General features: G+C 65.2%; 51 protein-coding genes (1 of these 51 running past the window's edge). 35 read left to right on the forward strand and 16 right to left on the reverse strand.

The annotated features are described in order from the left end of the window. On the reverse strand, positions 1 to 548 hold a 548-nt coding region (locus tag AWB76_RS13685), incomplete at its 3' end, for a citrate/2-methylcitrate synthase (protein ID WP_279616404.1). Positions 549 to 568: 20 nt separating this feature from the next. After that, complete coding sequence (gene prpB / locus AWB76_RS13690) at positions 569 to 1,465, reverse strand: methylisocitrate lyase (RefSeq protein ID WP_061160671.1); 897 nt, start codon at positions 1,463 to 1,465, stop codon at positions 569 to 571. A 194-nt stretch (positions 1,466 to 1,659) separates the two neighbouring features. Between prpB and prpR the strand changes: the two genes are divergently transcribed. The 19 genes from prpR (at position 1,660) to AWB76_RS13790 (ending at position 20,652) form a co-directional block, all read left to right on the forward strand. Beyond that, positions 1,660 to 3,594, forward strand: a complete 1,935-nt coding sequence (gene prpR, locus AWB76_RS13695; protein ID WP_061160672.1) for a propionate catabolism operon regulatory protein PrpR — start codon at positions 1,660 to 1,662, stop codon at positions 3,592 to 3,594. 93 nt (positions 3,595 to 3,687) lie between these two features. Then, on the forward strand, positions 3,688 to 3,828 hold the full coding sequence (locus tag AWB76_RS41595) for a hypothetical protein (RefSeq protein ID WP_167357752.1): 141 nt from the start codon (positions 3,688 to 3,690) through the stop codon (positions 3,826 to 3,828). 350 nt (positions 3,829 to 4,178) lie between these two features. Then, positions 4,179 to 4,472: a GYD domain-containing protein gene (locus AWB76_RS13705; RefSeq protein WP_061160674.1), complete on the forward strand. Its 294-nt coding sequence runs from the start codon at positions 4,179 to 4,181 to the stop codon at positions 4,470 to 4,472. Positions 4,473 to 4,566: 94 nt separating this feature from the next. After that, positions 4,567 to 5,028: a TIGR02594 family protein gene (locus AWB76_RS13710; RefSeq protein WP_074171347.1), complete on the forward strand. Its 462-nt coding sequence runs from the start codon at positions 4,567 to 4,569 to the stop codon at positions 5,026 to 5,028. Between the two features lie 174 nt (positions 5,029 to 5,202). After that, the gene (locus tag AWB76_RS13715) at positions 5,203 to 6,384 is read left to right on the forward strand and encodes a porin (protein ID WP_061160675.1); all 1,182 of its coding nucleotides are present in this window, start codon (positions 5,203 to 5,205) and stop codon (positions 6,382 to 6,384) included. 64 nt (positions 6,385 to 6,448) lie between these two features. After that, positions 6,449 to 6,841, forward strand: a complete 393-nt coding sequence (locus AWB76_RS13720; RefSeq protein ID WP_061160676.1) for a hypothetical protein — start codon at positions 6,449 to 6,451, stop codon at positions 6,839 to 6,841. 187 nt (positions 6,842 to 7,028) lie between these two features. Continuing rightward, entirely contained in the window at positions 7,029 to 7,340 is a 312-nt protein-coding gene (locus AWB76_RS13725; RefSeq protein ID WP_061160879.1) for a hypothetical protein, read from the forward strand. Between the two features lie 285 nt (positions 7,341 to 7,625). Continuing rightward, positions 7,626 to 8,669 (forward strand): NAD(P)-dependent alcohol dehydrogenase, encoded by a 1,044-nt coding sequence (locus AWB76_RS13730; RefSeq protein WP_061160677.1) that lies wholly within the window; start codon positions 7,626 to 7,628, stop codon positions 8,667 to 8,669. A gap of 59 nt (positions 8,670 to 8,728) precedes the next feature. Beyond that, positions 8,729 to 9,046, forward strand: coding sequence for a hypothetical protein (locus AWB76_RS13735; RefSeq protein WP_061160678.1), 318 nt, complete (start codon positions 8,729 to 8,731; stop codon positions 9,044 to 9,046). Positions 9,047 to 9,095: 49 nt separating this feature from the next. Continuing rightward, positions 9,096 to 10,190 (forward strand): WD40 repeat domain-containing protein, encoded by a 1,095-nt coding sequence (locus AWB76_RS13740; protein ID WP_061160679.1) that lies wholly within the window; start codon positions 9,096 to 9,098, stop codon positions 10,188 to 10,190. A gap of 18 nt (positions 10,191 to 10,208) precedes the next feature. Beyond that, entirely contained in the window at positions 10,209 to 10,400 is a 192-nt protein-coding gene (locus tag AWB76_RS13745) for a hypothetical protein (RefSeq protein ID WP_061160680.1), read from the forward strand. A gap of 210 nt (positions 10,401 to 10,610) precedes the next feature. Continuing rightward, positions 10,611 to 12,281, forward strand: a complete 1,671-nt coding sequence (locus tag AWB76_RS13755; RefSeq protein ID WP_061160682.1) for an aromatic/alkene/methane monooxygenase hydroxylase/oxygenase subunit alpha — start codon at positions 10,611 to 10,613, stop codon at positions 12,279 to 12,281. A 59-nt stretch (positions 12,282 to 12,340) separates the two neighbouring features. Further along, the gene (locus AWB76_RS13760; RefSeq protein ID WP_061160683.1) at positions 12,341 to 13,369 is read left to right on the forward strand and encodes an NADH:ubiquinone reductase (Na(+)-transporting) subunit F; all 1,029 of its coding nucleotides are present in this window, start codon (positions 12,341 to 12,343) and stop codon (positions 13,367 to 13,369) included. A gap of 59 nt (positions 13,370 to 13,428) precedes the next feature. After that, complete coding sequence (locus AWB76_RS13765; RefSeq protein WP_061160684.1) at positions 13,429 to 14,514, forward strand: aromatic/alkene monooxygenase hydroxylase subunit beta; 1,086 nt, start codon at positions 13,429 to 13,431, stop codon at positions 14,512 to 14,514. Between the two features lie 24 nt (positions 14,515 to 14,538). Then, positions 14,539 to 14,892, forward strand: coding sequence for an MmoB/DmpM family protein (locus AWB76_RS13770; protein WP_061160685.1), 354 nt, complete (start codon positions 14,539 to 14,541; stop codon positions 14,890 to 14,892). Between the two features lie 49 nt (positions 14,893 to 14,941). Then, on the forward strand, positions 14,942 to 15,967 hold the full coding sequence (locus AWB76_RS13775; protein WP_061160686.1) for an amidohydrolase family protein: 1,026 nt from the start codon (positions 14,942 to 14,944) through the stop codon (positions 15,965 to 15,967). Further along, entirely contained in the window at positions 15,964 to 16,728 is a 765-nt protein-coding gene (locus AWB76_RS13780; protein WP_061160687.1) for an iron-sulfur cluster assembly protein, read from the forward strand. Before AWB76_RS13775 ends, AWB76_RS13780 begins: the two co-directional genes overlap by 4 nt. Before the next feature lie 20 nt (positions 16,729 to 16,748). Further along, positions 16,749 to 18,395 carry a molecular chaperone GroEL gene (locus AWB76_RS13785; protein WP_061160688.1) on the forward strand — a complete coding sequence of 549 codons (1,647 nt, stop codon included), beginning with the start codon at positions 16,749 to 16,751 and terminating at the stop codon, positions 18,393 to 18,395. A 208-nt stretch (positions 18,396 to 18,603) separates the two neighbouring features. Further along, positions 18,604 to 20,652: a sigma-54-dependent Fis family transcriptional regulator gene (locus AWB76_RS13790; protein ID WP_061160689.1), complete on the forward strand. Its 2,049-nt coding sequence runs from the start codon at positions 18,604 to 18,606 to the stop codon at positions 20,650 to 20,652. 9 nt (positions 20,653 to 20,661) lie between these two features. On the opposite strand, the gene AWB76_RS13795 is transcribed toward AWB76_RS13790, so the two are convergent. Further along, positions 20,662 to 22,050 carry a TAXI family TRAP transporter solute-binding subunit gene (locus tag AWB76_RS13795; protein ID WP_061160690.1) on the reverse strand — a complete coding sequence of 463 codons (1,389 nt, stop codon included), beginning with the start codon at positions 22,048 to 22,050 and terminating at the stop codon, positions 20,662 to 20,664. A gap of 305 nt (positions 22,051 to 22,355) precedes the next feature. On the opposite strand from AWB76_RS13795, the gene AWB76_RS13800 reads away from it, so the two are divergent. The 4 genes from AWB76_RS13800 to AWB76_RS13815 all read left to right on the forward strand — a co-directional run bounded on the left by AWB76_RS13800 (position 22,356) and on the right by AWB76_RS13815 (position 26,094). Continuing rightward, positions 22,356 to 23,045, forward strand: coding sequence for a lysozyme inhibitor LprI family protein (locus AWB76_RS13800; RefSeq protein WP_157696123.1), 690 nt, complete (start codon positions 22,356 to 22,358; stop codon positions 23,043 to 23,045). Positions 23,046 to 23,298: 253 nt separating this feature from the next. Then, entirely contained in the window at positions 23,299 to 24,699 is a 1,401-nt protein-coding gene (locus AWB76_RS13805) for an MFS transporter (RefSeq protein WP_061160692.1), read from the forward strand. Between the two features lie 57 nt (positions 24,700 to 24,756). Continuing rightward, the gene (locus AWB76_RS13810) at positions 24,757 to 25,497 is read left to right on the forward strand and encodes a dienelactone hydrolase family protein (protein WP_061160693.1); all 741 of its coding nucleotides are present in this window, start codon (positions 24,757 to 24,759) and stop codon (positions 25,495 to 25,497) included. Positions 25,498 to 25,623: 126 nt separating this feature from the next. Next, the gene (locus tag AWB76_RS13815; RefSeq protein WP_061160694.1) at positions 25,624 to 26,094 is read left to right on the forward strand and encodes a ribonuclease; all 471 of its coding nucleotides are present in this window, start codon (positions 25,624 to 25,626) and stop codon (positions 26,092 to 26,094) included. Between the two features lie 350 nt (positions 26,095 to 26,444). Here the strand turns inward: AWB76_RS13815 and AWB76_RS13825 are convergent, their stop codons facing one another. Beyond that, on the reverse strand, positions 26,445 to 26,891 hold the full coding sequence (locus tag AWB76_RS13825; RefSeq protein WP_061160696.1) for a diacylglycerol kinase: 447 nt from the start codon (positions 26,889 to 26,891) through the stop codon (positions 26,445 to 26,447). Positions 26,892 to 27,084: 193 nt separating this feature from the next. Between AWB76_RS13825 and bcsB the strand changes: the two genes are divergently transcribed. Genes bcsB through bcsR form a run of 9 tightly spaced genes read left to right on the forward strand, consistent with a single transcriptional unit; the run spans position 27,085 to position 41,771 of the window. Next, positions 27,085 to 29,463 (forward strand): cellulose biosynthesis cyclic di-GMP-binding regulatory protein BcsB, encoded by a 2,379-nt coding sequence (gene bcsB / locus AWB76_RS13830; protein WP_374729927.1) that lies wholly within the window; start codon positions 27,085 to 27,087, stop codon positions 29,461 to 29,463. Between the two features lie 3 nt (positions 29,464 to 29,466). Then, the gene (gene bcsZ / locus AWB76_RS13835) at positions 29,467 to 30,630 is read left to right on the forward strand and encodes a cellulose synthase complex periplasmic endoglucanase BcsZ (RefSeq protein WP_061160697.1); all 1,164 of its coding nucleotides are present in this window, start codon (positions 29,467 to 29,469) and stop codon (positions 30,628 to 30,630) included. Continuing rightward, a complete protein-coding gene (locus AWB76_RS13840; RefSeq protein ID WP_061160698.1) occupies positions 30,627 to 34,589 on the forward strand; it encodes a cellulose synthase subunit BcsC-related outer membrane protein in 3,963 nt (1,320 codons plus the stop codon). Before bcsZ ends, AWB76_RS13840 begins: the two co-directional genes overlap by 4 nt. A 7-nt stretch (positions 34,590 to 34,596) precedes the next feature. After that, the gene (bcsE, locus tag AWB76_RS13845) at positions 34,597 to 36,474 is read left to right on the forward strand and encodes a cellulose biosynthesis protein BcsE (RefSeq protein WP_374729928.1); all 1,878 of its coding nucleotides are present in this window, start codon (positions 34,597 to 34,599) and stop codon (positions 36,472 to 36,474) included. A 4-nt stretch (positions 36,475 to 36,478) separates the two neighbouring features. Continuing rightward, a complete protein-coding gene (locus AWB76_RS13850) occupies positions 36,479 to 36,688 on the forward strand; it encodes a hypothetical protein (protein WP_061160699.1) in 210 nt (69 codons plus the stop codon). Continuing rightward, on the forward strand, positions 36,685 to 37,449 hold the full coding sequence (gene bcsQ / locus AWB76_RS13855; protein ID WP_061160700.1) for a cellulose biosynthesis protein BcsQ: 765 nt from the start codon (positions 36,685 to 36,687) through the stop codon (positions 37,447 to 37,449). The genes AWB76_RS13850 and bcsQ overlap by 4 nt, the downstream gene beginning before the upstream one ends. Continuing rightward, positions 37,446 to 39,977, forward strand: coding sequence for a UDP-forming cellulose synthase catalytic subunit (gene bcsA / locus AWB76_RS13860; protein ID WP_061160882.1), 2,532 nt, complete (start codon positions 37,446 to 37,448; stop codon positions 39,975 to 39,977). Before bcsQ ends, bcsA begins: the two co-directional genes overlap by 4 nt. A 16-nt stretch (positions 39,978 to 39,993) precedes the next feature. Continuing rightward, positions 39,994 to 41,550 carry a cellulose biosynthesis protein BcsG gene (bcsG, locus tag AWB76_RS13865; RefSeq protein ID WP_061160883.1) on the forward strand — a complete coding sequence of 519 codons (1,557 nt, stop codon included), beginning with the start codon at positions 39,994 to 39,996 and terminating at the stop codon, positions 41,548 to 41,550. Then, entirely contained in the window at positions 41,547 to 41,771 is a 225-nt protein-coding gene (gene bcsR, locus AWB76_RS13870; protein WP_061160701.1) for a BcsR/BcsP family cellulose biosynthesis protein, read from the forward strand. Before bcsG ends, bcsR begins: the two co-directional genes overlap by 4 nt. Here bcsR and AWB76_RS13875 read toward each other — a convergent pair. From AWB76_RS13875 to AWB76_RS13890, 4 genes are read right to left on the reverse strand one after another with little or no spacing between them, the layout of a single operon-like run. Then, complete coding sequence (locus tag AWB76_RS13875) at positions 41,761 to 43,062, reverse strand: MFS transporter (protein WP_061160702.1); 1,302 nt, start codon at positions 43,060 to 43,062, stop codon at positions 41,761 to 41,763. The genes bcsR and AWB76_RS13875 overlap by 11 nt on opposite strands. Then, entirely contained in the window at positions 43,059 to 43,568 is a 510-nt protein-coding gene (locus AWB76_RS13880) for a GAF domain-containing protein (protein WP_244173347.1), read from the reverse strand. The genes AWB76_RS13875 and AWB76_RS13880 overlap by 4 nt, the downstream gene beginning before the upstream one ends. Before the next feature lie 38 nt (positions 43,569 to 43,606). After that, complete coding sequence (locus AWB76_RS13885; protein WP_061160704.1) at positions 43,607 to 45,016, reverse strand: MFS transporter; 1,410 nt, start codon at positions 45,014 to 45,016, stop codon at positions 43,607 to 43,609. 28 nt (positions 45,017 to 45,044) lie between these two features. After that, positions 45,045 to 46,829 carry a gamma-glutamyltransferase family protein gene (locus AWB76_RS13890; protein WP_061160705.1) on the reverse strand — a complete coding sequence of 595 codons (1,785 nt, stop codon included), beginning with the start codon at positions 46,827 to 46,829 and terminating at the stop codon, positions 45,045 to 45,047. 157 nt (positions 46,830 to 46,986) lie between these two features. On the opposite strand from AWB76_RS13890, the gene AWB76_RS13895 reads away from it, so the two are divergent. Continuing rightward, positions 46,987 to 47,643 (forward strand): FadR/GntR family transcriptional regulator, encoded by a 657-nt coding sequence (locus AWB76_RS13895; RefSeq protein WP_061160706.1) that lies wholly within the window; start codon positions 46,987 to 46,989, stop codon positions 47,641 to 47,643. A 21-nt stretch (positions 47,644 to 47,664) separates the two neighbouring features. Beyond that, positions 47,665 to 48,993 carry an NRAMP family divalent metal transporter gene (locus tag AWB76_RS13900; protein WP_244173348.1) on the forward strand — a complete coding sequence of 443 codons (1,329 nt, stop codon included), beginning with the start codon at positions 47,665 to 47,667 and terminating at the stop codon, positions 48,991 to 48,993. Positions 48,994 to 48,999: 6 nt separating this feature from the next. On the opposite strand, the gene AWB76_RS13905 is transcribed toward AWB76_RS13900, so the two are convergent. The 7 genes from AWB76_RS13905 to pcaB form a co-directional block, all read right to left on the reverse strand. Beyond that, positions 49,000 to 49,392, reverse strand: coding sequence for a hypothetical protein (locus tag AWB76_RS13905; protein WP_061160708.1), 393 nt, complete (start codon positions 49,390 to 49,392; stop codon positions 49,000 to 49,002). 63 nt (positions 49,393 to 49,455) lie between these two features. Continuing rightward, on the reverse strand, positions 49,456 to 50,124 hold the full coding sequence (locus AWB76_RS13910) for an RraA family protein (RefSeq protein ID WP_061160709.1): 669 nt from the start codon (positions 50,122 to 50,124) through the stop codon (positions 49,456 to 49,458). Continuing rightward, positions 50,121 to 51,161 (reverse strand): amidohydrolase family protein, encoded by a 1,041-nt coding sequence (locus AWB76_RS13915; RefSeq protein WP_061160710.1) that lies wholly within the window; start codon positions 51,159 to 51,161, stop codon positions 50,121 to 50,123. The genes AWB76_RS13910 and AWB76_RS13915 overlap by 4 nt, the downstream gene beginning before the upstream one ends. Then, the gene (locus AWB76_RS13920) at positions 51,158 to 52,495 is read right to left on the reverse strand and encodes an MFS transporter (protein ID WP_061160711.1); all 1,338 of its coding nucleotides are present in this window, start codon (positions 52,493 to 52,495) and stop codon (positions 51,158 to 51,160) included. The genes AWB76_RS13915 and AWB76_RS13920 overlap by 4 nt, the downstream gene beginning before the upstream one ends. A 183-nt stretch (positions 52,496 to 52,678) precedes the next feature. Then, positions 52,679 to 53,578, reverse strand: coding sequence for a LysR family transcriptional regulator (locus tag AWB76_RS13925; protein ID WP_061160712.1), 900 nt, complete (start codon positions 53,576 to 53,578; stop codon positions 52,679 to 52,681). A 33-nt stretch (positions 53,579 to 53,611) separates the two neighbouring features. Further along, positions 53,612 to 55,030 carry a cation:dicarboxylate symporter family transporter gene (locus AWB76_RS13930; protein WP_061160713.1) on the reverse strand — a complete coding sequence of 473 codons (1,419 nt, stop codon included), beginning with the start codon at positions 55,028 to 55,030 and terminating at the stop codon, positions 53,612 to 53,614. A 27-nt stretch (positions 55,031 to 55,057) separates the two neighbouring features. Next, positions 55,058 to 56,428, reverse strand: coding sequence for a 3-carboxy-cis,cis-muconate cycloisomerase (pcaB, locus tag AWB76_RS13935; protein WP_061160714.1), 1,371 nt, complete (start codon positions 56,426 to 56,428; stop codon positions 55,058 to 55,060). A gap of 155 nt (positions 56,429 to 56,583) precedes the next feature. On the opposite strand from pcaB, the gene AWB76_RS13940 reads away from it, so the two are divergent. Then, positions 56,584 to 57,315, forward strand: a complete 732-nt coding sequence (locus AWB76_RS13940; protein WP_061160715.1) for a GntR family transcriptional regulator — start codon at positions 56,584 to 56,586, stop codon at positions 57,313 to 57,315. A gap of 46 nt (positions 57,316 to 57,361) precedes the next feature. Here the strand turns inward: AWB76_RS13940 and AWB76_RS13945 are convergent, their stop codons facing one another. Next, a protein-coding gene (locus AWB76_RS13945; protein ID WP_061160716.1) for a cytochrome-c peroxidase crosses the window boundary here: on the reverse strand, positions 57,362 to 57,671 show its final stretch. It continues 1,133 nt past the right edge of the window; only the last 310 of its 1,443 coding nucleotides appear in the window; its start codon lies beyond the right edge, outside the window; its stop codon occupies positions 57,362 to 57,364.

A 57,671-nucleotide genomic window follows, 5' to 3' on the forward strand; every position in this document is an offset into this window, starting at 1 on the left:
TTCGACGGCGCGACGCCATGCAGCAAATGCAGAAAGTGCCCGCCGATGGAATCGTCGTCGGTTTCGACTTCGATGCGCTTGCCGTTGTGCGAGTAGTGATACCAATAGAGCAGCATTGAGCCGAGCGACGCCATCAGCTTGTCGGCGATATCCTTCGCGCCCGGCATGTTGTGATCGTCTTTCTCGGGGAGGATCGTGCCGAGCACGGAGACGCCGGTGCGCATGACGTCCATCGGATGCGCGGACGCGGGAATCCATTCGAGCGCGGCCTTCAGGTTCGCGGGCAGGCCGCGCAACGCCTTCAGTTTCGTCTTGTATGCCTTCAACTCAGCGGCATTCGGCAACTTGCCGTGCACGAGCAGATGCGCGATTTCCTCGAACTCGGACGTGGTCGCGACATCGAGAATGTCGTAGCCGCGATAGTGCAAATCGTTGCCCGTCTTGCCGACGGTGCACAGCGCGGTATTGCCCGCGGTCACGCCCGACAGCGCGACGGATTTCTTCGGCTTGAATGCACCGGTTGCAGTGCTGTTGTCTGCTTCGCTCATGAATTCGTCTCCTTCGAAAGTTATTTCTTTGCCGCAAAAAGCTGATCGAGCTTGTCTTCGTAGGCGTGATAGCCGAGATACTTGTAGAGATCGGCGCGCGTCTGCATCGTGTCGACGGCGGCCTTTTGCGTGCCGTCGCGCTTCACGGTCTCGTAGAAGTTGAGCGCCGCCGCGTTCATCGCGCGATAGGCGCCGCAGCAGTACAACGCGATATCGACGTTCGCGTCCTTCAGTTCATCGACGGTGAAAAAGGGCGTCGAGCCGAACTCGGTCAGATTCGCGAGGATCGGCACGCGCACGGCGGCCTTGAAGCGGCGATAGTCGTCGAGCGTCTTCATCGCTTCGGGGAAGATCATGTCGGCGCCCGCTTCGACATACGCGACGGCACGTTCGATCGCCGCGTCGATGCCTTCCGAGGCGGCGGCATCCGTGCGCGCCATGATGACGAACGAGTCGTCGGTGCGCGCATCGACGGCGGCCTTCACGCGATCGACCATTTCGGCGGTCGGCACGACTTCCTTGCCCGGCCGATGCCCGCAGCGTTTCTGTCCGACCTGATCTTCCATATGCACGGCAGCGACGCCCGCCTTGATGAACGAGCGGACCGTGCGCGCGATGTTGAATGCGCCGCCCCAGCCGGTGTCGATATCGACCATCAACGGCAGCGAGGATGCGTCGGTGATGCGGCGCGCGTCGATCAGCACGTCTTCCATCGTGCTGATGCCGAGGTCGGGCATGCCGAGCGAATTCGCGGCCACGCCGCCGCCCGACAGATAGAGCGCCTTGAACCCGACGGCTTCGGCCATCTTCGCGGCGTACGCGGTGATCGCGCCGACGACCTGCAGCGGCGATTCCTCGCGGACGGCCTGGCGGAACCGCGCGCCGGCGGTCTGTGCGGATTGGAATTCGGAACTCACGGTTGTCTCCTGAAAAAGTCGCGCTCTTATAAGCAACTACCTTGCCAGCGTGCAAATTTTTCGTAAGTGATTGATTTTGCGCGAAAAGTCGATTCATACCGGAGGCCACGTTTTTCACGACTGAAATTTCAGGTTTCGAAGCTGAAATCGGTGTCGCATACTAGACGACGCCTCATCATCCACCGCAGACGGCCATGCAAACCGATACAGCGTCCCGCCCGCGCATCTGGGCGGTCGGCATCAGCCGGCTCAGAGATTTGTTCATCGACCTCGTCGGCGCGTATGTCGATCGCGCCGAACTCGACGTCGTGTCGCTCGGCTTCGAGGATGCCGCGAACCGCATCGAATCCGCGCGCGATTTGCGTCCGGATGTCGTCGTGGCGGGCGGTTCCAACGGCGCTTATCTGAAGACGCGCGTCTCGGTGCCGGTCGTCGTCATCAGTCCGACTGGCTTCGACGTGATGCACGCGCTCACGAAGGCGCGGCGCGAAGGCGCGAGCGTCGCGCTCGTCACGCACGGCGACACGCCCGCCGAAATCCGCCGCTTCCTCGGCGCGTACCGCATCGACGTGATCTGCGAGTCGTATCGATCGGCGCAGGATGCCGAAAACCTCGTGCTCGATCTGCGCGATCGCGGCGTCGATGTCGTGGTTGGGCCTGGCCTCGTCGCGGATCTGGCGGCCGAAGCGGGCATGAGCTCGGTGTTTCTGTATTCGCGCGCGTCGGTGGTCGCCGCGTTCGAGACCGCGCTCGAAGTCGCGCAGGCGACGCGCCGGGAAGTCGCGCGGCGCAATCGTCTCGACAACCTGTTGCAGCATCTTCGCGATGGCGTCGTCGCGGTCGATGCGCTCGGCCGAATCGAAGCGATCAATCGCCGGCTGACCACGGCGCTCGGCATCGCCGATGCGGCGCGCGCCGTCGGCCGTCCGCTGCTCGACGTCGCGCCCGAACTCGACGGCGTATTGCCCGCCGCCGACGGCGACGTGTTCGGCGCGGTGCGCGGCGTGAGTTACGCGATTCATCGCGGACCGCTTGCGAGCGACGGCGCGTCGGGCGGGACCCTCTACACGTTTCAGGAATCGCGCGCGGTCGAACGGCTCGACCGGACGCTGCGCTCGCGGCAGGGCGCGCAGGAATTCGTCGCGCGTTATCGGCTGGAGGATGTCGTCGGCGAGTCGGAATCGATCGAACGCGTGCGGGCGCTCGTGCGCCGTTACGCGAAATCCGACGCCACGGTGCTGATTCTCGGCGAAAGCGGCACGGGCAAGGAAATGGTCGCGCAGAGCATGCATCGTCTGAGCCGCCGCAAGGACTTTCCGTTCGTCGCGATGAACTGCGGCGCGTTTCCCGAAGCGCTGCTCGAAAGCGAACTCTTCGGCTACGAGGAAGGCGCGTTCACCGGCGCGCGCAAGGGCGGCAAGGCGGGGCTGATCGAGGCGGCGCATCGCGGCACCTTGTTTCTCGATGAAATCGGCGAGATGCCGCCTTCGCTGCAAAGCCGCCTGTTGCGCGTGCTGCAGGAACGAGAAGTGATACGCCTCGGTTCGACGGAGCCGACGCGCGTCGATATCCGCGTGATCGCGGCGACGCATCGCTCGCTCGCGGAAGGCGTCGCCGATGGCTCGTTTCGCGCCGATCTTTTCTATCGCATCAATATTCTGAGCGTCGCGCTGCCGCCGTTGCGCGCGCGTTCCAGCGATGTCCTGCCGCTCGCGACCGCGCTGCTGATGCAGGCCGCGACGCGCGACAAGGCGCTCGCGTCGCGCTTGCCCGGCGGCGATGCGGCGGCGCGCGTGCTCGCGCCGCTCGAACCCGCGCTGCGGCAGTATCCGTGGCCGGGCAATGTGCGCGAGTTGCAGAACATCGTCGAGCGGATGGCGGTGGAGATCGCGGACATGGACGCGCCCGTCGCGTTGACGCTCGATGAACTGGAAGGAATCGCACCCGAGCTGTTCGACATCCGGCCGGAAGCCAATGCGGAGCAATCGCTTCGCGATCTGAGCCGTTCGGTGGAAGCCGATCAGGTTCGCGCGTCGCTCGCGGCGTTCGGCGGCGATCGCGATGCCGTGTGCAAGGCGCTCGGCATCAGCAAGACGACCTTGTGGCGCAGGCTCAACGCGAAGCGCTGAAGCGAATCACCAGCGAGTAAATACTCCGTGAATGTCCCCGTAAGCTCGCGCTGCTAGGATTCGATCTCTTTCATCCCTCAAGATAACGAATCTATGAAAAAGGCTGTTATTGCTGTGTTTGCCGCTGGCATGGCATTTTTCTCCATCGCTCCGGCTTTCGCTGACTCGCATCATCACCATGAGGTTTGCCACAAGGTCAAGGTGCATCACCACTGGGAACGCCGCTGCAAGTAAGCGCGTTGCGCAGTCGAAGTCGATGAGCCCCGTTCGCATGTACGACGGGGCTTTTTTGTTTTTCCGGCCGATATGACCGTGCGCTGAAACCGTCCTTTTCACGCGTGGCGTCGCCTATACTTTTGCAGGCACTCGACCCGGATAAACGCGAAACCGGGCGATATCCCCTCGCGGCCTTCCCACGCGCAAGCGCTCTTTCTTCTGCGCGATTGCCGCCTTGTCTTCTTTCCTCTCTGCCTCTTTATGCACGCATAGAAAACGCGGCACGCGCCGTGGCCGCGTGGTCCGTCCATAACGGTCGACGGCGCGGCATACGTGCGGCCGCTTCACTTTCATTCGATGAGGACATCATGGGAACCTACATCATGCTGCTCAACTGGACCGATCAGGGCGCACGCACCGCGAAGGACACGGTGAGCCGGGCGCGCGCATTTCGCGAGACCAGCAAGGCGATGGGCGCGACCATCGGCGCGATGCACTGGACGCTAGGCACATACGATCTGGTCACGTCGTTCGATGCACCCGACGATGAAACCGCGACGCGCCTCGGCCTCGCGCTCGCCGCACTCGGCAACGTCCGCTCGACGACGATGCGCGCGTTTGGCGAGGAGGAGATGCAACGTATCATCGGCGGCTTGAAGTAGGCGATGCGGGCGCCGTGATATCGACGGCGCCCGGCACCGGCAATCGGCGTTCAGCGATAATAGCGGGCACTGCATAACAATTCCTCCAGCACGCATGAGTCAGGTCACGAGAGACGCCGCCGCCGAACCCGCGTGGATGCCCGCGGCAATCGCCGAACGCGGCATCAGACGATATCCGGCCGGCGCGACGAATCCGCGCATTGTCGAGTACAACAACCACACCAACCTCGTCGGCTACGACGACAAGATTTCGTGGTGCTCGTCGTTCATCAACTGGTGCCTCGCGCGCGCCGGCGTTCGCGGGACGGGATCGGCGCTGGCGCGGTCCTGGCTCGACTGGGGCGTCGCGCTCGAAAACCCGGCCTATGGCTGCATCGCCGTGCTCACGCGCGACGATCCGGCGAGCTGGAAGGGGCATGTCGGCTTCTATCTTCGCCACGACGCCGACTTCGTCTATCTCTTCGGCGGAAACCAGCTGGAAGAGGTGCGCGAGCTGGCTTATCCCGTCGATTCCGTGCTCGGCTACAGATGGCCGGCCTCGCCGAAGCACGGCTGAACCCGCCCGGCCGGCACCTTGCCGTTTTCCGCCCCCGTCGCCTAGAGTGTGTGAAGAACATCGTGCGTTTTCCTGACGATGACCCGCGCGGCCTTGCGCCCCGCAGTCGTCGACGTCCTGTATTCAAAGCGTTCCGGGAGCATCGGCTCTCCCGGTCTTGGCTGGAGCAGGCAAATGAAGAAGATGCTGATAACCGGTGCGACGACGATGATCACGCTGACGGGCGCAGCCCATGCGCAGAGCAGCGTCACGCTCTATGGTCTGATCGACGCGGGCCTGACTTACACGAGCAACCAGATCACCGGCACGGGCGGCGGCGGACACAGCAACTGGCAGATGACGAGCGGCGCTGTCCAGGACAGCCGATGGGGCCTGCGCGGAGCCGAAGACCTGGGCGCGGGTTTGAAAGCCGTCTTCGCCCTGGAGAACGGCTTCAATCTGAATGACGGGCAGTATGCGTCGGGCAGCCGGATCTTCAACCGTCTCGCGTATGTCGGCGTGTCGAGCAGCGACTACGGCGCGCTCACGCTCGGCCGGCAGACCGACGGCATGGTCGACTTCCTCGCACCGCTCTCGCTCACGGGCACGGAATACGGCGGCACGCACTTCGCGCATCCGTTCGACATCGACAATCTGAACGATTCATTTCAGATCAATAACTCCGTGAAGTACACGAGCCCGCAATTCGCCGGCTTCCGGTTCGCCGCGCTGTACGGCTTCTCGAATCAGGCGGGCGGCTTCGCGAACAATCGCGCGTATAGCTTCGGATTGTCGTATGTCAGCGGGCCGTGGAACTTCGCCTTCGGTTATCTCCAGCTCAACAGCGATGCGCGCACGCCGGGCCAGTTGAACGCGAACGGCGCCGTCACCGACACGACCGCGGCATCCCTGCAAAACACATTGTCGACGAGCGCTGTACCGGTCGGCGTGCTGGCCGATAGTCAGAAGACGCTGGGCGCAGGCGTGAACTATTTGTTCGGTCCGGCCGTGGCGGGCTTCGTCTATACACAGAGCAAACTCACGCGATTTTTCCAGACGAACCTCAGCGCGACGTTTCAGAACTTCGAAGGCAATTTCCGTTATGCGCTGACGCCGGCCGTCGAGCTATCCGGCGCGTACACGTATTCGCGCGCGGGCGGAAACGGAGGCGGCGGCATTCCCCACTGGAACCAGGTCAGCGGGATGGCCGACTACCATTTCTCGCGTCGCACCGATGTCTATATTCAGGGCGCATGGCAGCGCGTGAGTCCGAGCGGCACGTCGCCGTTGGGCGTGGCGTGGATCAACGGCGTGAGCGATCCGTCTTCCTCGACGACCCAGATTCAGGCGACGGCCGGATTGCGACATCGTTTCTGATGCCGGCGCACATAAGCACATAAGCACGTAGCCGTAGCAGTTCTTCATCCAAAGGGAGATCTCGATGCGCGTCATGTTCACGCTGCCTTTGCTTGCCGTGTCTCTTCTCGTCGCCGGATGCAACACGCCGCCGATTCCCGCGGGCAAGCCCGTCGACATTCCGACGGCGTTGCAGAACGTCCTGCAAGGTCTTTGCGATTTCAAGAAGACCCGTGCGGCGGGCGGGCAAGATTATGGCGTTGCGATCGACGCGATTACCATCGAGCTCGATCTGACTGTCGATGGCGCGCAGAATCCGCCTGTTTCCGTCGCGCCCGACATCAAGTTCATCCCGACGGTCAGCTATGGGCACATCATCACGGCGACGACCGGAAGCAAGCTGCTCGTTTCGCTGAAGAACGTCGATGGCGCGCATGGCGGGGGTATGAATTGCAGTTCGTCGGCGGCTGCGAAGTGAGGGGCATTTTGAATCACGCGCGCGGGTAGTTAGATAATCGGTAATCCGAAATAAGCGTAGAGCGGCTCATCGCTGCAAGCGGGACGACGAAACGCCCCCCGGGCGCGGCACGGTCATTGCGCAGTTCGTGATCAAGCAGACGGTATTCGTCTGCGTCTATTTTCTCAGTCCGAAGGAGGGACGGATCATGAACAAGGCAATCGGTACTTTGATCGCGGCTGTCGCCGCCGTGGCATTGTCGGGCGGCGCGTATGCACAGACGGCCGGCGGCTCGAACGGTTCGACCGGCAGTACGGCCAGCCCGGCGAATCAGGTCAATGGCGCAACGGGCGGCTACGGCACCCCGGGCACCACGAACTCGGAAAGCGGCATGGCCGCCAAACCGAACACGGGTTTGCCGAGCAGCATGAACAGCACCACGAAGTCGAACGCGCCCGCGCCGCAAAGCAATAACACGCTGGCAACGCCGAGCGTAGTGTCGCCGGCGGCCGGCCAGTAGCACGCGCCGAACAGGACGGTCCACGCTTAGTCGTGGGTCGTCTTTCGTTGTGCGCTGCAACGTCGCGTCTGTTGGAATGAGACGCGCAGGCCTGCTGTCGCAAGTTGCGACATCCTCGTAGACAAGATCTCGGCAGGGTGTCCGATTTTGCGACAAGCCACGTGGCTTTTGTCACCGCACGGTAAAAAGCGCTCCCCGCAGCATCACATACACGGCCACACGGCACGCGATTGGCGTAGTCCTTGCTCTTATCCGCCCCAACGATAACGACCAAGGAGACACAACGTGAAGGCTGCCGTGCTGCACGAGTACGACGAAACCTTGTCCCGCGACGAATTCGTCCGCTATCAAGACGTCCCCACACCCGATATCACGCGGCCCGACGATGTGATCGTCCGCATCGGCGGCGCAGGCGTGTGCCGGACCGATCTGCATATCGTCGAGGGCATTTGGCGCAGCAAGGTGGATATGGCGCTGCCCTACATCATGGGTCACGAAAATGCCGGCTGGGTCGAGGCGGTCGGGCGCGGCGTCGAAAGCGTCAAGGTGGGCGATCCCGTCATCTGTCATCCGCTTGTGACGAGCGGTCACTGTCTGGCGTGCCGGCGCGGCGACGACATGCACGCCACCGAAAGCCGCTTTCCCGGCATCAACACGAACGGCGGCTATGCCGAATATCTCGCGACGGGCGAACGTTCGCTGATCCGTCTGCCGTCCACGCTCGCGCCGAAGGACGTCGCGCCGTACACCGACGCGGGCCTCACCGCGTATCGCGCCGCGAAGAAGGCATCGCGTCATCTGTTGCCCGGGCAGTTCGCGGTTGTGATCGGCGCGGGCGGGCTCGGTCATATCGGCATTCAGGTGCTGAATGCGTTGTGCGCGGCGGAGGTCATCGTCGTCGATCGTTCCGAGACGGCGCTCGCGCTCGCGAAGGAATGCGGCGCGCATCACACGGTGCAAGGCGGCGATGACGCCGTCGAGCGCGTGCTCGAACTGACGCACGGCAACGGCGCCGAGGCCGTGATCGACTTCGTGGGCGAAGGCAACGCAATCGCGCAAGGTCTCGCGATGACGCGCAACGCGGGCTACTACTACATCGTCGGATACGGCGGGAAGATCGACATTCCGACGATCGACATGATCACGAGCGAGAAGACCATCGTCGGCAATCTGGTCGGCACTTATCCCGAACTCGTCGAGCTGATGGCGCTCGCCGATCGCGGTCTCGTTCATCTGGCGACGCGCGAATATCGCCTGAGCGAGGCGAATCAGGCGCTCAGGGATCTGCATCACGGCAAGGTGAAGGGACGCGCCGTGCTGATTCCGTAACGACCGGCCGGCCTCGCGAACGACGAGGCCTGCAAGGCAGTCTTTCCGCGGAGAACGCCATGACTGCGCAGGGCCACCCCACGCCCATTTCGGAACGCGTGCGGCTCGTGATCGAGCTCACGCGGATCAACTCCGAGCATCTGCGGAGCAAGAGCCGTTTTGCGGGCGTCGAGATCGAACTCGAAAGCGCGCTGGCCGCTAGCCGTCCCGAGGCGCGCACGTCGCAACAGGTGCTGCGCATCGAGATGTTGCGCGACGAGCTTTGGGAAGCCGATCGCTCGTTGAGCGCGCTGGAAGCGGAGCGCGCGCGTCTCGAAACGGCGCTGGCGAACGTGGAGGCGGCGGCGCGTACGGCGCACGCCCGCGATTCGCGATGAAGCGCATGCAGGCGTCGCGCGACAGCGCCGTACGTTTCGAGGCGGGAACGTGAACGCGCCCACACCGCTCGTCGAGCTGCTCGGCGCGAGCTGGACGGCGCCGGCTTCCGTCATGGCCGCGGCGTGGAATGTCGAGGGCAGTCACGCGGGCTTCACGCTCAGCGACGGCACGCTCGCGCTCGCTTCCGGCAAATGGGATGGCGGTCCGCAGCTCAAGCCGCACGAGACGCGCGGTGTCGAGCTGATCAAGGCCGCCGCGCCGCCGCCGCCGCTCGCGCGCGTGGCCGTGCACGACGGCGTGAGTCTCGACTTCGCCGCCGATCCCGATGGCGGCTTCCTGAGCGCGGGCGATGACGGAAGGCTCGTGCAGGTCGACATCGAAGGCAATGCGCGCGAGGCGGCGACCTATCCCGGCCGATGGATCGATCACGTCGCAACCTCGCGCTCGGGTTTGCGCGCCTGTGCGAGCGGGCGGCTCGTGCGTCTGCTCGGCCCGACGGAGAACGAGCTGACGCTGCCGGCTTCATCGACCGCGCTGATGTTCTCCGCGTCCGGGCAGCAGCTCGCCATTGCGCATGCGGGCGGCGTCACGTTGTGGGATACGCGCTCGTCGTCGTCACGGCTGCTCGCGTGCGCCGGATTGCCGTGCGCGCTCGCATGGAGTCCCGATGGCCGATACCTCGTGAGCGGTTTGCAGGCGAACGCGCTGCACGGCTGGCGTTTGCCCGATGGCGACGATATCGAACTCGGCGGCTATGCGTTGCAGCCCGGTTCGTTGTCGTTCTCGGCGGATGGACGCGTGCTCGTGACGAACGGCGGCATGCGCGCGGTGTGCTGGCGCTTCGATCCGCCCGGCGCCGACGATCGTCCGCGCGAATGCGGCGTCGCGGGCAGTGCGCCTGTGAGTGTCGTCGCGTGCCACCCGTCCTTGTCGATGATCGCGGTCGGCTATCACAGCGGCGCGGTGCTGCTGTGTCAGCCCGGCGGCGCCGATGTGCTGTTCGTCAGAGCGAACGGCGGCGCGCCGGTCAGCGCGCTCGCGTGGGCGCCCGATGGCGGCCGTCTCGCCTACGGCACCGAAGCCGGCGAGATCGCGCTCGTGTATTTGCCGCATGCGTTGTTCCGCATTTCAGATCCGCAGTAAGCGCCAGGGGAGAGACAAATGACGACCGATGCAACCACGAAGGAAGCTTTTTTCGAGCGGCTCGGCGCGCTGTCCGACGACATGATCGCCGCGCATGGCCGCGACTTCGCGATGGGCGCGCTGATACTCGCCGCGCGCTTCATCGCGCAGGGTCAGCCGGTGGCGGATGCCGCGACGGCGAGCGCGGGCAGGATCATCGTCGAGCAATGAACGATGTCGCAATTCGGGACACCGGAAGATTCGCGGACGTCGCGTTCCACGACAGAAGCGCATCGCAAGACGATGAAACACGGCGCATTCGCGCATGGCACGCTTGTCGCTCTTAACGCTGCCGTGCCGATGCAAACGGCGCAATCGATGGTGATCCAGAACCCGCGGTCCGCGCCGCCGGTTCCCCTGTAACCGGACAAGGAGAGCTCGATGTCAGAAGCATTAACGCTCAACAAGATCACATCCCAGCGAGGCATCAGTATCGGCGAGGCGGCAAAACGCGTCGCCGATCTCGGCTGGACACCCAGTTACGTTCAGGAAGCGATGACCTTCCCGACCGACTACAAGATCAGCAAGGCGCCGCGCGACCCGATGAAGCAGGTGCTGCGCTCGTATTTCCCGATGCAGGAGGAGAAGGACAACCGCGTCTACGGCGCGCTCGATGCCGCGTTGCGCGGCGACATGTTCCGCAATGTCGAGCCGCGCTGGGTCGAATGGATGAAGCTGTTCCTCGCGATCATCCCGTTCCCGGAAATCTCGGCCGCGCGCTCGATGGCGATGCTCGGCCGTCTCGCTCCCGGCGAAGAACTGCGCACCGGCTTCACGATGCAGATGGTCGACGAGTTCCGTCACTCGACGATCCAGATGAATCTGAAGAAGTGGTACATGGAAAACTATATCGATCCGGCGGGCTTCGACATCACCGAGGCCGCGTTCGGCAAGTGCTATGCGACGACCATCGGCCGGCAGTTCGCGGAAGGCTTCCTGACCGGCGATGCGGTGACGGCGGCCAACGTGTTCCTGCAAGTGGTCGCGGAAACGGCGTTCACGAATACGCTGTTCGTCGCGATGCCGTCGGAGGCAGCGCGCAACGGCGACTATGCGTTGCCGACCGTGTTCCTCTCCGTGCAGTCCGATGAAAGCCGGCATATCGGCAACGGCCATTCGCTGATGATGTCGGTCATCAACGACCCCGACAATCATCTGCTGCTCGAACGCGATCTGCGCTATGCGTTCTGGCAGAACCACGCGATCGTCGATGCGGCTATCGGTACGTTCATCGAATATGGCACGACCGACCGCGACAAGAAGAAGGAGTCGTATGCGGAGTTGTGGCACCGGTGGATCTACGAGGACTATTACCGCACCTACATGCTGCCGCTCGAAAAGTACGGCATCAAGATTCATCACGACGATGTCGCCGCCGCGTGGGATCGCCTCGTCAAGAAGAACTACGTGCACAAGGTCGCGCAATTCTTCTCGGTCGGCTGGCCGGTGAACTTCTGGCGCATCGAGGCGCAGACCGAAAAAGACTTCGAGTGGTTCGAGCACAAGTATCCGGGCTGGTATGCGGAATTCGGCGACTACTGGAAGTGGTACGCGAAGAAGAGCACGCCCGGTCAGACCAACATGCTGTTCGATCAGGAGAACGGCTACGTTTATCCGCATCGCTGCTGGAGCTGCCTCGTGCCGTGCCTGATTCGCGAGGACTTCTGCGTCGATGAAGTCGACGGCAAGCTCTTCACGTACTGCTCCGAATTGTGCCGATGGACGCACAAGGTCGCATTTGCATCGGAGTACGAAGGAAGGCCGACGCCCGCGATGGGCCGCTTCAGTGGACGCCGCGAATGGGAAGAGGTCTATCACGGCTGGGATCTCGCCGATTGCATCAAGGATCTCGGCTTCGTGCGCAGCGACGGAAAGACGCTCGTGCCTCAACCGCATTTGCGCTTCGACAACCGCGACATGTGGACGCTCGATGACGTGCGTGGCCACACGATCCAGAGTCCGATCGTGCTGATACGCGAGATGACGCCGGAGCAGCGCGAGAAGCACATCGCGGAGTATCGCGCGGGCTTCAAGATCAGTCCGTGCAATTGATGCGGCCTGCGGTCCGGTGCGCTTCGGGGTATCGGGCCGCGACACGGAGGAAAGGGCATATGAGTTATACGGTCCGCTTCGAACCGGTCGGTGTCGAGATGTCTGTGGCGGAAGGCGAAACCGTGCTGGAAGCGGCGTTCCGGCAAGGGATCGCCGTCATGCACGGATGCAAGGAAGGGCAGTGCAGCAGTTGCAAATCGCTGCTCGTGGAAGGCGATGTCGAAATGAAAAAGTACTCGACCTTCGCGCTGCCCGACTACGAGAAGGAGTCGGGCCACGTTTTGCTATGCAGGACGCTCGCCTACAGCGATCTCACCGTCGAATTGCTCAACTTCGACGAAGACCTGATGCGCCGCTCGATACCCGTCGCGGACTACGACGCGACCGTCACGAGCATCACCGCGCTCACGCACGACATCAGGCTGCTCGAAGTGGAGTTGAGCCGGCCGCTGCGCTTCTGGGCAGGACAATATGTAGACCTGACGATTCCGTCTGCCGACATCACGCGCTCCTTCTCGATGGCCAATCCGCCCGACGGCGAGCGGCGCCTGAGCTTCATCATCAAGAAGTATCCGAACGGCGCGTTCTCTTCGCTGCTCGACGAAGGGCTCAAACCCGGCGACCGGATGATCGCAAAAGGCCCATACGGCACGTGCTTTCGACGCGAAGATCAACCCGGCCCGATGGTTCTGGTCGGCGGCGGCTCGGGCATGTCGCCGTTGTGGTCGATCTTGCAGGATCACGTGGCGAGCGGCGAAGCGCGGCCCGTGCGCTTCTTTTACGGCGCGCGCACGCGTCGCGATCTGTTCTATCTCGACGAGTTCGCGGAGTTCGCGGACAAGCTGCCGGATTTTCGCTTCATTCCGGCTCTGTCGAACGCCGAACCCGGAGACGAGTGGACGGGCGAGAGGGGTTTCATCCACGAAGTCGTGAGCCGCACGTTGCGCGACGAATCGCTTGCGGGCGATATCGACGCGTACACGTGCGGTCCCGCGGCGATGATCGACGCCGTCATTCCGGTGCTGCAAATGGCCGGCGTGGAACCGGAACGGCTGTATTTCGACAAGTTCACGCAGGCGGTCCGATGACGGCCCGTCGCCCTGATATTCCCTGATCGGAGCACCAAGCGTAACCAAGGAGACATGACATGAGTACGTCGACGGAGCAGTCATCGCCGCTTAAGTCGGGCGCTGCGGGCGCGGCGCAGTTCGTGGGCTGGGACAGCCGCAAGTACAACTACTTCGAACCGAAAGGACGCAAGGCAAGCCATTACGAAGACATGACCGTCGACGTGCAGCCGGACCCGAAGCGCTATCTGATTCAGGACTGGATCCTGCAATTCGCCGACGGCACGCCGACGTATTCGGAAACGTGGACCGCCGCGAAATGCTCGGACTGGCACAAATTCCGCGCCGTCGATGAAGAGTGGGAGCGCACGCACTATCAGCGCCAGTCGACCATCGTCGGGATGATCACGAACGCCATCAGCAATGCGCGGCGCTCGGGCGCGGTCAAGCGTTTCGACAAGACCTGGGTGAAGGTGCTCGAACAGCATGTCGGCGCATACAAGCACGCGGAGTTCGGGCTCGGCACCGCGACCATGCACGCGCAGCGCTACGGCTACACGCAGATGATCAACAGCGCGATCCTGACCAATGCGTCGTACAAGCTGCGCTTCGCGCAAGACCTCACGCTGTATCTCGGCGAAATTGCGCTCGATCTGCCGGGCTTCAATCTCGACGCGGGCAAGGAGCACTGGCTCAACGATCCGATCTGGCAGGGCACGCGTCTCGCGATCGAAACCATCGGCGGCGCGACCGATTACCTCGAAAAGTATTTCGCGGTGAATGTCGTGTTCGAGCCGCTCGTCGGCGATCTCTTCCGCAGCGGCTTCATCATGCAGATCGCCGCCGCGCAGCACGATTTCGTGACGCCGACCGTGGTGTCCGCCGCCGAAGGCGATTACGAGCGCAACCTGGCCAACGCGGTCGAGCTGTTCCACATGCTCGCGAACGATCCCGCGCATGGCGACGCGAACCGCGCGCTCTTCAGCGCATGGCTCGAAAAACATGGCGCGCTCGCCGCCGATGCAGCGAAGCATCTCCAGCCGATCTGGTCCATTCCGCACGCGAAGCCCGCGCAATTCACCGACTCGCTGCACAGCTCGGTCGAACGTGCGCAACTGATCGCGAAGGAAATCGGCATTCCGTTTTCGCTCTCCATTCAAGCCTGAATCCACCGCGAACAGGAGCCGCTCATGTCAGTTCATACCGACAACATTTTCAAGTCGATCAAGGATCTTCGCTTCGAACAGACCATCTCGCATCAGTGCGGCGTCACGATGAACGACAGCGTCGAAGCGCGCGCGATCGCCGAACTCATGGCGACGAAGCCGGGCATCACGGTCACGTATCTGCCCGCGATGATCCGCATCGACGGACAGGGAAAGATCGAGTTCAAGATGGGCGAAATCAGCGACGTGCTGGGCCGCGAGATGACGCCGCATCTGTTCGAGATATCGACGTCGACGCATTACGGCCGCATGGTGATGGTCGATGACGACACCGTCGTGCTGTTCGGCAACATGGAAGACGCAATGGCCTACGAATGAAAACACTCGCGGGTTCGCCCGCGAGCGACAACCCCACGGAGACATACTCATGTTCAGAACCCAGGACGGCGAGGACATTTTCATCATCGACGGGCACGTTCATTTATGGGACGGCAGCAAGGCGAACGTGAAGAACGTGCACGGTCAGCAGTTCATCGACTGCTTCTATGCATATCACAAGAATCTGAGCCCGAAGGAATATCTCTGGCCGAAGGAGAAGTTCGACAAGTACGGCGAAGAAGTCATGTACGACGATCTTTTCGTCACGGGCTACGACGACATGGCGATCTGCCAGCCGACCTATCTCACCGACTTCTACAAGAACGGCTTCAACACCACGGAGGCGAACTATGTGGTGAAGAAGAAGTATCCGAACCGTTTCATCGTGAATGGCGCGTTCGATCCGCGCGATGGCGAGGCGGGGCTGGAACGCCTCGAAGAACTGTCGGCGCTCTACAAGATTCAGGGCGTGAAGCTCTACACCGCCGAATGGCGCGGCGACAGCAAAGGCTACAAGCTGTCCGATCCCGGCGCGTACCGCTTCCTCGAACGTTGCGAGAAGCTCGGCATCAGGAATATCCATGTCCATAAAGGACCGACGATCCTGCCGCTCAATCGCGACGCGTTCGATGTCGCCGATATCGACGACGTGGCGACGAGCTTCCAGAACCTGAACTTCATCGTCGAGCATTGCGGCTTGCCGCGTCTCGATGACTTCTGCTGGATCGCCACGCAGGAGACGAACGTGTATGGCGGGCTCGCCGTCGTGCTGCCGTTCATTCATACGCGGCCCGAATACTTCGCGCATGTGATTTCGGAGCTGCTGTTCTGGATCGGCGAGGACCGCATTCTCTACGGCAGCGACTATGCGATCTGGTCGCCGAAGTGGCTCATCGACAAGTTCATGGCTTTCGAATTGCCGGAATCCGTCAGCAAGGAAACGGGCGTGAAGCTGTCGCTGGAGGCGAAGAAGAAGATCCTCGGGCTGAATGCGGCGCGTCTTTACGGCATCGATATCGAGGCGCAGAAGAAGCTGCTCGCACAGACGCCGCAGGCTGCGGTGGCGCACGCATGAACGCCGCGAGCGCACGCGCGGCGCAGGTGTGGGAGCGGCTCGCGTCCGTCATCGATCCGGAACTCGACGAATCGGTGACGGAGCTTCACTTCGTCACGTCCGTCGATGTCGATGCGAACGGCGGCGTGTCCGTCGCCTTTCGATTGCCGACCTACTGGTGCGCCGCCAACTTCGCCTATCTGATGGCGGCGGACATGCGCGCGGCGATCGCGGATTTGCCGTGGGTGACGCGCATCGGCATCGCGCTCGACGAGCACATGTACGCGGACGAGATCAATCGCGGCATGACAGAGAACCTGTCGTTCCGGCAGGCATTCGGCGATGCGGCGAACGACGATCTCGACGCCGTGCGTCAGACGTTTCTGGTCAAGGCGTTTCAGCGCAGGCAGGAAGCGCTGCTCGCGCATCTGCTCGCGAACGGGCACGAGCCGGAAGCGCTCGTCCGGCTCACGATGTCAGACCTTGCCTCGCTCGCCGATGATTCCGAACGCGCACGCCTCATCGCGCGATACATCGAACGACGCCATGTATGCGGCGGCGCGGTGGACGATTCGCAGCCCGCGTTCATCGACCTAAACGGCGCACCGCTCGATCCCGCGACGCTCGGCGCTTATCTGCGCGATTTGCGGCGCGTGGGCGTCAACGCCGAGTTCAACAGCGCGCTGTGCCGCGGCCTGCTCGCGGCGCGCTACGACGAGCCCGAAGAAAAGCCGGTTCGCTTCTACCCGCGAACGCGGGATGCATCGACGGTACGAACATAAAACGGAGACAGGAGCACACGATGCCGAACATCATGTTGCATGACGAAGAAGCGCGCGCGGCGCTCGGCCGGGGCGTGGCCAAGCTCGCGCGAGCAGTGCGCGGGACGCTCGGGCCGAAGGGCATGAACGCGATCATCGACCGGCCCATCGGCTCGCCGATCATCTCGCGCGACGGCGTGAGCATCGCAAGCGAGATCGAGCTGGACGATCCGTTCGAGAATATCGGCGCGCAGGTCGTGCGCGAAGTGTCGAAGCAGACCAACGACTTCGCCGGCGACGGCACGACCACGGCCACCGTGCTCGCCGATGCGCTCGTGCAGCAAGGCCTCGAATGTCTCGCGGATGGCGCGAATCCGGTCGAGCTCGTGCAGGGTCTCGAAGCGGCGGTGACCGCGACGATCGATGCGCTCAGGCGCGCCGCCACGCCGCTCGCCGGACCGGAGGACGTGCGCGCGGTCGCCGTCGTCGCGGCCAACGACGAATTCACGGGCGGTCTCGTCGCCGAGGCGCTCGAGCGCGTGGGCGCGGACGGTATCGTCGATGTCGAATACGGCTCGACGGTCGAAACGCGGCTCGAAGTGGTGGAAGGCATGGCTTTCGACCGCGGCTATCTTTCGCATCACATGGTGACGGACATCGAACGGATGCAGGTCGTCCTCGACAATCCGCTCATCCTGATGACGGATCAGCGCCTGCAAAGCCAGGACGACCTGACCGCGATGCTCGCGCTCGCGAACGAGCACAAGCGCCCGCTGCTCATCATCGCGGAAGAGGTGGCGCCCGCGTGCGTCGTCACGCTGCTCGCCAATCGTGACAACGGCGCGAATGGGGGCTTGGGCGTCGCGGCCATTCATCCGCCCGAGTACGGCCACTGGCGGCGCGCGATGCTCGAAGATATCGCCATCGTCACGGGCGGGCGGGTCATCGCGCGCGATCTCGGCGGCAGGCTCGACGCCGTCGACATGCGCGACTTCGGCAGCGCGCGGCAAGTGCGCATATCGTCGAATCAGACGATCATCACGGCCGGCGGAGGCGATCCCGCTGCTGTCTCGGCACGGCGTCAGCAAGTCGCGCGGCAGTACGAAATGGCGCCGGAGAACGTCGAGCGCGACAAGTTCGAAGTGCGTCTCGCGAAGCTTTCGGGCGGCACCGCGATGATTCTCGCGGGCGGCGCCACGCCCGTCGAGCAGAAGCGCCGGCTTCATCTGATCGAAGACTCCATCAACGCGGCGCGCGCGGCGATCGCCGAAGGCGTGGTGCCGGGCGGCGGCACGGCGTTGCTGCGGGCATCGGCGGAACTCGACGAGCTGATCGACAAGAGCCGCGGCGCCGCGCAACTGGGCGCCATGCTGCTCAAGCGCGCGCTGGCGAAGCCGCTGTTCACGATCGCGTCGAATTGCGGACTGGACGGCGCGTCGATCGTCGCGCAGGTCGCGAAGGCGGATCGCGCGACGGGACTCGACGCGCGCACCGGCGAGATCGCGGATCTGGTCGCGCGCGGCATCATCGATCCGGTGAAGGTGAGCTACAGCGCCGTGCGCAACGCGGCCTCCGTCGCCGCGCTGATCCTCACGACGCAGACGCTGATCGCGAAGAAACCCGATATCGTCGATACCACGGCGGGGCCGGCGCTCGGAGCGGGAGCCGAGTTGCTCGGCCGCAAGTGACGCGCGCTGTTGCGTTGCGACAGAAAACGAGGCGCAAACGGGGGCGTTTTCCCCGAGAGGACGAGAGACGCGCGAGGACTATACTCAGCGGACTACGCTGCGCAATCGCCGGGCTACATCGGCGAATCCCCATGCAGCACATCCCCGCGAGTCATGCCGAGGTCCGCCCGAGAGCGGACCGCGCTCTCACCTCGCATGGAGGAGACACATGACGAGGCGCCTCATCGGTATGCCGGCTGGTGGCGGTTGCGCGAGCGATCCGTTTGTCGCGGGATGGACGCGGCCCGACGCGGCCATCGCCGATCACTCCGACAGCAACACCATGCTCGCCTGGGAGCGTTTTCTCGCGGGCGAGATCAGCACGGCCGCACCGACGGAACTGATCGCATCGTGGAAGCGGAGTCTGCAATCCGGCGTCAATCCGACATCGGGCGCGGCGCCGTTCGCCGTGCATGGCGATGCGATCAACACGCTGCGCTGGCGGCATCGGGAACTGCTCGCGGCATCGGACCGGCTCTTCACGGCCACCGCCGATCTCTTCGCGGATTCGTATTCGATCCTTCTGCTCACCAACGCCGACGGCGTGATCCTCAAGGCAGCCGGCGATCTGCGCACACTCGATGCCGGCGAGAAGATTCATTTGATGACGGGCGGCGACTGGCGCGAGGCATCGGCGGGAACGAACGGAATCGGCACGGCGCTCGCCACGCGTCAGCCGACGTACGTCCACGGCTCCGAGCACTTCTGCGAAGGCATCAAGGCGTGGAGCTGCGCCGCTGCGCCGATCTGCGAGCCGGGAACCGGCGCGGTGCTCGGCGTGCTGGATATTTCCGGGCCGCCGTCGACGTATCAGATCAACAACCTCACGCTGGCCGTCACCGCCGCGCGGCAAATCGAAATGGTGCTCGCGGAACAGGTCGCGCGCGAGCACATGCGGCTGCTGGCGTTCTGTTTGCAGCGTTTGTCATCGACGGATGCGGCGGGGCTCATCGCCATCGACCGTCACGGCAGGCTCGTGCACACGACGGCGCGTATCGCGTTGCCGGTCAATCCGGGCGAGCGCTTTCCGGGCATGGGCGAGCACTATCCGGTCGAGGACTGGGCGAATCATCTGCCGCAGGGATTGCGGCCGGAATGGTTCAATCCGGTCGTCGCGGACGGCGAAGCGATCGGCGCGATGCTGATCGTGCCGCAGCCTTCGGGCCTTTCCAATGCGTCGCGTCTCGCGGGCAGCGCGCGCCGCGTCGGGCCGCAAGTGCAGTCGCGCGGCGAGGCGGACCCGCAACGCAACCGCTTCGATCAGATCATCTGCCAGAGTGCGGCGATGCAACGCGCGATCGAGCGCGGACGGCAGCTCGCGCGCCGTCGCGTGCCGGTGCTGATCGAAGGCGAGACGGGCGTCGGCAAGGAGCTTTTCGCCCGCGCGATTCACGGCGAGGAATCGGACGAAGGCCCGTTCGTCGCCTACAACTGCGGAGCGGCGTCGAAGGAACTGATCGGCGCGGAACTTTTCGGCCACGTGCGCGGCGCGTACACGGGCGCGACGGCGGAAGGCCGCCCTGGCCGATTCGAGCTGGCGCACGGCGGAACGCTGTGCCTCGACGAGATCGGCGAATTGCCGCTGGAGCTTCAGCCGGTGCTGCTGCGCGTGCTGGAAGAAGGCGTGCTCTACAGGCTCGGCGATACGCAGGCGCGCCGCGTCGACGTGCGCCTGCTCGCGATGACCAACCGCAACTTGCGCGAGGAAGTCGAGTGCGGGCGATTCCGCGCGGATCTCTACTATCGCGTCGGCGTCACGCGGATTCGCATTCCCGGCCTGCGCGAGCGCGACGGCGACGTCGATCTGCTCATCGATCATTTCAACCGATCGCTCGCGCTGCGGCACGGCGTTCCGATGCGTCAGTTCCCCGACATCGTGATGGAAGTGCTGCGCGCGTACTCGTGGCCGGGCAATGTCCGCGAGTTGCGCAACGTGGTCGAGAATCTGCTGCTGACGTCGAACGACGAGTGCGTCGCGCTGGTCGAGCTGCCCGCCGAAGTGCTCGACGAATCTCCGATGCTGCGTGACAAGGTCATGTCGAACGCGGCGCCGGGCGCGGGCAGTCTGGAGGAAACGGAGCGCTTCGCGATTGCGCGCGCGCTGCGGCATGCACAGGGCAACATGGCGCAGGCCGCGCGTGCGCTCGGCGTGTCGCGCAGCACGCTGTATCGGAAGATGGAGCAGTATCGGCTGGCCGTCGACGAGAAGCGGCTCTGAGCGCCGCGCTCAGACATCGCTGGCGCGACGCAGCGCTTCGACCTGCGAGCGCACATAGCTGATGTGCTCGCGCAACGCATAGAACGTGTCGGTATAGGCGAGCGGCATGCGCAGCCGGTTGAGATCCCTTTCGATGTCATCGAGCTTCGTCATGAACCTGACATGGTTCGGGTCGGACGGGTCGTCGAACACGCTGCGTTCGAGGGCCATCAACTCGCCGTAACGTCGATAGAACCGCGATTTGACGCGCCACGCGTACAGCGGCGGCACGTAATGCAAGGCCGGTATCAGTATCACGACGATCGGCACGACCAGCACGATCAGACGATCCGCGAGGCTCGCGAGCCAGAACGGCATCGTCCTGTACACGAAGCTCTTGCCGGACTTGTAGTAGCGCTCGGCGTCCGGGCTCAATGGGAAATCGTGCGCGACGGGCGCGGGATACTCGCCCGCCTGCTGCAACAGGCTTGCGCCGCCGTGCACTTCGCCGGCCGCTTCGATGAGCAGATCGGAGAGCGCGGGATGCAGCGTGTCGCGCGCGACCAGCTCGACGGTCGTCTCGATGGTCACCGTGTTTTCGGGCGGCAGGTTGTCGGCGAGATTGAATGCGCCCATCGGCACGTCGAACGTGCTCAGGAACGGAAAGATGCGCGTGTAGGCTTTCGCCTGCCTGAAATCGAAGAGATGGATGTCCGCAGTGCCGATCATCGTCTGCATGAGCGCGGGACGCGCCGAATCCGCGCGCAGGAATGCAACGTCGACCGTGCCCGCGAGCAATGCGTTCACCGCTTCCTCGCCTTCGAGCGGCAGCATCCGCGCGTCGTCGTTCGAGCGGACGCCGTTCTCTCTCAGCATCGCCAGCACGATCTGCCTTGTGCCGCTGCCTTCGCGGCCGATGGCGAGCCGCTTGCCCGCGAATTGCGAAAGACGCGTGAGTTCCGGTCCGCGATAGAACACGAAGATCGGCCAGTTGCTCACGGTGCCGAGCGACATCAGACCGGCGTGCGCCGTATCCGGCGCGAGGACGTTCGAAACCTGCGTGAGTCCGCTCTGCACGAAACCGAGATCGACGTGACTCGCGGGATCGGCGAGGCGCGTGAGGTTGTCGAGCGTGCCCGACGACGTCAGCACGTCGAGCGTCACGCCGTTGCGCGCGAGTATCGCCCGGTACTGTTGCGCGGCGATCCAGAAGCGGCTGTGTTCCGGACCGGCGGAGATCGTCAGCGTGCCGGGCGGCGCGGGCCGGATGACGCGCACGGTCACCCAGATCAGCAGCACGAGCACGATCATCATCACCCCGACGGCGACGGCCAGATCGAACCACGAGACGCCGTACTCCGCGGCGCGGCGGAAACCGGGCCGGTCCGGCGCACGTCCGGCAGGATCGCGATTGTTCATTTTCAAAGCAGACGATTCGATTTCGGGAACCGGCGTTCGCCGTTGACATCGCTGCAACCTATTCTCGCGCCGATCCGCGTGAAATGAACGCGCTTTGCTCCGTTACCGGCGCAAATAAAAGGTAACGCCTGGTAAGGCTTGCAGCGAAGTGCGCTTTCATTGGCGATTCGATGCATCGGGCGGTGCCCTATCGTTCGATACCGCGGTTGAGCCCGCCAAACGGAGTGACGGTTCGATGCGACGACGAAAGCACGCAGGCGAGGCGTCCGATGAACGCGACGATCTATCTGAGAAACAAGCCAGCCATGAAAACAGGAAAGAAGCTGCACAGCACATCAATCGATTTACGACGCTGCGCGCGTCTGGCGGCGTGCGTGTTCTTGACATCGCTCGGCGCCATGACGGCCTCGCATGCCGCGAGCTTTCGTTGTCCGCACAATGCGTCGGCGTCGGAGCGGATCGTGTGTGCCGACCCGGCGCTTTCATCGCTCGACGATAAGCTCGCTGCCGTCTTTCGCGAAGCGCACGACGCGACGCCCGATGCGAGCGCACTCGATGCCGATCGCGTGACGCAGTGGCAATGGCGTCAGCGCAACTGCAAGGACACGGCGTGCGTGACGGACTGGTATACGCGACGGATTTCGGAGCTGCAGGCGGATGTCGCGCACGGGAAGAAACAGACCGCCGATCACATCAAGACCGGTATCGCCGAACAGAAACTCGCGCCCTCAGCCGAAGCTGCGGTGCTTCGCATGAAAGGACTAGGCGATGCCGCTTCGAAAGTTTCGGGCGATGTCGAGAAGGCTGCGGCGCCGGTTTCCAAGGACGGTTCGACCAGCGCCGTGCTCGGGCACGCGGACATCGAACGGCTTCGGACGGTGCCGGCCGCGTCGTTGCTGAAGGCGGCCGCTGCGTCGAATCCGGCGCTGGCTGGAAACGCGTCGGCGCCGTGCAAGGGCGAATGCGCGAAACGGCAAGTTCGTATCGCCTTCTGAGGGCGCAGTTCGATGAGCAAAGGGCGACGCGCAACTGGCCGCGTCGCCCGAAGGTCAGCAGGCCACGTCCGGCTCATGAAGCCGGAGCAGATCGTAGCAACGGCACAGCGCGTTCATGCTGCGGAACAGACAGGGAAGCGGCCCGGGCCTTACCCACTATTTCGCGAGACGGGCGGTACGAAAGTGACGGCTGGCGGAAGCGTTCCGTCAGCTTCTGTCATCATGGTGTGGCTCGAGCGAACCCAAGGGTGCCATGTCACATCTCGAAAAGGAGAACGCGAACGCCGGCGCGAACCATCTCGCGCGCGAAGGCGATATCCGCGGCAACGAACCACACGGAAGCGAGACCGGCGAGGACTACGACGCATCGGCGGTCGGACGCACCGGCCCGCTGAACGAAGCGGCGCTTCTCGGCCGCAAGACGCCGCCGTGGCCGGATTCCGCGGCGGCCAATCCCGGTCAGCACGGACACGCCGGCGCGCCAGGCGCAATGCGCGCGCTGGCCGGCCTGCTGCTCGGCCTCGCTTTGCTCGTCGCGGGGAACGGTCTGTTTCAGACGCTGATTCCGTTGCGGATTCTCCAGTCGGGCTACTCGACTTTCGTCACCGGTCTGATCCAGTCGAGCTATTACGCCGGCTTCATCCTCGGCGCGATGATCAACCGCCGGCTCATCGACCGCATCGGGCAGCATCGGACGTTCGTGGCGTTTTCGGCGGCGGCGTCGATTCTCGCGCTGGCTTTCGGCGCGGCGGAGTCGCCGTGGGTGCTGGGCGGCGTGCGGCTACTGACGGGCATCGCGTTCATGGGCTTGTACACGTCCGTCGAAAGCTGGCTCAACGGCACGGTCGAGAACGAGAAGCGCGGCCAGGTGTTCGGCATGTACGCGGCCATCAATTATCTCGCGGTGGGCTGCGGCCAGTTCCTGCTGAACGTGGGCGCAGGGTCCGGCGCGCAGCAGTTCGCGATCAGCGCGGCGCTTTTTGCCGCGGCGGTGCTGCCCGTCACGCTGATGGAAGGCTGGCCGGTGAAGGTCGATGACGCAAACCTGCATCGCGTGCCCGCGCGCAGTTGGGGAGAAAGCCTGCGCGAAATGATGGTGCTCGCGCCGCTCGGCGTGCCCGGCTGCATTCTCACGGGCTTCATCTACAGCAACTTCTATGCGTTGATGCCCGTCTATCTGCAACGCTCGGGCTTTTCGACGAAAGAACTCGCGACCTTCATGGGCGTCGCGCTGATCGGCGCGCTCGTGCCGCAGTTCCCGATGGGCCGCCTCTCCGACCGCATCGACCGGCGGCGTCTCGTGCTATGGACCGCGCTGATCTCGGCGGTGCTGAGCCTCGTGCTGTTCTGCCTGAACTTTCGCATCGTCACGTGGTGCGCGACGCTCGCTTACGTCGCGGTGACGTTCACGCAGTACGGGCTCATCGTGTCGCACGTGCAGGATCGCACGGAGTCGCATCTGCGGGTCGCGGTATCGGCGATGCTGCTCGTGCTCTTTTCGCTCGGCGGCATGACGGGACCGACGCTGGCGTCCGCGCTGATGACGCTCATCGGGCCGAGCGGGCTCTTTCTGTTCAACGCGTTGTCGTGCGTGCTGCTGGCGCTCAGTGCGCGGCACGCGCTGCGGTTGTCCGCGCGCACGCCGGCGGCTTGAGCGCAACGTGGCGGACATACGCGTAGTATTCATCGTTCTTTATCATGGATTGACGCCATGACCTACGAGAAGGCGGAAGTTGCGACGCGCGACGGCATGTGTCCCGTTCACGTCTTTACCGCCGATGACGGGGCGATTTCTCCGGCCATCGTTTTCTATATGGATGCGGGCGGCATCCGTCCCGCTGAATTGCAGATGGCCGAGCGCCTCGCGTCGGCCGGCTATGTCGTGCTGTTGCCCGACCTTTTCTATCGATACGGTTCTTACGGGCCGTTCGATCCCGTGGAAGTCTTTAAGGGCGATGTGCGGGCGATCCTCGGCCCGCTGATGGCGACCACGGACAACGCAAAGGCCGCCGAAGACACGGGCGCGCTTCTCACGTACCTCGACACGCGCACCGATGTGAGCAGCACGCGCATCGGCGCGGTCGGCTTCTGCATGGGCGGCGGCATGGCGATCGCCGCCGCCGGGACGTATCCCGAGCGCTTCGCCGCCGTAGCGAGCTTTCACGGCGGCAATCTCGCGACCGACGCGCCAACGAGCCCGCATCGATACGCCGCGCAATCGAAGGCCGAGCTGTATATCGCGGCGGCGGAGGGCGACGCGAGTTATCCGCCGGAGATGGCGCAGCGTTTCGAACGCACGCTCGATGAAGCGGGTGTGCGGTATCGCGCGCAAACCTATGCCGGCGCCGCGCACGGCTGGATGAAGCCGGACTTCCCGGTCTACGATCCGGTTGCCGCGGAAGAAGGATGGTCGACGATGATCGCGTTCTTCGATCGGATACTCAAACGCTGAGCATCGGCATCGGCGCACCGGAATCGCCCTATGGCGTAACGCCGACATTGCTTCACCCCGCCATAAACGATACCCTTGATTCGTTCGCGGTCATCGAATGCTGGTCAACCCGGAGACAACCGTTTCGTGAAACGAGCTTGGTTTTTCTCCTGCATCGTCGCCCTGAGCGCGGTTCTCGGCGCGTGCAATAAAGACGGGTCGAAGGGCGCCGCGCCGGCATCGGGTGCATCCGCGAGTCAGGCGGCGAGTCAGCCCGGGCAGACCGCGAGCGACGCGATCGCTGCATCGGCCGCGCAAGCACATGGCGCGCTGACCGCCGTCACCAAGGCGCAATTGCCTGCGGAAGCAGCCGAAACGCTGCGTCTGATCAAAGCGGGCGGCCCTTATCCCTTCGGCGAGGACGGCGTCCTGTTCCGCAACAGCGCGACGATGCTGCCGGACCATCCGCGCGGCTATTACCACGCCTACACGGTTCGCACGCCCGGTTCGACGGATCGCGGGCAGCGGCGCATCGTTTGCGGCGGACCGCGCAAGCAGACGCGCGACTGCTACTACACCGACGATTACTACGCCAGCTTCAAGCGCATCACGGAATAACGCGCGGGCTCGGCCTCACTTGCCCGCGCCGACGATCTTCACATCGAGCACGATCGCGTTCATCTCGAACGCGGCATCCGAGTGTGCGCCACACGAGGCGCGCGGGGATTCGGGCGCACTCATCGGATCGAGCGTTCTCGATCTCGTCGCCGCGGTCGGCATGCGCTTGCATCCGGCGTCGGCCGCGCCCCAGCGTGGACGTGGGCGCATCACATCCGGTATTAACTACCGCTCGAATACCGGCCCTCAGGCATAGAGGCCGTCGCGAGCATCAAGAAAGCGGTCACGCCGCCGACATATCGTTCATGGATGCCGAGACGCGAGTTTCATCGCGACCGGACGCCGCGACGTCAGACATGCGCGCGCAGCCATTGCCACGCGAGCGGCCCGCAGATCACGCCCCAGGTCATGACCCCGATGACGATGGCCACGGTCACCGCCGCGCTGCCGCAATCCTTCGCGCGCCCCGAAAGCTCGTGACGTTCGAGCGAAATACGGTCGATGGCCGCCTCGATGCTCGAATTGATCAGCTCGACGAGCAACACGAGCAGCACCGACGCCGCGAGCAGTACATGCTCGGCAGCGCTCGCCGGCACGAGGAACGCGATCGGCAGCAGAACGGCCGCGACGCAGACCTCCTGGCGAAAGGCGCTCTCCTCGCGCCATGTTGCGGCGATGCCGTCGCGCGAATGGCGTAGCGCGAACAGGCCGCGCAGCAATCCGCTGCGTTTGGCTTGCGCGGGCTTCGAAGATTGCCCGGACCGCGAGCGGGAGGAAGAGGAGTTGGATCGAACCATGTTACGACGTGGCGTTTTCAATGAAGGAAGGCTGGCGTGATACAAATTGTCACAAATTATGCTACTGTTGCGTCCGTTTTTCAGCGGCAAAGGTGCGTATCCGCACAGACCGGTGCGACCAAGACTTCATTGACGCATTCGCTTCGGCCCCTCGCTTCGTGCTTTGCACGCTCGCTCCGGCGCTTTCCCGCTCTTGCCGCACTCGTCTCAATTGCCGCGCGCACCGCTCGCGTGGCGATCCGATTGTCGTCCCGGCTCCGTCACGATGCCACAGCAGGCAACGCGGCGTGCGCTCGTGAAATCCGAAGCTGACTCGTCGATGAAACCAGTCGTCTCGTTCTGCCTGTCGCTGGCGATGGCCGCCAGCGCGCTGTATGCCGTCGCGCTGCCCGCGCAAGCCGCACCGTCCGCCGATGCGCCGCCGATCGCCGATGCGAACGCCAGCGCCGGTTCGATCCACGTGCCGTTCTCCGCGCTCGGCGCCTATCAGCCGATGCATCTGCGCGGTCTCGAAGACGCGCGTTCCGTCGTGCTCGGCGTGCGGCTCGATCGCGTGGTGACCGGCGCGCGCCTGCGTCTGCGCTACACGTATTCGCCCGCGCTGGTCTTCGCGTTGTCGCACATGAAGGTGTCGCTCAACGGCGAAGCCATCGCCACGGTGCCGTTCGACAAGGATCACGCGGGCGCGATGGTCACGCAGGACGTCCCGCTCGATCCGCGCCTGCTCACGGACTACAACCAGTTCGGGCTGCGCTTCATCGGCCATTACACGCTCGATCATTGCGAAGACCCGGCCAACACGGCGCTATGGGCCGACATCAGCCCGACGAGCGAATTCATACTCGACACCGCGCCGATCCGCCTGCCGAATGATCTCGCGCTGCTGCCCGCGCCGTTCTTCGATGCGCGCGACGTGAGCCGTCTCACGCTGCCCTTCGTGCTGCCCGCATCGCCCGACGGCGCGACGCTGAAGAGCGCCGGCGTGCTCGCGTCGTGGTTCGGCGCGCTCGCGGATTATCGTCAGGCGCGTTTCCCCGCGATGAACACGCTGCCCGCGAACGAGCACGCGGTCGTCGTCGGCACGCGCGCGCAGTTGCCGGCCGGCCTCGCGCTGCCCGAGATCGACGGACCGGCGATTCTCGTCGCGGACAATCCGGCATCGAAGGATCGCAAGCTGCTCGTCGTGACCGGCCGAAACGCCGCCGAAGTCGACGATGCCGCGTACGCGCTCGTGCTCGGCCGCACGGCGATGTCCGGCGATGCGGCGAAGGTCGCGCATGTCGATATCGGCAAGCCGCGCGAACCGTACGACGCGCCGCGCTGGATGCCGACGAATCGCCCGGTGCAGTTCAAGGAACTCGTCGACGATGTGTCGCAACTGCAGGTCGCGGGCAGCGCGCCCGAGCCGATCCGCCTGAACCTGCGCGTGCCCGCCGATCTGTTCTCGTGGAACAGCGTGGGCGTGCCGCTCAATCTCAAGTACCGGTACACCGCGCCGACGGTGCAGAACAACTCCGCGCTCGCGATCGACATCAACGAGCAACTGGTGAAGTCGTTCCGCCTGCCGCCCGCCAAGAGCGACGACACGCAAGGCCGCCTGCAACTGCCGATTCTCTCCGGCGCGCCGGGCGGTTCGGTCAATGCGCTGGATATTCCGGCGTTTCGCGTCGGCAGTGCGAACCAGTTGCAATTGCGCTTCAACCTCGATTCGCAGAAGCAGGGCCTGTGCGCGGGCGTGCCGACCAATCCGGCGCGCGCGGCGGTGGACCCGGATTCGACCATCGACTTCTCCGGCTTCGTGCATTACGCGCAATTGCCCAATCTCGCGTACTTCGTGAACAGCGGCTTTCCGTTCACGCGCTACGCCGATCTCTCGCAGACGGCTATCGTGATGCCGGCGCATCCGGCGAACGCCGAAATCGAAGCCATGCTGACGATGCTTGGCCACATGGGCCAGTGGACCGGCTTTCCGAGCCTGCGTGTGACGATTGCCCGTCCGGACGATGTGCCGGCGCTCGCGCAAAAGGATCTGCTCGTGATCGGCGGCGCGCCGTCGTCGCCGGTGTTCTCGCGCTGGCGCGATGCGTTGCCGTTGTCGATCGGGAGCGCGGGAACGTCGTCGAAGGCGGGCATCGCGCGCGCGTCGTTTTCGGTCGGCGAGCATTGGCGCGATGGCGTGCGCGTCACGCACGGCGGCGCATCGCTGGATCAGAGCGGGCCGCTCGCGGCGCTGATGGGCTTTCAGTCGCCGGGCACGAAGGGCCGCAGCGTTGTCGCGCTCGCGGCGACCGGCGATGGCCGGCTCACCGATCTGCTCGACGTGCTCGAACATGCGGACCGCGTGTCGCAGGTTCAGGGCGATGTCGCGCTCGTGCGGCGCGGCGGCGTCGACAGCGCGCGCGTCGGCGAGACTTATCTCGTCGGCTACGTGCCGTGGTACGCGAAGCTGTGGAGCCACGCGACCCGCCATCCGGCGCTGCTCGGCCTCGCCGGGGCGCTGGCGGGCCTGCTGCTCGCGATCGCGGCATTCGCGGCGCTGCAGGAACTGGCCGCGCGTCGCCGGGGTATCTGAGCGATGACGGTTTCGGGCCTGAAGCGCGCGGCCGTGCTCGCCGTGTTCGGCGCGTTGGCGAATGCGGTGTCGGCTGCATCGCCATCGACGGAATCCGCGCTCGTCTGCGCGAGTGCGTGGCCGCGCTGGGACGTCTTCAAACGCGACTTCATCTCGAAGGAAGGCCGCGTGATCGACGCCGGTTCCGCCGATGCGCGCACGGTCTCCGAAGGCCAGTCCTACGCGCTCTTCTTCGCGCTCGTCGCGAACGACCGCGCGAGCTTCGACACGATCCTCCGCTGGACCGAAAACGAACTCGCGCAAGGCGATCTCACGTCGCATTTGCCCGCGTGGCTCTGGGGCCGCGACGATGCCGGCCAGTTCCGCGTGCTCGACAGCAACGCCGCATCCGATGCCGATTTGTGGATCGCCTACGCGCTCATCGAAGCGGGCCGCGCGTGGGGCGAGCGCAGCTACACGGCGCGCGGCGCATCGCTGGCGAAGCGCGTGCTCGACGAGGAATCGGCCACGCTGCCCGGCCTCGGTCTCACGTTGCTGCCCGGTCCCGTCGGCTTTCATCCGGCGGCCGATACGTGGCGCGTCAATCCGAGCTACGCGCCGACGCAGGTGATTCGCGGCATCGGCGCGAGTCTGCCCGATGATCCGCGCTGGACGCGGCTCGCGGCATCGAGCGTGCGAGTGTTGATCGATACCGCGCCGCAAGGGTTTTCGCCCGACTGGGCGCTGTATCGCGCGAACCGGGGTTTCGAGGCCGACGAAGCGACGCACGCCGAAAGCGCCTATAACGCGATCCGCGTGTATCTGTGGGCGGGCATGCTCGCATCGAACGATGAAGCGCGCGCGCTGCTGCTGTCTCGCTTCGCGCCGTTCGCCGCGTATGTCGATGCCCACGGCGCGCCGCCCGAGCGCATCGATACACGCGACGGCAAATCCGGCCCGAACGATGGCAACGCGGGCTTTTCCGCCGCCGCCGTGCCGTTTCTCGACGCGCTCGGACGCCCCGCGCTCGCGGATGCGCAGGCGGCGCGCGCGGCGGCCGCATCGGCGCCGGGCTACTACACGAGCGTGCTGACGCTCTTCGGCCTCGGCTGGCGCGAAGGCCGCTATCGATTTGCCGTCGATGGAACCTTGCGCACGGCAGCATCGATGTGTGGAGGCGCGAAATGAAGCGCGTGTTCCGATCGACGTCGACGTCGACGTTGCTGCGCGCGGCGCTGGTGTCGGCGAGCATCGTGTGCGCGCAGGCGGCGCACGCCGTCACGGCAGCCACGACGCAACCCATGCCGCCGCTGGCCGAGCGCCTCTACGGCACCGCGCGCGCGTGGGCCAACAAGCATCGCGATGATCTCGCGTTGCAGGCCATCGACAAGGCGCTGCTCATCGCGCCGGACGATCCGCGTCTGAACGCCGAGCTCGTGCGCATCCAGTTGCGTCTCGGTCAGGCGCAGAAGGCTCAGGCGACGCTCGCGCGCATGAAAGCGCGCGCGCCGGACGCCGCGCTCACGCAGCAGGTCGACGACGAATATCGCGTCGCGGTCAGCGGCCGACAGGAAATGGCGACGATCCGCCTGCTCGCGCGCAGCGGCCAGTCCGACGAAGCGGCGCGCCGCGTGACCGCGCTCTTTCCGCACGGCGCGCCGTCCGGGCCGCTGGGCGCGGAGTACTACCAGATCATCGCCGCGACGCCCGCGCGACGCGCCGAAGCGCTCGCGGCCTTGCACCGGCGCATCGCGGACGATCCCGCCGATGTCGACGCCGCGCTCGTTCTCGCGCGCCTGCTCAACAGCCGCGATGCGACGCGCGCGGAAGCGAACCGCATCGCGTGGAATCTCGCGACGCGCACCGACACCGACCGCAACACCGCCCTCGACGTGTGGCGTCACGTGCTGCAATCGGCGGGCGCGGACACGGCGTATGTGCAGCCGTTGCGCGCGTATCTCGTGCTCGTCCCCGACGACACCGAGTTCAAGGACCGCGCCGATCTGCTCGACGCGCGCATCGAAGCGCAGCGCAAGCTCGAACGCGATCCCGGCTACATCGCGCAGCAACGCGGTCTCGCGGCGCTCGCACGCGGCGATCTGAATGCCGCCGCGCCGCTGCTCGCGCGTGCGGCCGCCGCCCGGCCGGACGATGCGGAAGCGATCGGCGGGCTCGGGCTCCTGCGCATGCGCGAAGGCAATCGCGATGAAGCGCGCGCGCTGTTCGAACGCGCCGCATCGCTCGCGCCGGACAACCGCGCGAAGTGGCAGAGTCTCGCGCGCACGGCGCGTTTCTGGGGCACGCTCGCGCAGGGCCGCGACGCCGCGAACGGGGGCAAGCCGAAGGACGCGGAGCGCTTCGCGCGCGAGGCGCTCGCGATCGAGCCGGACAATGCCGACGCCAGACTTCTTCTCGCCGATGCATTGCTCGCGCAAGGCGACTGGCGCGCCGCCGAACCGATGCTGCGCGCGCAGCTCGCGGGCCGCGAACCGAGCCTGCCGGCATTGAAGAGCACGCGCACGCTGCTCGAAAGCACGGGACGCGCCGATGAAGTCGAGCCGCTCATCGCCGCATTGCAGAGCCGTTTCACCGCCGCCGACGATCGCCAGAGCCTCATCGCGATGCGCGCCGATATCGTCGCGAACGAGGCGCAGCAACTCGCCGCGCGCGGCCAGAACGGACCGGCGGCGCAGCAGTACGAAGCATCGTTGCGTATCGAGCCGGATCAGCCGTGGACGCGCTTCGCGCTCGCGCGGCTGTATCAGACCATCGGTTTGCCGCAACTCGGCCGCGCCGTGATGGACGATGGCCTCGCGGTCACGTCGAACGCCGCGCAGATGCGCTATGCCGCCGCGCTGTATCGCAATTCGATGGACGATCTCGCCGGCGCGCGCGACGTGCTCAACGCCGTGCCGCCAGCCGATCGCACCGGCGCGATGAACGCGCTCGCCCGAACTCTCGACGCGCAGCAAGCGCTCGCCGATGCCCGCGCCGCCTTCGCGCGCAACGACGCCACGGCCGCCGCCGCCGCGCTCGATCGCGCGCAAGGACTGGCCGAGGACGATCCGAACCTGCTCGCCTCGATCGGCGCGATGTACATCGATCGGGGCGACGCCGATCGCGGTCTCGCCTTGCTGCGCGACTGGATGGCCGCGCATCCCGCTCAAACCGACGCCGACGTGCTGCTGCGCTACGGCGATCTGCTCGGCGGCGCGCATCGCGAGGACGCGCTGTCGCAGGTGCTCGCGCAAGTGCGCGCGCAAGCGCCGCTCACGCCGCGCCAGTCGGAGCGCATGGAAGATCAGGCGTTGCGCAGCGTGCTGCGTCAGACCGGCGAAGCCATCGATGCCGCCGACTACGCACGTGCGCGCCGCCTGCTCGACACCGTGAGCGAAGCGGGCAAACGCGACAAGCGCTACGCCTTCGAAGTCGCCGATCTCGCGCGCGTGCAGGGCGATTACGACGATGCCCGCGCCGCGCTCGCGCCGGTGCTCGCGGCATCGCCCGACGATCCCGACACGCAGCTCATGCTCGCGCGCGTGCTCGGCGACAGCGGCGGCAGCGGCGCGCGCCGAGATGCGCTCGCGATCGTGCGCCGCGTGGCGGATGCCGCCCCGCCCGACGACATCGACACGCGCCTCTCGGCCGCGCGCCGCTTCGCCGCGCTGCGCCGTCCGCTCGATGCGCAGGCGCTGACCGAGCCGCTGCGCGTCGCGTATCCGGAGCGCGCGGACGTCACCGTGCAGGCGGGGCGCGTCGCGGAAGATCTGGGCGAGTACGAGCGCGCGGCGTCGCTGTATCGGCTGTCGATGGATCAGGAGCGTGCGTCGGGCATCGCGCCGGCATTCAGCGTGCCGGCAGGCTCCGCCCGCGCGACGCCCGCCACGCCCGCGCAATCCGCCCTCGACGATCTGAACCAGCGCCGCAATCCCGAAGTGGAAACGGCGTGGATTCCGGCCTACAAGTCCGGCGATGCAGGCGTCTCGCAGTATCACGCGCAGCAGGTGCCGTTGTACGTGCAGATTCCGTATCGCTACGACGGGCATTTCTTCGTGCACGCGGACGCCGTGCATCTCGACGCCGGCACGCTCGACGTCAGCGGCCTCGTCGATCAGGCCAACTCTTCGGCGCCGAGCCTGCCGTACACCATCTCGACTTTCGGCACCAACGCGGGCTTCTACGACGGCACGGCGGCATCGGCCAATGCGCTGCGGCAGTATCTGCAAGACTCGCCCGTCACGACCGGCGACCTGCATCAGCACGCGAACGGACTCGGCGGCGGCTTCGGCTATCTGTCCGATGCGTGGCGTGTCGATCTCGGTTCGACGCCGATCGGCTTTCCGGTGCATTACCTTGTCGGCGGCGCGCGCTACCGGTTCGATACCGGTCCGGCGAGTCTGTCGATATCGGCGTCGCGGCGCGCGGTCACGAGCAGCGAGCTGTCCTACGCGGGCCTGACCGATCCGCTCACGCACGCGGTCTGGGGCGGCGTGCGGCGCGATGGCATCGATGTTCACGCGGGCGTGGACATCGGCAGGACGAGCGTGTTCGCCGATATCGGCGTGGCCGAGCTGACCGGGCGCAACGTCGCGGGCAATCAGGAATTCACGCTGCGCACCGGCTTCACGGTGCCCGTGTATCAGCGCGCGACGATGCGCGTGCTGACCGGGCTCGTCGGCAATGCCTGGCATTACACCGACAACCTGCGCTACTACACGTTCGGGCAAGGCGGCTATTACAGCCCGCAGCGCTATCTGTCGCTCGGCGTGCCGGTCGAATGGATGGGCAAGCGCAACGGCTTCACGTGGGACATCGCCGCGACGGCGGGCGTCTCGAATTCGTACGAGAAGGATTCGCCTTATTTCCCGAACGGCCTGCCGTCGGTCGCGGGACTCGCGCCCGTCGATACGAGCGGGCTCGTGTACGCGGGCAGCTCGACGCATGGCGTGAGCTTTTCGTATGGCTTCGGCGCGACCGTCGAATATCGCGTGAATCCGCAACTGGCGCTGGGCGCGCGCGTGTCCATCGACCATTCGCACGACTATGCGCCGAGCGCCGGGATGATCTACGCGCGCTTCGCGTTCTCGCCGCGCAAGGACGATTACCGCATCAGCCCGCAGCCGGTGCAGCTGTATTCGAGTTATTGAGGAACGGATGGCCGTGAGCAAGGAATCGAACCGATCCAACGATGCGCCGGGACTCGTCGCCGCGCTTGCCCGCTTCGTGCGGGCGCGCGTCGCGGGCCGCGATGCCGCGCCGGGCCGCATCGGCGTCGATGCGCTTCCCGACGATCTCGCCGTGCTCGCGCCCGGCGCGCTCTATGCGGTGCACGTCGCGCCGCGTTCGCCCGAGTGCGATGCGTTGATCTGGGCGAGCGCGCGCGCCGCGAACACGCGCCACGTGAGCGTCGTGCTCGCGCGCGAGCGTGCGCAGGCGGCGGCGCGGCTGCGTGAGCTGGGCTTTTCCGGCACGGCGGCGCAAGGCTGGCCGCGTCGCCTGAACGTGCTCGCGATGCCCGAAGAAGACGCATCCGCCGATACCGAACCGCTCGCGCTCGCGCGGCTTTTCGGCGGGCTGCGCGCGCTCAAGCGCTTCGGTTTTCGCGCGAACGCGCTGTATATCGTCGAGGGCGCGGAGCGCTGGTTCACGTGGAGCGATCCGGCTGCGCTCGCGCGCGAAGGACGGCTGTTGTCGAGCTGGTGCGAGTCGCGCGGCATCACGATGATCCTGCTGCTCGGCGACACCGCCGGCGATAACGATGACGATATCGATATCGATATCGACGAAACGCAAACCTCTGCCAGCCGCGGCGAACTGAACGGCGCGTGCGCGGGCGTCGCGCGCGTGCGGCGCTCGCACGGCGAGTTGCTGTGGCAAGTGGATTTCTGGCGCGCGGGCCGGGCGCTCGCCACCGGCGATGTGCACGCCCTGCGCTTCACCGATGATGGCCGTCTGAGCGTCGCCGCGCTCGAGCGGACGGGCGAAGCGCGCCGCGATGCGCGTCTCGCGCAGGACGAAGCGCGCGTCGTCGTATGCCGCGCCGTGGTCGGCGACGAGCCGTGGGTGCCGCGCGACTGGGACGTGCTCGCGGACCGCGATGCCGTTCTCGCCGCCTGCGAAGGCGCGCGCGGCGCCACCGTCGTGCTCGCGCATCGCAACGGCGCGCAGCTCGAAGCGCTGTGCGCCGCCGTGCACACGCTGCGCCGCCGCTGCGGACGCGCGCTGAAGATCGCCGTGGTCGAGCGTGGCGAAGTGCTGCGTCATCAATACGAACTGCTGATGCTGAGCCTCGGCGCGAATCTCGTCGTTGGGCGCGACGTGCCGTTTTCGCGGCTCGAATCGCTGTTGCAATCGCTGCAAGGGCAGCTCTACACGCGTCCGCTGATGTCGGATTACCGCACGGCGCTCGCCGCCTCGCTCGCGGATGCCGCGCTCGGCTATCAGAACGTGCCCGCGTTTTGCGCGCACACGCAAGGCGCGCTCGCGCGCGGCGCGGTGCTGCGTTTGCCGCACGTGCTCGTGAAACTGCGTCTGCCGCCAACGCTCGCCCATGTCGATGCGCTGGCCCAGTGCCGTCCGCGCCGCGCGGGCGATGTGTTCACGGCGGACGCGTCGCATCTGTACGTGTTCCTGTTCGGCTGCCGTCTCGCCGATGCCGACGCCGCGCTCGCGCGCATCTTCACGGTGCCGGTGGAGCGCATCGCGAAGGACGTAACGTATCTGTCCGACGACGGCATCGCGGCGCAATTGCAGGCGCTCGAAACCGCGAATCGCCGCGCGCCGGCCGCGGATTACAGCGATCTCTTCGCCGTGCCGGCGTCCGTCATCGCGATGGAAAACGCGGCCGGCATTCCCGCCGCCGATGCGCACGCGGACAGCGAATCCGTGCGCCGCTCGCGTGCTGAACTCGACGCGCTCGACGTCGTGCTGAACGAAGAAGCGCGCAAGAGCGCCGCCGATGAAGGCCCATCGCGTCCGCGTGCGCGCCGGGCGGCAAGAGCGCGCATGCCGCTCGCCGAACCGAGGAACTGAAGTCATGGAAACCTTGCTCATTTCGATGCTGATCGGCGTGCTGGCCGGCGTGCCCGCGTGGTTCGCGTGGCAGCGCGCGGGCGCGCGGCGCGGTCTGATGGCGGCGCGCGGTTTCGATCCGCGCGACGCGGCGCCGTGCCGCATCGAGCCGGTCGCGCTCAACGCGCGCCTGCTTCCCGAAGTTGATGCCGCGAAGGACGCGTCCCGCCCATGAAAACCATCGCGTTGATTTCGACGGCAGGCGGCGCGGGCCGCACGACGCTCGCCGCGTCGCTCGCCACGCTGCTCGCCCGGCGCGGCCGCGATGTGGTCGCGCTCGACTTCGATCCGCAGAACATGCTCGGCGCGTATCTCGGCCTCGACACGCTCGCGGCGGAAGGCATCGGCGAGACGCTCGTCGATCCGTCGCGCGCGTGGCACGAGTCCACCTGGCGCAACGACGACGGCGTGCTGTTCGTGCCGCACGGCAACCTGACGCTCGCGCAAATCGCCGAGAGCGACGCCCGCCTTGCCGCGCATCCGCGATGGCTCGAACACGCGATCCGCGATATCGGCTTGCCGGAGACGGGCGTCGTGCTGATCGATACGCCGCGCTATCCGTCGGCGCATGCGGATCACGCCGCGCGCGCCGCCGATCTCGTGCTCGCCGTGTGTCCGCCGGAGCCGGCCGCGTGCGCAACGCTCGTCGCGCGTCTGCCCGCCTTGCGCGAATCCTGCGCCGATGTGCGTCTCGTCGTGAATCGCCTGAACCCCGCCCGCGCGATGCAGCGCGACGCACTCGCGATGTTGCGCGCCGCCACTGCGATGCCGGTTGCGCAGCGCATCCACCTGGAAGCGTCGATGCCCGAGGCGTTCTCGCACGGCGCGTGGCTGTTCGATGAAGCGCCGCATTCGCAGGCATCGCACGATCTGCACGGTCTCGCACAACATGTCGATGCGTGGCTGCCCGCGCTCACGACGAGCGAGGCGGCATGAAGCGCGAACAGCTTTCCCGCACGGACCGCGCGATCGACTGGATCGCGCGCGGCCTCGGCGTGCCCGACACGCGCTCGGCGTTCGACTGGTGCGTGCGCCTCGTTTTCAAGCCGCCGCGCGCAGGCGGGCGCGACATCGCGCGGGACATGCTGCGCGCGCTGGTGCTCGCGTGGGCGCGTGAACTGGGCGTGCTCGATGTGCGCAATCCGTGGGCGTGGCTGCTGCGCGCCTTCGTGCGGCCACCGCGCGAAAACGCGAAAACGCTCAACGCACATATGCGCGCCGTGCCCGGCCTGATCGTGCGCGCGCTCATGCCGCTCGTGTTCGCGCTGACCTGGACGAAGCGCCGCATCGACACGGCCATCGACGGACTGCCGTGGGCGCGCGCCGGCGCGCGGCTCGAAGGCGGCGCGAAGGTCATTGGCAAGATGCGCTGGGCGCTGCCCGCGCTCGTCGTGATCGGCGGCTTGCTGTGGATGCTCGTCGGCACATCGCCGCTCGCGTCGGGCAATCAGTTTATTTTCTTCGGCATCCTGATGATCGTGGCGCTCGTCATCCGCCGCATTCCGGGGCGCATGCCGGTGCTGATTCTCGCGTCGCTCGCGCTGCTCGTCACCGCGCGCTATGTCTGGTGGCGCACCACGGAGACGCTCGATTTCCGCACGCCCGGCGAGGCGATCGTGGGCTTCGCGCTCTTCGGCGCGGAAGCCTATACGTGGATGATTCTGCTGTTCGGCTTCGTGCAGACCGCTTGGCCGCTCGATCGCGCGGTGTCGAAGCTGCCCGCCGATCCCGCCGAGTGGCCGAGCGTCGATGTCTTCATTCCGACCTACAACGAGCCGCTTTCCGTCGTAAAGCCGACGCTCTTCGCCGCGCAAGGCATCGACTGGCCGCGCGACAAGCTCAGGATCTGGCTGCTCGACGATGGTCATCGTCCGGAGTTCGAGGCACTCGCGCATGCGGCGGGCATCGGCTATATCACGCGCGACGACAATCAGCACGCGAAGGCGGGCAACATCAATCGCGCGCTGGCGAAGACACAGGGCGAATACATCGCCATTTTCGATTGCGATCACGTGCCCACGCGCTCCTTCCTGCAAGCGACGATGGGCACCTTCTTCGCCGATCCGAAATGCGCGCTCGTGCAGACGCCGCATCACTTCTTCTCGCCCGATCCGTTCGAGCGCAATCTCGACACCTTCCGCCGCGTGCCGAACGAAGGCAATCTGTTCTACGGGCTCGTGCAGGCCGGCAACGATCTCTGGAACGCCACCTTCTTCTGCGGTTCGTGCGCCGTCATCAAGCGCGCGCCGCTGGAAGAGGTCGGCGGCATCGCGGTCGAGACCGTGACCGAAGATGCGCACACCGCGCTCAAGCTGCATCGGCGGGGCTATACGACGGCTTATCTGCCGACGGTGCAGGCCGCCGGTCTCGCCACCGAAAGCCTCGCGAGCCACATCAAGCAGCGCACGCGCTGGGCGCGCGGCATGGCGCAGATTTTCCGCATCGATAATCCGTTTTTCGGACGCGGGCTGACCTTCTTTCAGCGCCTGTGCTACGGCAACGCGATGCTGCATTTCTTCTACGGCATTCCGCGCCTCGTGTTCCTCACCATGCCAATGTGGTACCTCTTCTTCCAGATGTACTTCATCAACGCGGCCGCGACGACCATCGCGAGTTTCGTGTTGCCGTACATCGTCATTGCGAACATCGCGAATTCGCGGATGCAGGGCAAGTTCCGCCATTCGTTCTGGGCGGAAGTGTACGAGTCGGTGCTCGCGTGGTACATCGCGTTGCCGACGACCATCGCGTTCTTCAGCCCGAAGCACGGCAAGTTCAACGTGACGGACAAGGGCGGGCGCATCGACGAAACGTATATCGACTGGGCGATGAGCAAGCCGTATCTCGTGCTGCTCGGCCTCAACGCGCTCGCGATGTCGGCGGGGATCGCGCGTCTGATCTTCGGCGCGGGCGACGAAGGCCCGACCATCCTCATGAACGTGTTCTGGACGCTATACAACCTCGTGATGCTCGGCGCGGCGGTGAGCGTCGCGCGCGAGGCGAAGCAGGTGCGCGTGACGCACCGCATCGCGATGCGCATGCCCGCGACGCTCGTGCTCAACGACGGCAGCAGCATTGCGTGCAGCACGAGCGATTACTCGACGGGCGGGCTCGGTCTCGTCGTCGATGAAGGGCGGCTCGCGCTCGAAGAGGGCGACACGCTCGGCGTCGTGGTGAGCCGCGGCGCGCGGCAGTTTCATTTTCCGGTGCGCGTGACGCGTCTTGCGGGCGCGCATCTGGGCGTGCGCTTCGATTCGCTCACGCTGGACGACGAGCGCCGTCTCGTGCAATGCACGTTCGGCCGCGCCGATGCGTGGATCGGATGGGACGAGCGCACCGAGGACGACGCGCCGCTCAAGGGCCTGACGGAAGTGCTGCTGATGGGCTTCCAGGGCTACGCGCGGCTGATCGGCGGGGCGCGCCGCGCGCTGCTCGACAAGCTCGCGCCGGATGGCCGCCGCTACTGATACGAAAGAAACGAAGATGACCTTCTGGAACCTGTATTTCATCATCAAGATCGCGCTCTTTTCGACGGGGCATCTGAAGCCGTTGTGGTTCGCGAACATCGTCTTCGCGGCGGCGCTCGCGATGAGCTCGCCGCTGCGCTCGCGTCTGTGGCGCGCGGTGCGGCTCGTCGCGGGACTCGGCGTCGGCCTGCCGTTGATGTATCGCGAGGCGAACGTGCCGCCGTTCGGGCGCATCGTCGAGGAATTCGGCAATCTCACGACCTTCAGCTTCGGCTACTGGCTGGAGTTGCTGCCGCGCTTTCTTCCGCCGATGCTGCTCGCCGCCGTGCTGTGTCTGCTCGTCGCGTATCTCGTCGTGAACCGCTGGCTGCGCGTCGCGACGTTCGTGATGCTCGCGCTCGTCGCGCTGCCGGTGTGGCAGGGCGCGAATGCGGTGCTCGCGCGCATCGAGTCCGCGCCGAAGGGTAATGTCGCCACAGCAACTAACGGTCAATCCGTGAGCCCGCTGGATTACAACGCGACGTTCGCGGCATTCCGGGCAAAGGAGTCGCAGCGGCAGGTGAGCTTCGGTCGTCTGTCGAGCGATCCGAAAGAACAGTTCGACGTGATCGTGCTGCACATCTGTTCGCTGTCGTGGGACGACCTGGATGTATCGAAGGAACGCAATCATCCGTTTCTGTCGCACTTCGACTATCTGTTCACGAACTTCAGCACGGCGGCGAGCTACAGCGGCCCGGCGGCGATTCGCGTGCTGCGCGCGTCGTGCGGGCAGGAAGCGCACGCCGATCTGTACAAGGACGCGCCCGCGCAATGTCATCTGATGGCCGATCTCGCGCAGGCGGGCTACAAGCCGCAGGTGACGTTCAATCACGACGGCCACTTCGACAACTTCACGCAGCTCGTGAAGGAGAACATCGGCGTGCCGAACGTGCCTTTCGTGCCGAACACGGCCGCGCCCGTCGCGATGCACGCGTTCGACGGCTCGCCGATCATGGACGACTACGGCACGCTCGCGAACTGGTACGCGCAGCGCGCACAGGAACCGGGACCGGTCGCGCTGTACTACAACACGATCAGCCTGCACGACGGCAACCGCCTGCCGAACAGCAAGATGACGAGCCTCGAATCGTATCCGCTGCGCGTCGGAAAGCTGATGAGCGACTTCGACAAGTTCGCCGATCTGATCCAGCAATCGGGACGTCGCGCGGTGATCGTGTTCGTGCCCGAGCACGGCGCGGCGCTGCGTGGCGACACCAATCAGGTCGCGGGTCTGCGCGAGATTCCGACGCCGAGCGTCATCCACGGGCCGGTGGGCGTTCGGCTCGTCGGCTTCACGGGCAATCACGGGCCGACGACGGTCATCGATCAGCCGGCCGGACATCTCGCCATCGCGCAATTGCTGTCGAATCTCGTGTCGAACAGTCCGTTCAAGGCGGGCGTGACGCTGTCGCAATACGCAGCCAATCTGCCGCAGACGCCGATGATCGGCGAGAACGAAGGCACCGTCACCATGAAGACCGCGACGGGCTATGTCGTGAAGACGCCGGACGGCGTGTGGGTGGATCAGAAATGAAGACGCTGACGAAGGATGGCCAGGACCGGCACGACGTCGCCGCGCTCGCGCAACGCGTCGCCGGTCTCGACGCCGCGCGTTATTTCGATGCCGACGCCGACGAGGAATTGCGCGTCGCGGTGACGCGCTGGCCGGTGCTTGCGCGGCTGATGATGCTCGCGCTCGCGAACATCGACGCGCCGCCCGGCGACGACCGTCGCAAGGCGGAGATCAGCGCGTAGTCAGCGGCTGCGCGATGGCGTCATGGGCGTTCGCATCGGGCGCGGGCATCGGCGCGCCGGAATCTCTCGTATCGTAGAGACGGTCCGGAATGAACAACGCGCACATGCCGCTCAGGAAGAACACGGCGCCGACCAGCAGAAAGCTCACGCCGAACGAGAACTGCGTGGCGATATAGCCGATCACGACCGGCGCCGCGCCCGAGCAGAAACGCCCGACGTTATACGAACCGCCGACCGCCGTGCCGCGCACGCGCGTGGCGAAGCTCTCCGACATGAACGCGCCGATCGTGCCGAGCGGCACGCCGTAGAGAAAGCCGAAGAAGAGCATCAGCCAGACGATGTTCTCGCGCGTGTGAAAGAACACGATGACCGGCAGAAACAGCGCCGCGCCGATGCAGCCGAGCACATACACGCCGCGCCGGCTCCAGACATCGCCGAGCCAGCCCGCGACGATCTTGCCCACGAATGCGACGACATACGTGCCGATCATGTAGCTCGCCATCGAGCCGAAGCGCACGTGCAGTTCCTTCTCGAGATACGTCGGCAGCCAGTTGTTCAGCCCGTAGAAGCCCGAGAGCGCGAACACGGAGGCGAGCGACCACAGCACGAACATCTTGCGCGACTCGCGATCTGAGAAGATCAGGTAATAGCGGTTTTCGCGCCATTTACGGCGTACACGCGGCGCGTCTTGCCTCGTCGCGATGCTCGCGCGCCAGCCGGGCGGCTCGGGCACGAACCAGTGAATCGCGAGCGCGAGCACGACGGGAATCGTCGCGACGTAGAAGAGCATGCGCCAGCCGTAGTGCGGCAGGATCCAGTTGGCGAGCGAAATCACGACGATATAGCCCGCCGACACGCCCGTCTGCAGGACGCCTAAGATCAGCGAGCGCCGCTCCGTCGGCACATATTCGGCGACGAGCGTGCTCACGAGCACCATGCAGCCGATGCCGAGCGAGCTGATGAAGCGCACGAGCGCGAATTGCGCGAAGGTGTGCGTGAGCCCGAGCAGGCCCGCGCCGAGCGAGAACAGCGCGAGCGCCCACACGACGACGCGCACGCGCCCGAGCGCATCGCTCGCCCAGCCGCCGAGGATGCCGCCCACCGCCATGCCGACGAGCGTGAGGCTGCCGAGCGCGCCCGCCTCGACATTGGTGAGACCGAATTCGGCCTTGATGCGCGTGAGCGTGAGGCCGTACATCATGACGTCGGCGCCGTCGACGAGCAGCGCGAGATAGCCCAGCGCGAAAACGATCAGCCAGCGCCTGGTTTCCGGAGACGTTGCGCGGCTCATGCACGCGGCTCCGCGCCGGCGTGAAACGGCATCCGCGAGACGAGCGCGGGCGCGAGAAACGAACCGAGCAGCACGCCCGCGTCTTCGTGCTCGCGCGTGTACCAATGCTCGACGTGCGTGAGGTTCATCGTGCCGATGCACTCGCCGCCGTAGGCGATCGGAATGTTGAGGATCGAGCCGAGACCCAGGTTCGCCATCGTCATGTGATCGTCGAATGCATTGCGGATGTCGTGCGCGGTCTCGCCGCGAAACGGACGCAATTCCTGGAGGATTTGCGTCGCCCACGCGGTGCCGCGCTTTTTCTTGCGGCCGCCCGCCGGGTAGATCTCGGGCATGTTGGTGAAGACGCGCTCCACTTCGTGATTGCGCGCGTCGTACGCCATGATCGTGAAGAGCCGGAAGCCGATGGTCTGCGCAGCGACGGCCGCGACCGCGTCGAAGAGCGTCGCGGGCTGCGCGGGTTCGCGCATCGCGCGCGCGAGGCGTTGGAGGTCGGACAGTTGCATCGGGCGCGTTTGCGTGTCTTGCATGTCGGTCAAAGGGTTTAGCCGCGCAGATTGGTGGGAGCGAGGCGGTCGTGTGTATCGCCGTCGACCGCGCCGTTGATTTCGATATCTTCGAGCGAGCGGTTGCGCGTCTCGATGCCGAGGAAGAACACGACGCACGCGCCCGCGAGCAGCACGGCAGTGGTCATCGCGAATACGCCGAAGAAGCCGAACGATGGATACACGATGCCGACGAGAATCGGCGCGCTCACCGAGCCGATGCGCCCGAACGAGGACGAAGAACCGGTGCCGGTGGTGCGCACCGAGGTCGGGAAAATCTCCGGCGTGTACGCATAGACGCCCGCGAACGCGCCGTTCATGAAGAACGACAGGCAGATGCCCGCCGCCATGATCTGCGGCCCGCTATGCGAGAGCGACAGCATGATCGCCGCGAGGCCGCCGAGCGTCATGTACGACGCGACCACGCCCTTGCGGCCGATCTTCTCGTTGAGCCACGCCGCCGAGAAATAGCCCGGAATCTGCGCGGCGTAGATGGCGATCGAAAAGCCGAAGCTCTTCGTGATCGTGAGACCTTCCTTGACGAGCAAGCTCGGAATCCACGAGAAGAACGAGTAGTACGCGAACGCCACGGCGAACCACATCAGCCAGCTCACCGCTGTCGTGCCCGCGAGGCGCTTGCTCCACAGCGCCTTCACGTTCTGCCACGCGCTGCCGCTGCTCTTCGCCGCCGACGGAATCGTCCCCGCAACCGACAGCGGCGCGAGCGCGATGCCGCGTTGCGCGTACCAGGCCTCGATGCCGTCGACGATTTCGCCGGCTTCATCGACGCGGCCCTGGCTTTCCATCCAGCGCGGCGATTCCGGCAGCGTGCGGCGCCACCACAGCAGCATCACGACGGGCAGCGACGTGATGACCGCGAGATAGCGCCAGCCGTCCGGAAAATTGCGCACGACGGTATAGCCGAGAATCGACGAACTGAGATAGCCGAACGACATGAAGCCGACGAGCGCGCCGCAGAACATGCCGCGATAGCGTCGCGGCACGAACTCCGCGAGAAACGGCGCGATCACGACGGTTTCCGCGCCCGAGCCGAAGCCCGCGACGATACGCAGCGCGAAGAACGTATGCCAGTCCTGGGCGGTGGCGCTCGCGAGCGACGCGACGCAATAGATCGCGAGCGCGCTCATCATGATGCGGCGCCGTCCGATGATGTCCGCGAGCACGCCGGACAAAAACGCGCCGAAGAAATAGCCGATATACGTGCTGCTCGCGACGAGCCCGGTCTGCGCACTCGTCAGGCTCCACAGCTTGCTGACGACCGGAAGCAGGAACGCGAGCGAGGACGAATCGAGGCCGTCGAACAGATAGCCCATTCCGCCGATGATGAGCAGCTTGCGATGAAAGCGGGATAGCGGCAGCCGTTCGAGGCGGGCGGCGACAACGGACATGATCGATGTTCTCCGTGGATGGCTGAAGTCAGCGCCCGACCGCGTAGGCCTGCATCTGACGCGGCGTGGCGGCCCCGCGCATCAGCCCGTTGCGGATGCCCACGGCGCACACGCGCCCGAGCGACCACGGTTCGGCGACCGTGAGTTCATGGCCGCGTGCGCGCAGTTCGTCGAGCGTCGCTTGCGGGAAGTTGCCTTCCGCCGACATCTTGCCGAGCTGAATGTCACGCGGATAAAACGAGCCGGGAAAATGCGCGGTCTGAAACGATGGCGCATCGACGGCGGCTTGCAGATTCATGCCGAAGTGCACGTGCCGCAGCAGCAGTTGCAGCGACCATTGGTCCTGCTGATCGCCGCCCGGCGTGCCGAGCGCCGCATACGGCTTGCCGCCTTTCGTGACGAGCGTCGGCGACAGCGTGGTGCGCGGGCGGCGTCCCGGTCCGAGCGAGGACGGCAGGCCTTCTTCCATCCAGAACATCTGGCCGCGCGTGGTCACGTTGAAGCCCAGTCCCGGCACGGCGGGCGATGCCTGCAGCCAGCCGCCCGACGGCGTCGCCGACACCATGTTGCCCCACCGATCGACGACATCAAGATGCACCGTGTCGCCGCGCAACTCGGGCAGCGGCGCGAAGGTCGGCTCGCCCTGGCCGAAGCCGCCGGGCTGCTGGCGGCCCGCGTTGGCGAGAATCTTCGCGGCGCGCGCGTCGCTGTCGAGCAGCTTGCCGGGACGGAATTCGAACGATGCGCGGCGCGGATCGATCTGCTGGCGGCGCGCGTCGTTGTAGGCGTCGCTGAGGAGCGTGTCCATCGGGACGTCGGAGAAATTCGGATCGCCGTAGAAGACGTCGCGATCGGCGAACGCGAGCTTCGAACATTCGATGACGGTGTGCACGAAGTCCGGCCCCAGCGGGTCCATGCTCGCGAGATCGAAGCCCTTCAGCAGCGCGAGCTGTTGCAGGAACATCGGGCCTTGTCCCCACGGTCCCGTCTTGTGGACCATCACGCCTTCGTATTCGTACGAGACGGCGTCTTCGTACGTGGCTTCCCAGCGCGCGAGATCGGAGGCGTCGAGCAGGCCGCGATTGCGCTGACCCGATGTATCGAGCACGTCTGTCGAGCGGAAATACTGATCGATGGCATCCGCGACGAAGCCGCGATAGAACGCGACGCGCGCGCGTTCGCACTGCTCGGCGCGATCGCCGCGCGTGTTCGCCTCGCGCAGAATGCGCTTGTACGTTTGCGCGATGGCCGGGTTCGCGAACAGATGATTCGGACGCGGCGCAACGCCTTCGCGCAGCCACTGTTCAGCGGACGTGGGCCATTCGCGCTTGAAGAAGTCCTGAATCGCGAGAATGGACGACGCCATGCGCGGCAGCACCGGATAGCCGTGCTCCGCGTAGCCGATGGCGTAGCTCAACACGTCTTCGAGCGGCAACTGGCCGTAGTCGCGCAGCAAGGTCATCCAGCCGCCGAACGCGCCGGGCACGACGGCGGGCAGCAGGCCGGTGCCGGGCATCACGGCGAGGCCCATGTCCTTCATCCGTCCGATGGTCATCGCGGCGGGCGTCACGCCCTGGCCGCACAGCACGCGCACGCGGTCTTCCTTCGCGCTGTAGAACACGGCGGGCAACTCGCCGCCCGGTCCGTTCAGATGCGGCTCGACGATCTGCAACACGAAGCCGGCCGCCGCCGCCGCGTCGAAGGCGTTGCCGCCTTTTTCGAGCACCGCCATGGCCGAAGCGCTTGCCAGCCAGTGCGTCGATGCCACCATGCCGAAAGTGCCGATCAGTTCGGGTCGTGTCGTGAAGCTCATCGTCGTCGTCCGTTGGTGTGAACCAATATCGATTGGTTCAGCATTGAAATACAAAATATGTATGTAGCGTACGCCAACAAAAAAGCTAAAGCAATCCGGCGACGCACGGCCATCGATCTGCTACATTGAACCAATGTTAATTGGTTCGATTCAGGTCATGGACAATCCCGCGCTCGGCAAGCTGCTCGACTATGTCGCGCAGAACAATCTGAAGGATGGCGACGCGTTGCCATCGGAACGCAGTCTCGCCGAGGCGCTCGGCATGAGCCGGCGCGATCTGCGCGGCGCACTGGCGTCGCTGGAAGCGTCGGGCCGGGTGTGGCGCGGCGTCGGGCGCGGCACGTATCTGGGCGCGCGGCCGCTGAAGTTTTCGGCGTCGCTGCGCAGTCTGCGCGCGGGATCGAGCCCGGCCGATATCGCGGAGATGCGCCTCGTGCTCGAACCGGCGTTCGTCGAACTCGCGACGCGCAAGGCAAGCCCCGACGATCTCGCGGAGCTGGAGAAATGCGCGCGGCGCAACGCCACGGCGAAGGACGACGACGAGTGGCAGCAGTGGGACCATCGCTTTCATTTGCTGATCGCGCAGGCCACGCGCAATCCCGCGATCATCGCGCTGATGGAAGTCGTCAACGGCATGCGCATGAGGCCGAACGCGCGCGAAAAGACCGCCGATCAGGACACGCGCCGTCATTTCGCGGAGCAGCATCAGGCCGTCGTCAAGGCAATGGCCGAGCGCGACGGCGCGACCGCGTCCGCGCGCATGCGCGATCATCTGCTGAATGTGCAGTGGCGGATTCCGTCGCAGCGGGACTGAGCGAAGCGGTACGTTTCGTGCGTGCGCCTCGCCATCATGTCGCTGGGATTGACTGTGCGCTTTCGTCATCGCGAGCGGATATCGGACGGCAACCTGCGCGGCGCCGCGCGGCCCGCGCATTCCTGGGCGGCGGATGTCGGGCCGGGACTCGTCACGATCGCATCGGATAACGATCCGAGCGGCGTCGCGACGTACACGCTCGCCGGTGCGTGGTACGGCTTCGATCTGCTGTGGGTCTGCGTGCTCTCGTATCCGTCGACGGTCGCGCTGCAACTCATCGCCGCGCGCGTCGCGCAGATCACCGGGCGCGGACTCACGGAGAACATGCGCGAGCATTACTCGCCGCTGTTTTTCTACTTCGCCGTCACGCGTTTTTTCATCGCCAATACGTTCAACATCGCCGTCAATGTGCTCGCGATGGGCGTCGCGCTGCGCGTGTTCTTCGACGTATCGCTCGCGTGGCTCGCGCTCGTCGCGGCGTGTGCATCGATGGCGCTGCAATGGGCCATTTCGTACGCGCGCTATGCGTGGCTGCTCAAGTGGCTGACGTTCGCGATGTTCGCGTATGCGGGCATCGTCGCGATCGTGGATGTGCCGTGGCTGACGGTCTTGCATCGCGCCGTGATGCCGCGCGTGGTCTGGTCGGAGGATTATGTGACGATGCTGATCGCCGTGCTGGGCACGACCGTCAGTCCGTATCTGCTGTTCGCGCAAGCGGAACAGGAAGCGCGGGACAGGGAACAGGGCGATGCGGCGCGCGGCGAAGCGCTTGACCGCACGATGCGCAGGATGGGCGGCGAAGTGCTGCTGCGAACGTTGCTGTCCAATGCGCTCGCGATCTGCGTGATGATCGCGGCCGCGGCGACACTGCATCTGATGCAGCGCACACCCGCCGGCGACGATGTCGACATGGCACGCGTTCTGGCGCCGCTCGCACACGGCTACGCGCGTCACGTGCTCGCATTCGCGTTGCTCGGATCGGGCTTGCTGACGCTGCCGCCGCTCGCGGGATCGGCAGCGCAAGCGGTGGCGAGCGCATTTCGATGGGAACGCGGCGAGCGGCGCGACCGGCGCCTTGCGAGCTTGCTCTTCGCGGTGATGACGCTCGGCATGACGATTGCGATCGCGCTGGCCGCGCGACACGTCGAACCGGTCAGGGCGCTTTACTGGAGCGCGGTGATCAACGGCATGACCGTTACGCCGGTGCTTCTGCTGCTCGTTCTGCTCAGTTCGAAACGCGAAGCCGTGGGCGATCTGTCGGCGCATTGGGCGCTACGCGCGCTCGCCTGGCTTGCGACCATCGCGACGGCGGCCGCGATCGGCGCGCATTTCGTGCTGGAGTTCCTGTGACGACGTTCAAAGCGAAACGTCTTCGATCAGCGCCGAATTCAGCGCGCGAATCCTTCGATCGACGAAATAGCCGCCGCCTTCCGTATAGCGCAGATAAAGCCGTCCGCACGACGCGCACTCCCACACGCCGCAGCGGTTGTACGGAAAATAGCGCGGCGCGATGGGTGCATCGGCGGACCAGTACTTGGTCTTGCCCGGCAGATATTCGGCGAAAGTCGGTTCCTGATCGTCCTGCAAGAGCAAGGTGCCGATCTCGCGGAACTGCGATTCATCGAGGGAAAGCGGCTGCGATTGCCAGCCGTCCAGCGGCGTTTTCGTGCACGCGCATGGGCCAGGTGCGGCGGCTTCGGCGCGTCGCGCGAGGTCGATCAGTGTCGGCGTGTCGAGATAAGCGGGCATGGCGGTGAGTGTCGATGAGCGAACGCGCCATCATGCGCGCGCCCGCATCGTTTCGGCAAGACGTCAGCCGTTCATCATCCGGTCGCGCTGCACGGCGACCCACGAACGGTCGAAGCGGCCCTCCGCGATCGACTTCAGCGCCGCCGCTTCCTTGGCCGCCTGCTTGCGCGCGCCTTCGATGACGGCATCGACTTCGGCGGGCGCGATGGCGAGCACGCCGTCTTCATCGCCGACGACGATATCGCCCGGATGCACCACCATCCCGCCGACCGTCACGGGCACGTTGATCTCGCCCGGTCCGTTCTTGTAAGGCCCGCGATGCGTCACGCCGCGCGCGTACACCGGGAAATCGCGTTGACTCAACGCGCCGACATCGCGAATAGCGCCGTCGATCACGAGACCCTGCACGCCGATGCTCTCCGCGAAGCTCGCCATGATGTCGCCCATGAGCGCCTGCGTGAGTTCCCCGGCGCCGTCGATCACGAGCACGTCTCCCGCGCGGCAGTATTCGAATGCGCGATGGATCGCGAGATTGTCGCCGCCGCGCGTGCGCACGGTGACGGCGGTGCCGGCCATCGGCTTCGGTCGATGAAACGGGCGCAGGCCGGTCGTGCCGCTCACGCGGGCCATGTTGTCGCTCAGAAGCGATACCGCGAGTTCGCGCAATGCGGCGAGCGTCGCGGGACTTGCCTGCGCCGTGGATTCGTATTCGCGCCATCCGGCCGGATTCATGTCGTCGCTCCTTCGGTCGATCGTTGCCGTTCGAGTTGCGCGGACAGTCGTCCATACACCGCGCGCGCGTTGTCTTCGTAGATGCGCTGGCGATCCGCATCGCTCAGCCATTCGATTGCGTCGATATAGCGGCGCGTGTCGTCGAAATAATGGCCGGTCTCGGGATCGATGCCCTGCACCGCGCCGATCGTCTCCGACGCGAACAGGATGTTCTTCGCCGGAATCACCTTCGCGAGCAGTTCCGCGCCCGGCTGATGGTAGACGCAGGTATCGAAGAACACGTTGTTCAGCAGATAGTCGGTGAGCAGCGGGCGCTTCATGTCCTGCGCGAGCCCGCGATACCGTCCCCAGTGATACGGCACCGCGCCGCCGCCGTGCGGAATGATGAACTTGAGCGTCGGGAAATCGGCGAACAGGTCGGCTTGCAGCAACTGCATGAAAGCGGACGTATCGCCGTTGATGTAGTGCGCGCCCGTCGCGTGAAAGTTCGGGTTGCACGACGACGACACGTGGATCATCGCGGGCACGTCGAGCTCGACCATCGCTTCGTACAGCGGATACCACGAGCGGTCGGTCAGCGGCAGCCCGGACCAGTGTCCGCCGGAAGGATCGGGGTTCAGATTGCAGCCGATGAAACCCAGCTCCTCCACGCAGCGGCGCAATTCGGCGATGCAGTTCTCAGGGCCGACGCCCGCCGCCTGCGGCAACTGGCACACGCCCGCAAAATTGCGCGGAAAGAGTTCGACGACGCGATGCACGAGGTCGTTGCATGCTTCCGACCAGACCGCATTCGCCTCCGCCGACGCCAGATGATGGCCCATGCCGGCCGCGCGCGGCGAGAAGATCGTGAGATCGGTGCCGCGCTCGCGCTGGATGCGAAGCTGGCCGCCTTCGATGCTCTCGCGGATTTCATCGTCGGAGATGGCGGGGCGCGGCGGCGGCGCGACGCCGTCCTTGAGCGCGGCGATCTGCTGCGCGCGCCACGCTTCGTGCTGCGGCGGCGAGGTCGTGTAGTGACCGTGACAATCGATGATCATGCGTGATGTTCCTGTCGTGGTGAACGCGAATCGGGCGCGGGCAGCGACGTGTCTTCATCGTCGGCGGGCTTGACGCGCATGACGAGCGCGATCACCGTCGCGACGACGAGAAACGCGGCGATCGTCAGCAGCGCGAGCTTGAAATTGCCCGTTGCGCTGCGCACGAGTCCGATGCTCCACGGCCCGACCAGCCCGCCGAACTGCGCGATGGTATTGATGAGCGCGATGGTCGCCGCGCCCGCCGCGCCCGTTCTGAACGACGAAGCGAGGCTCCAGAAGAGCGGATTGCCCGCGTAGATGAAGAGGCCCGTCACGCACAAGAGCGCATAAGCGATGACCGGATTCGGCGCATACGCGCTGCCCGCGATCGCGATGGCGCTCATGCCGTAGACAAACGCGAGATGCTTCTTGCGGTCGCCGGTGCGGTCCGAGCTGCGGCTGATGATGAACGTGCCCAGCACGCCCAGCAACGGCGGCGCGGCCGAAAGAAAGCCCACTTCGATATTGCTCAGATGACCGAGACTCTTGACGATCTGCGGCAGCCACAGAAAGAGCCCGTAGATGCCAACGAGCGCGCAGCCGAAGAGACACGCGAGGCTCCATACGCGGATGTCGCCCGCCACGCGCAGCAGCGGGAAATGCGTGTTGCCGCCGACCGCTTCGCGCTCCGCCGCCAGCGTGGTTTCGAGCCATTGCTTTTCGTCGTCGGCGAGCCAGTCGGCGTCGGCGGGGCGCTCGGTCATGATGCGCAGCGTGACGAGGCCGAGCAGCATCGCCGGAATGCCTTCGAGGATGAACATCCATTGCCATCCCTGCAGGCCGAGGATGCCGTTGGCGTAGGTCATCAGCATGGTCGAGATCGGGCCGCCCAGCACTGCCGAAAACGATCCCGCGATGATGTAGCCGCCCACCGCGCGCGCCCGGTATCGGACGGGGAACCATTTCGTCAGGTATACCGCGACGCCCGGCAGAAAGCCCGCTTCCATCACGCCGAGCAGAAAGCGCAATACGTAGAAGCTTTTGTCGTCGAACACGAATGCGGTTGCGGCCGCCACCGCGCCCCACGTGAGCAGGATGCGCGCGATCCAGCGGCGCGCGCCCACGCGATGCAGCAGCAGGTTGCTCGGCACTTCGAGCACCATATAGCCGACGAAGAAGATGCTGCCTGCGAAGCCGAACACGGCGGGGCTGAAGCCGAGCGCCTTGTTCATGTCGAGCGCCGCGAAGCCGATGTTGATGCGATCGAGATAGTTGAAGAACATCATCGCGAAGAGCAGGGGCATGAGCCGCCCGTACACCTTTCGCATCGTTGCCGCTTCGTTGAATGGGGCCATGCCGTCTCCACGTTCTTTTCATCGGATCACGAGGCTCTGCGGCCTCGCTTTACAAACGGCCTTCGCCGTCTGTCTGCCCGTTCGATGCCGCATAGAGCGTGCCGTCCCGAGCATGAAACCGATGATAAGGAGCGCACTGGCCCGCGTCCAAGACGCGTTCCTTATGCTTCTATAAGGCTTTTCTTATAGTGTGGCGTCCTTCAGCGGCGGAGGCAGGCAGCGGAGAAAGGCACGCAGATGAGCGGAGTCGTCGTCGGTGCGAAAGGTTGCGGCGAGCGTCGACCAGCGGGACGCGCCGGGGCCCGCGAGCTGGCGGAACACGACGTCCGTGCGGCCATGCCGCGCCACCGATTCGCCGACGAAAGTCACGCCGAGGCCCGCCGCGACGAGCGCGATCGCGGTCTGGATTTCGTAAGCCTGATGCGCGACGAAGGGCGTGATGCCCGCATCGCGATACAGCGATTGCACGCTGCGTTTGAACTGCGCGTTGTGATGCTTCGGATAGAGGATGAGCGGCGTGTCTTCGAGTTCGGCGATGCGCACCTTCTTCTTCGACGCGAGCGGATGATCCGGCGAAAGCACGGCCACGACATGTTCGCGCAGCAGCGGATAGGATGTGCAGCCGGGAATGTCGAGCGGCTGCCGCCCGATGCCGATGTGGATGCGCATATCGCGCAGTGCATCGGTCTGTTCCTCGGTCAACATCTCGAAGAGCTTGAGTTCGACTTGCGGATACGAATGATGAAAAGCCTTCAGCGCGGGCGGCAGGATGCTGTACATCGCGGAGCGCGTGAAGCCGATGGACAGCCAGCCGCGCCGCCCGATGCCGATCTCCTGCGCACCGACGCTCGCCTGTTCCCACGAGCCGAGAATCTGGCGTGCTTCGGTGCAGAGATAGTGGCCCGCTTCGGTGAGCCGCAGCGGCCGCCTCGCGCGATCGACGAGCTGCGTGCCGAGCCGCTCTTCCAGCAGCCGGATCTGCTGGCTTAACGCGGGCTGCGCGATATGCAGACGCTCGGCCGCGCGGCTGAAGTTCAGTTCCTCGGCAAGAATGACGAAGCACTGCAAGGACCTGAAGTTCATGTCGACGTTCCTGAAGCCGGGAACGTCATGATGTCATAAGCGGGTCGTGCCGGCGCGGGTCATCGGGATTCGACCGGCATGCGGATTCCTGTCGTTCGTGTCTTCCGGAAGCAGGTTTCCGTCCGCGAGCCGTTCGTCGGCCCGAGCGATATCCGGGAAACGTTCGGGATAGAGGTGACGCTCGGCGATCGTTGCATCGAACGTGCGCGACCACTTCGCGACGACCACCGTCGCCACGCTATTGCCGATGGTGTTGCATGTCGCGATCGCCATCGACATGAAGCGATACACGCCGAAGATGAGCGCGAGTCCTTCGACGGGAAGGATGCCCGTCGATGTGACCGTTGCGGCGAAGACCACGAACGAGCCGCCGGATACCGTGGCCGCGCCCTTCGATGTCAGCAGCATCAGCAGCAGGATGCCGATCTGATGATCCAGCGTGATCGGCACGCCATACGCATGGGCGATGAACATCACGCCCATCGACATGAAGAGCGAGGTTCCGTCGAGATTGAATGCGTAGCCCGTCGGCAACACGAGACCGACCGTCTGCTTCGCGCAGCCGAGACGCTCCAGCTTGATCAGAAGGCGCGGCAGCGCGCTCTCCGATGAAGCGGTGCCCAGCACGACCATGATCTCGTCCTTGATGTAACGCAGAAAGCGCCACAGACTGAAGCCGGCCAGCTTCGCGATGATGCCCATCACCACAACGATGAACAGGATCACGACCGCATAGAAACTGAGCACGAGTTGCGCGAGCGCGATCAGCACGGCCGTGCCGTTGCTCCCGACGGAATACGCGATCGCGCCGAGCGTGCCGAGCGGCGCCAGCTTCATGACGAGGTTGATGAACGAGAACAGCACTTCGGAGATGAGGTCGAGTCCCTCGTTGATCCGGACACGCCGGCTCTCCGGAATGGCCAGTATGCCGATGCCGACCATGACCGCGAGCACGACCACTTGCAGCAATTCGCCGCGCGCGAAGGCACCGATGAAGTTGTCCGGCACCACATGCATGACGAAATCGATGAAGCCTTGCGGCGCGGCTTTCGCGGCGCTGGCGGGGACCGTGCCGACGGTCACATGGCTCATGTCCTTGCCCGTCTGCAGCAGATTGCCCGCGAGCAGCCCGACCGCCAGCGCGATGGTCGATACCACTTCGAAGTAGACGATGGAGCGCCAGCCCACGCGTCCCGCGCTCTTCACATCGCCCGCCGACGCGATCCCGTGCACGATGGTCAGGAACACGAGCGGCGCGACGCCCGCCTTGATGAGCGCGAGGAAGATGTCCCCGAGCACCTTGAGCTGCGCCCCGAACTTCGGGAACACGAGCCCGACTGCGATGCCGATCACGAGCGCGAGCAGCACCTGCATGCCAAGCCTGCGATACCACGCCAGTTTTTTCGGTGAAGCGACGATCGCGTCGTCGCGCGTTGCGGTGTCCTTATCCATCGTGTGCGTCTCCGTGGTCCGTGTGCTTTAGCGTTCGCCGGACAGGGCGATCGCCCGATCCACCATCTGCGGTGCAAGGCCGAGATAGTTGGCCGGATCCGTCATGCGTTCGATCGCATCGCGGTCGAAGTGCCTCGTGACTTCGGGCAGCGCAAGCAGCGCTTCAGCCAGCGTGCCGCCGCGTTCGTTCACCGTGCGGCAGGTGTCGTAGACGATGTCGTGGGCCTGCTGACGGCCGGTATGGGGCGCCATTTCCATCATCACAGCTTCAGCGACGATCAGACCTTTGCTGATGCCGAGGTTATGGCGCATGCGCGCTTCATCGACGATCAGACCGCCGAGCGCGAATTTCGCCTGATGCAGCGCGCCCGCCGTCAGGATGAAGCTCTCGGGAATCGCGATCCATTCCGCGTGCCACGGGCCGGTCGCGCGCTCGAAGTCCTGCACCATTGCATCGACCATCAGGCCCGCATGCTGACGCACGGCCTTGGCGGCGGCGAGCATGAGTTCGCTCGAGATCGGATTGCGTTTTTGCGGCATCGTGCTGCTCGCGCCGCGTCCCTTCACGAACGGCTCATACACTTCGCCGAATTCGGTCGACGCCATGATCATGATGTCGAGCGCGATCTTGCCGAGCGAGCCGGTGACGAGCGCGAGCAGGTTGACGGCTTCGGCGAATCCGTCGCGCGCGACGTGCCACGTCGTCGCCGGCACGCCGAGCTTCAGCTCTGCCGCGAGCGCCTTCTGGACCTCGAAGCCCTTGTCGCCGAGCGATGCCAGCGTGCCGGCCGCGCCCGCGAATTCCACGACGGCCACGCGCTCACGCATCTGCGCGATGCGGTCCTGATGACGATCGAACATGGCCAGCCATATCGCGACCTTGTAGCCGAACGTGACGGGCAGCGCCTGCTGAAGATGCGTGCGGCCGGCCATCGGCGTATCGCGGTGCTTCTTCGCGAGACCGGCAAGGATGCCGCGCAGCTCGCGCACGTCGCCGTCGATGGAGTCGAGCGCATCGCGCACTTGCAGCGAAACCGCCGTATCCATGATGTCCTGCGTGGTCGCGCCCCAGTGCACGTAACGCCCGGCTTCGCCGCACATCGCGACGAGCTGATGCACGAGCGGCAGGATCGGATAACCGACGATATCGGTCTCCTCGCGCATGTGCTCGAAGTCGATGCGCTCGATCGTCGATTCGCGGGCGATCACCTCGGCGGCTTCCGCGGGAATCACGCCGGCGCGCGCTTCGGCCTTCGCCAGCGCGACTTCGACGTCGATATACCGCTGGATCAGCGCATGATCGGAAAAAAGGGCGCGCATCTTCGACGTGCCGAAGGCATCGCGGAAAAGCACCGAATCGACGACGGTGCTGGCAGCAGGAAAAGCGGAATCGCGCATGAAAGCCTCTGAAGTTTCATTCCCGAAAAAGGGCGGCGGATCAACATTATGTCCGGACATATGCAGATTAATATGTCCGGACATAATCGGGCAAGTTATGATTAACCCTGACGCAGCCGCGCGCGCGTCGCCATCACCCTGATGACCACGACAACATGAATCGACCGCATTTCGCCGATATCGCCCGTGAATTGACCGAGGGCATTGCTTCCGGCCGCTTCCCCGTGGGATCGTATTTGCCGACCGAACTCGAACTGCGCGACCTGTATCAGACGAGCCGCCACACTGTGCGCGCCGCGTTGCAGGAACTTCAGGACAAGGGGCTCGTCTCGCGCCGCAAGAACGCGGGCACGCGCGTCGAGGCAACGGAGCCGAAGAACAACTTTCGTCCGACGCTCGCCTCGGTGGATGATCTGGTGCAGTTCGGCTCGGAGCATCTGCGCATCGTGCAATCGGTTCAGCACGTCGAAGCCACGGCTCGAATCGCGAAGACGCTGCAATGCGCGGCCGGCACGTCGTGGCTGCGGATATCGAGTCTTCGCATCGACGGAGATGCGGATAATCCGCCGGTGGGCTGGACGGACGTGTATATCGACCCGGCTTACACGGATATCGCGGAAACCGCGAAAGACCGGCCCGACACGCTGATCAGTTCATTGATCGAGTCGCGCTATGGGCGGAGCATTGCGGAGATCGAGCAGCAGGTGCGGGCGGTCATCGTCAGTGCGACGATGGCGAAACGCCTGAGCGTGGAGGCGGGAACGGCGGCGCTCGAAGTGGTTCGCCGCTATCTGGATGAGGATGGCGCTGCGTTTGAAGTCAGCGTGAGCACGCATCCCGCCGAGCGATTCTCGGTGTCCATGCGCCTGACACGCTCGCGCGAATGAGCCGAAGAAGCGCGCACGCTTTCTTCGACTCCGACGATGTCAACGCTCAGGGCTTGTATCCGTCAGTCAACGCGTTCATGAACGCGATGATGTCGTTGATGTCGCCATCGGTCATCGCGGGCTGTTCGCCTTGCTTGCGATTGAACGGCGCATCGGCGACATCGATATTCGCCTGATACTGCGCCGGAAGATCGTCGTACATGGCGGGCTTGCCGGCTGCATCGAGCGGATAGATCTTCTCGGGATTCGTGCTGCGCAGGTTATAGAAATTCATGACCTGTTTGAGATCGCTGTACGCGCCGTTGTGAAAGAACGCGTGGCGCGTCGCGGCGTTGCGCAGCGTCGGCGTGAGGAAC

This window comes from Caballeronia temeraria, assembly GCF_001544795.2.
Classification (GTDB): domain Bacteria; phylum Pseudomonadota; class Gammaproteobacteria; order Burkholderiales; family Burkholderiaceae; genus Caballeronia; species Caballeronia temeraria.

Bases quoted from the DNA above. Each gene is read 5' to 3' on its own strand.
- AWB76_RS13705 (WP_061160674.1), top strand. From the start codon at position 4,179: ATGGGAACCTACATCATGCTGCTCAACTGGACCGATCAGGGCGCACGC.
- AWB76_RS13785 (WP_061160688.1), top strand. From the start codon at position 16,749: ATGCCGAACATCATGTTGCATGACGAAGAAGCGCGCGCGGCGCTCGGC.
- bcsZ (WP_061160697.1), top strand. From the start codon at position 29,467: ATGACGGTTTCGGGCCTGAAGCGCGCGGCCGTGCTCGCCGTGTTCGGC.
- AWB76_RS13800 (WP_157696123.1), top strand. From the start codon at position 22,356: ATGAAAACAGGAAAGAAGCTGCACAGCACATCAATCGATTTACGACGC.
- AWB76_RS13795 (WP_061160690.1), bottom strand. From the start codon at position 22,050: ATGAACAATCGCGATCCTGCCGGACGTGCGCCGGACCGGCCCGGTTTC.
- bcsG (WP_061160883.1), top strand. From the start codon at position 39,994: ATGACCTTCTGGAACCTGTATTTCATCATCAAGATCGCGCTCTTTTCG.
- AWB76_RS13880 (WP_244173347.1), bottom strand. From the start codon at position 43,568: ATGCAACTGTCCGACCTCCAACGCCTCGCGCGCGCGATGCGCGAACCC.
- bcsR (WP_061160701.1), top strand. From the start codon at position 41,547: ATGAAGACGCTGACGAAGGATGGCCAGGACCGGCACGACGTCGCCGCG.
- AWB76_RS13720 (WP_061160676.1), top strand. From the start codon at position 6,449: ATGCGCGTCATGTTCACGCTGCCTTTGCTTGCCGTGTCTCTTCTCGTC.
- AWB76_RS41595 (WP_167357752.1), top strand. From the start codon at position 3,688: ATGAAAAAGGCTGTTATTGCTGTGTTTGCCGCTGGCATGGCATTTTTC.
- AWB76_RS13765 (WP_061160684.1), top strand. From the start codon at position 13,429: ATGAGTACGTCGACGGAGCAGTCATCGCCGCTTAAGTCGGGCGCTGCG.
- AWB76_RS13780 (WP_061160687.1), top strand. From the start codon at position 15,964: ATGAACGCCGCGAGCGCACGCGCGGCGCAGGTGTGGGAGCGGCTCGCG.
- pcaB (WP_061160714.1), bottom strand. From the start codon at position 56,428: ATGCGCGATTCCGCTTTTCCTGCTGCCAGCACCGTCGTCGATTCGGTG.
- AWB76_RS13905 (WP_061160708.1), bottom strand. From the start codon at position 49,392: ATGCCCGCTTATCTCGACACGCCGACACTGATCGACCTCGCGCGACGC.
- AWB76_RS13735 (WP_061160678.1), top strand. From the start codon at position 8,729: ATGACTGCGCAGGGCCACCCCACGCCCATTTCGGAACGCGTGCGGCTC.
- AWB76_RS13710 (WP_074171347.1), top strand. From the start codon at position 4,567: ATGAGTCAGGTCACGAGAGACGCCGCCGCCGAACCCGCGTGGATGCCC.
- bcsA (WP_061160882.1), top strand. From the start codon at position 37,446: ATGAAGCGCGAACAGCTTTCCCGCACGGACCGCGCGATCGACTGGATC.
- AWB76_RS13925 (WP_061160712.1), bottom strand. From the start codon at position 53,578: ATGAACTTCAGGTCCTTGCAGTGCTTCGTCATTCTTGCCGAGGAACTG.
- AWB76_RS13915 (WP_061160710.1), bottom strand. From the start codon at position 51,161: ATGATCATCGATTGTCACGGTCACTACACGACCTCGCCGCCGCAGCAC.
- AWB76_RS13840 (WP_061160698.1), top strand. From the start codon at position 30,627: ATGAAGCGCGTGTTCCGATCGACGTCGACGTCGACGTTGCTGCGCGCG.
- AWB76_RS13895 (WP_061160706.1), top strand. From the start codon at position 46,987: ATGGACAATCCCGCGCTCGGCAAGCTGCTCGACTATGTCGCGCAGAAC.
- AWB76_RS13755 (WP_061160682.1), top strand. From the start codon at position 10,611: ATGTCAGAAGCATTAACGCTCAACAAGATCACATCCCAGCGAGGCATC.
- AWB76_RS13910 (WP_061160709.1), bottom strand. From the start codon at position 50,124: ATGAATCCGGCCGGATGGCGCGAATACGAATCCACGGCGCAGGCAAGT.
- AWB76_RS13850 (WP_061160699.1), top strand. From the start codon at position 36,479: ATGGAAACCTTGCTCATTTCGATGCTGATCGGCGTGCTGGCCGGCGTG.
- AWB76_RS13825 (WP_061160696.1), bottom strand. From the start codon at position 26,891: ATGGTTCGATCCAACTCCTCTTCCTCCCGCTCGCGGTCCGGGCAATCT.
- AWB76_RS13930 (WP_061160713.1), bottom strand. From the start codon at position 55,030: ATGGATAAGGACACCGCAACGCGCGACGACGCGATCGTCGCTTCACCG.
- AWB76_RS13885 (WP_061160704.1), bottom strand. From the start codon at position 45,016: ATGTCCGTTGTCGCCGCCCGCCTCGAACGGCTGCCGCTATCCCGCTTT.
- AWB76_RS13745 (WP_061160680.1), top strand. From the start codon at position 10,209: ATGACGACCGATGCAACCACGAAGGAAGCTTTTTTCGAGCGGCTCGGC.
- AWB76_RS13875 (WP_061160702.1), bottom strand. From the start codon at position 43,062: ATGAGCCGCGCAACGTCTCCGGAAACCAGGCGCTGGCTGATCGTTTTC.
- bcsQ (WP_061160700.1), top strand. From the start codon at position 36,685: ATGAAAACCATCGCGTTGATTTCGACGGCAGGCGGCGCGGGCCGCACG.
- AWB76_RS13890 (WP_061160705.1), bottom strand. From the start codon at position 46,829: ATGAGCTTCACGACACGACCCGAACTGATCGGCACTTTCGGCATGGTG.
- AWB76_RS13940 (WP_061160715.1), top strand. From the start codon at position 56,584: ATGAATCGACCGCATTTCGCCGATATCGCCCGTGAATTGACCGAGGGC.
- AWB76_RS13775 (WP_061160686.1), top strand. From the start codon at position 14,942: ATGTTCAGAACCCAGGACGGCGAGGACATTTTCATCATCGACGGGCAC.
- AWB76_RS13805 (WP_061160692.1), top strand. From the start codon at position 23,299: ATGTCACATCTCGAAAAGGAGAACGCGAACGCCGGCGCGAACCATCTC.
- AWB76_RS13760 (WP_061160683.1), top strand. From the start codon at position 12,341: ATGAGTTATACGGTCCGCTTCGAACCGGTCGGTGTCGAGATGTCTGTG.
- AWB76_RS13790 (WP_061160689.1), top strand. From the start codon at position 18,604: ATGACGAGGCGCCTCATCGGTATGCCGGCTGGTGGCGGTTGCGCGAGC.
- prpR (WP_061160672.1), top strand. From the start codon at position 1,660: ATGCAAACCGATACAGCGTCCCGCCCGCGCATCTGGGCGGTCGGCATC.
- AWB76_RS13725 (WP_061160879.1), top strand. From the start codon at position 7,029: ATGAACAAGGCAATCGGTACTTTGATCGCGGCTGTCGCCGCCGTGGCA.
- AWB76_RS13920 (WP_061160711.1), bottom strand. From the start codon at position 52,495: ATGGCCCCATTCAACGAAGCGGCAACGATGCGAAAGGTGTACGGGCGG.
- bcsE (WP_374729928.1), top strand. From the start codon at position 34,597: ATGGCCGTGAGCAAGGAATCGAACCGATCCAACGATGCGCCGGGACTC.
- AWB76_RS13770 (WP_061160685.1), top strand. From the start codon at position 14,539: ATGTCAGTTCATACCGACAACATTTTCAAGTCGATCAAGGATCTTCGC.
- AWB76_RS13810 (WP_061160693.1), top strand. From the start codon at position 24,757: ATGACCTACGAGAAGGCGGAAGTTGCGACGCGCGACGGCATGTGTCCC.
- AWB76_RS13715 (WP_061160675.1), top strand. From the start codon at position 5,203: ATGAAGAAGATGCTGATAACCGGTGCGACGACGATGATCACGCTGACG.